This window comes from Enterobacter sp. 50588862 (assembly GCF_001462935.1).
Taxonomy (GTDB): Bacteria; Pseudomonadota; Gammaproteobacteria; order Enterobacterales; family Enterobacteriaceae; genus Enterobacter; species Enterobacter bugandensis.
The window spans coordinates 1-55,438 of the sequence record NZ_LNHM01000040.1 but is presented as its reverse complement, the minus strand read 5'-3'; the positions used below and the strand labels follow the sequence as shown (position 1 = coordinate 55,438).

58 protein-coding genes (1 of these 58 cut by a window edge) are annotated in these 55,438 nt (G+C 56.6%); 39 read left to right on the top strand and 19 right to left on the bottom strand.

The features are described from left to right. The 5 genes from pckA to APT89_RS20585 all read right to left on the bottom strand — a co-directional run. Nucleotides 1-1,397: the 5' portion of a phosphoenolpyruvate carboxykinase (ATP) gene (gene pckA / locus APT89_RS20605; RefSeq protein WP_041911911.1), read on the bottom strand. The gene continues 223 nt to the left of window position 1, outside the view; 1,397 of the gene's 1,620 nt are visible here — the first part of the coding sequence; the start codon lies at nt 1,395-1,397; its stop codon lies beyond the left edge, outside the window. A gap of 356 nt (nt 1,398-1,753) precedes the next feature. Further along, the gene (gene hslO / locus APT89_RS20600) at nt 1,754-2,638 is read right to left on the bottom strand and encodes an Hsp33 family molecular chaperone HslO (protein ID WP_161495995.1); all 885 of its coding nucleotides are present in this window, start codon (nt 2,636-2,638) and stop codon (nt 1,754-1,756) included. Between the two features lie 18 nt (nt 2,639-2,656). Then, nucleotides 2,657-3,058 carry a ribosome-associated heat shock protein Hsp15 gene (gene hslR / locus APT89_RS20595; protein ID WP_060573442.1) on the bottom strand — a complete coding sequence of 134 codons (402 nt, stop codon included), beginning with the start codon at nt 3,056-3,058 and terminating at the stop codon, nt 2,657-2,659. Then, nucleotides 3,055-3,738, bottom strand: a complete 684-nt coding sequence (gene yrfG / locus APT89_RS20590; protein ID WP_060573440.1) for a GMP/IMP nucleotidase — start codon at nt 3,736-3,738, stop codon at nt 3,055-3,057. The genes hslR and yrfG overlap by 4 nt, the downstream gene beginning before the upstream one ends. 67 nt (nt 3,739-3,805) lie before the next feature. Continuing rightward, nucleotides 3,806-5,941 (bottom strand): intracellular growth attenuator family protein, encoded by a 2,136-nt coding sequence (locus APT89_RS20585; RefSeq protein WP_028014667.1) that lies wholly within the window; start codon nt 5,939-5,941, stop codon nt 3,806-3,808. Nucleotides 5,942-6,263: 322 nt separating this feature from the next. Between APT89_RS20585 and nudE the strand changes: the two genes are divergently transcribed. Then, entirely contained in the window at nt 6,264-6,824 is a 561-nt protein-coding gene (nudE, locus tag APT89_RS20580) for an ADP compounds hydrolase NudE (RefSeq protein WP_028014666.1), read from the top strand. A 79-nt stretch (nt 6,825-6,903) separates the two neighbouring features. On the opposite strand, the gene mrcA is transcribed toward nudE, so the two are convergent. Next, entirely contained in the window at nt 6,904-9,456 is a 2,553-nt protein-coding gene (mrcA, locus tag APT89_RS20575) for a peptidoglycan glycosyltransferase/peptidoglycan DD-transpeptidase MrcA (RefSeq protein WP_060573438.1), read from the bottom strand. Between the two features lie 120 nt (nt 9,457-9,576). Here mrcA and APT89_RS20570 point away from each other — a divergent pair, with 120 nt between their 5' ends. From APT89_RS20570 to trpS, 12 genes are all read left to right on the top strand, one after another. Continuing rightward, nucleotides 9,577-10,353: a hypothetical protein gene (locus APT89_RS20570; RefSeq protein WP_045630309.1), complete on the top strand. Its 777-nt coding sequence runs from the start codon at nt 9,577-9,579 to the stop codon at nt 10,351-10,353. Beyond that, nucleotides 10,350-10,844, top strand: a complete 495-nt coding sequence (locus tag APT89_RS20565) for a PilN domain-containing protein (protein ID WP_041911917.1) — start codon at nt 10,350-10,352, stop codon at nt 10,842-10,844. Before APT89_RS20570 ends, APT89_RS20565 begins: the two co-directional genes overlap by 4 nt. Nucleotides 10,845-10,847: 3 nt before the next feature. Further along, nucleotides 10,848-11,303, top strand: coding sequence for a HofO family protein (locus APT89_RS20560; RefSeq protein WP_041911918.1), 456 nt, complete (start codon nt 10,848-10,850; stop codon nt 11,301-11,303). Further along, on the top strand, nt 11,293-11,697 hold the full coding sequence (locus tag APT89_RS20555; protein WP_041911919.1) for a HofP DNA utilization family protein: 405 nt from the start codon (nt 11,293-11,295) through the stop codon (nt 11,695-11,697). Before APT89_RS20560 ends, APT89_RS20555 begins: the two co-directional genes overlap by 11 nt. Next, entirely contained in the window at nt 11,609-12,847 is a 1,239-nt protein-coding gene (gene hofQ, locus APT89_RS20550; RefSeq protein ID WP_041911920.1) for a DNA uptake porin HofQ, read from the top strand. The genes APT89_RS20555 and hofQ overlap by 89 nt, the downstream gene beginning before the upstream one ends. A gap of 286 nt (nt 12,848-13,133) precedes the next feature. Beyond that, complete coding sequence (gene aroK / locus APT89_RS20545) at nt 13,134-13,655, top strand: shikimate kinase AroK (protein ID WP_003861630.1); 522 nt, start codon at nt 13,134-13,136, stop codon at nt 13,653-13,655. A 57-nt stretch (nt 13,656-13,712) separates the two neighbouring features. Further along, entirely contained in the window at nt 13,713-14,801 is a 1,089-nt protein-coding gene (gene aroB, locus APT89_RS20540) for a 3-dehydroquinate synthase (protein WP_045630311.1), read from the top strand. A gap of 92 nt (nt 14,802-14,893) precedes the next feature. Further along, nucleotides 14,894-16,195 carry a cell division protein DamX gene (gene damX / locus APT89_RS20535; RefSeq protein WP_047367190.1) on the top strand — a complete coding sequence of 434 codons (1,302 nt, stop codon included), beginning with the start codon at nt 14,894-14,896 and terminating at the stop codon, nt 16,193-16,195. Nucleotides 16,196-16,262: 67 nt separating this feature from the next. Continuing rightward, the gene (dam, locus tag APT89_RS20530) at nt 16,263-17,075 is read left to right on the top strand and encodes an adenine-specific DNA-methyltransferase (protein ID WP_028014659.1); all 813 of its coding nucleotides are present in this window, start codon (nt 16,263-16,265) and stop codon (nt 17,073-17,075) included. A gap of 41 nt (nt 17,076-17,116) precedes the next feature. Continuing rightward, nucleotides 17,117-17,794 carry a ribulose-phosphate 3-epimerase gene (gene rpe, locus APT89_RS20525; RefSeq protein WP_023333698.1) on the top strand — a complete coding sequence of 226 codons (678 nt, stop codon included), beginning with the start codon at nt 17,117-17,119 and terminating at the stop codon, nt 17,792-17,794. Further along, nucleotides 17,787-18,548, top strand: coding sequence for a phosphoglycolate phosphatase (gene gph / locus APT89_RS20520; protein WP_060573436.1), 762 nt, complete (start codon nt 17,787-17,789; stop codon nt 18,546-18,548). The genes rpe and gph overlap by 8 nt, the downstream gene beginning before the upstream one ends. Continuing rightward, nucleotides 18,541-19,545 (top strand): tryptophan--tRNA ligase, encoded by a 1,005-nt coding sequence (trpS, locus tag APT89_RS20515; protein ID WP_041911924.1) that lies wholly within the window; start codon nt 18,541-18,543, stop codon nt 19,543-19,545. The genes gph and trpS overlap by 8 nt, the downstream gene beginning before the upstream one ends. A 72-nt stretch (nt 19,546-19,617) precedes the next feature. On the opposite strand, the gene APT89_RS20510 is transcribed toward trpS, so the two are convergent. From APT89_RS20510 to tsgA, 5 genes are all read right to left on the bottom strand, one after another. Continuing rightward, entirely contained in the window at nt 19,618-19,788 is a 171-nt protein-coding gene (locus tag APT89_RS20510) for a YhfL family protein (RefSeq protein ID WP_008503029.1), read from the bottom strand. Between the two features lie 144 nt (nt 19,789-19,932). After that, the gene (gene cysG, locus APT89_RS20505) at nt 19,933-21,306 is read right to left on the bottom strand and encodes a siroheme synthase CysG (protein WP_060573434.1); all 1,374 of its coding nucleotides are present in this window, start codon (nt 21,304-21,306) and stop codon (nt 19,933-19,935) included. A 135-nt stretch (nt 21,307-21,441) separates the two neighbouring features. Then, nucleotides 21,442-21,768 (bottom strand): nitrite reductase small subunit NirD, encoded by a 327-nt coding sequence (gene nirD / locus APT89_RS20500; protein ID WP_045259347.1) that lies wholly within the window; start codon nt 21,766-21,768, stop codon nt 21,442-21,444. Further along, nucleotides 21,765-24,308 (bottom strand): nitrite reductase large subunit NirB, encoded by a 2,544-nt coding sequence (gene nirB / locus APT89_RS20495; protein ID WP_041911927.1) that lies wholly within the window; start codon nt 24,306-24,308, stop codon nt 21,765-21,767. The genes nirD and nirB overlap by 4 nt, the downstream gene beginning before the upstream one ends. Before the next feature lie 260 nt (nt 24,309-24,568). Next, nucleotides 24,569-25,753, bottom strand: coding sequence for an MFS transporter TsgA (tsgA, locus tag APT89_RS20490; RefSeq protein WP_060573432.1), 1,185 nt, complete (start codon nt 25,751-25,753; stop codon nt 24,569-24,571). Nucleotides 25,754-26,031: 278 nt separating this feature from the next. On the opposite strand from tsgA, the gene ppiA reads away from it, so the two are divergent. The 4 genes from ppiA (at nt 26,032) to argD (ending at nt 29,197) form a co-directional block, all read left to right on the top strand. Further along, nucleotides 26,032-26,604, top strand: coding sequence for a peptidylprolyl isomerase A (gene ppiA, locus APT89_RS20485; protein WP_032644556.1), 573 nt, complete (start codon nt 26,032-26,034; stop codon nt 26,602-26,604). A 107-nt stretch (nt 26,605-26,711) separates the two neighbouring features. Beyond that, nucleotides 26,712-27,296, top strand: a complete 585-nt coding sequence (locus APT89_RS20480) for a putative adenosine monophosphate-protein transferase Fic (protein ID WP_028014650.1) — start codon at nt 26,712-26,714, stop codon at nt 27,294-27,296. A 30-nt stretch (nt 27,297-27,326) separates the two neighbouring features. Continuing rightward, nucleotides 27,327-27,890, top strand: coding sequence for an aminodeoxychorismate synthase component 2 (gene pabA / locus APT89_RS20475; protein ID WP_060573430.1), 564 nt, complete (start codon nt 27,327-27,329; stop codon nt 27,888-27,890). A gap of 86 nt (nt 27,891-27,976) precedes the next feature. Then, a complete protein-coding gene (gene argD / locus APT89_RS20470; protein WP_192841527.1) occupies nt 27,977-29,197 on the top strand; it encodes a bifunctional acetylornithine/succinyldiaminopimelate transaminase in 1,221 nt (406 codons plus the stop codon). Here the strand turns inward: argD and APT89_RS20465 are convergent. Both APT89_RS20465 and crp read right to left on the bottom strand, forming a co-directional pair. Then, nucleotides 29,194-31,281, bottom strand: coding sequence for a YccS/YhfK family putative transporter (locus APT89_RS20465; RefSeq protein WP_060573427.1), 2,088 nt, complete (start codon nt 31,279-31,281; stop codon nt 29,194-29,196). The two genes, argD and APT89_RS20465, sit on opposite strands and share 4 nt — an antisense overlap. 57 nt (nt 31,282-31,338) lie before the next feature. Further along, entirely contained in the window at nt 31,339-31,971 is a 633-nt protein-coding gene (gene crp, locus APT89_RS20460; protein ID WP_000242758.1) for a cAMP-activated global transcriptional regulator CRP, read from the bottom strand. Between the two features lie 311 nt (nt 31,972-32,282). On the opposite strand from crp, the gene APT89_RS20455 reads away from it, so the two are divergent. Next, nucleotides 32,283-32,687, top strand: coding sequence for an OsmC family protein (locus tag APT89_RS20455; protein ID WP_008503018.1), 405 nt, complete (start codon nt 32,283-32,285; stop codon nt 32,685-32,687). 66 nt (nt 32,688-32,753) lie between these two features. On the opposite strand, the gene APT89_RS20450 is transcribed toward APT89_RS20455, so the two are convergent. Genes APT89_RS20450 through APT89_RS20440 form a run of 3 tightly spaced genes read right to left on the bottom strand, consistent with a single transcriptional unit; the run spans nt 32,754 to nt 34,891 of the window. Next, nucleotides 32,754-33,623, bottom strand: coding sequence for a phosphoribulokinase (locus tag APT89_RS20450; RefSeq protein ID WP_060573425.1), 870 nt, complete (start codon nt 33,621-33,623; stop codon nt 32,754-32,756). A gap of 30 nt (nt 33,624-33,653) precedes the next feature. Continuing rightward, on the bottom strand, nt 33,654-33,872 hold the full coding sequence (locus APT89_RS20445; RefSeq protein ID WP_013099053.1) for a YheU family protein: 219 nt from the start codon (nt 33,870-33,872) through the stop codon (nt 33,654-33,656). Continuing rightward, complete coding sequence (locus APT89_RS20440) at nt 33,872-34,891, bottom strand: hydrolase (RefSeq protein ID WP_017693875.1); 1,020 nt, start codon at nt 34,889-34,891, stop codon at nt 33,872-33,874. Before APT89_RS20440 ends, APT89_RS20445 begins: the two co-directional genes overlap by 1 nt. Before the next feature lie 228 nt (nt 34,892-35,119). Here APT89_RS20440 and mdcA point away from each other — a divergent pair, with 228 nt between their 5' ends. The 8 genes from mdcA (at nt 35,120) to mdcH (ending at nt 42,166) form a co-directional block, all read left to right on the top strand. Continuing rightward, nucleotides 35,120-36,775, top strand: coding sequence for a malonate decarboxylase subunit alpha (gene mdcA, locus APT89_RS20430; RefSeq protein WP_041911933.1), 1,656 nt, complete (start codon nt 35,120-35,122; stop codon nt 36,773-36,775). Further along, complete coding sequence (locus APT89_RS20425) at nt 36,775-37,632, top strand: triphosphoribosyl-dephospho-CoA synthase (protein WP_041911934.1); 858 nt, start codon at nt 36,775-36,777, stop codon at nt 37,630-37,632. The genes mdcA and APT89_RS20425 overlap by 1 nt, the downstream gene beginning before the upstream one ends. A gap of 9 nt (nt 37,633-37,641) precedes the next feature. Beyond that, nucleotides 37,642-37,941 carry a malonate decarboxylase acyl carrier protein gene (gene mdcC, locus APT89_RS20420; RefSeq protein WP_060573423.1) on the top strand — a complete coding sequence of 100 codons (300 nt, stop codon included), beginning with the start codon at nt 37,642-37,644 and terminating at the stop codon, nt 37,939-37,941. Continuing rightward, complete coding sequence (locus tag APT89_RS20415) at nt 37,934-38,767, top strand: biotin-independent malonate decarboxylase subunit beta (protein ID WP_041911935.1); 834 nt, start codon at nt 37,934-37,936, stop codon at nt 38,765-38,767. Before mdcC ends, APT89_RS20415 begins: the two co-directional genes overlap by 8 nt. Next, entirely contained in the window at nt 38,767-39,567 is an 801-nt protein-coding gene (mdcE, locus tag APT89_RS20410; RefSeq protein ID WP_047362599.1) for a biotin-independent malonate decarboxylase subunit gamma, read from the top strand. Before APT89_RS20415 ends, mdcE begins: the two co-directional genes overlap by 1 nt. A gap of 123 nt (nt 39,568-39,690) precedes the next feature. Then, nucleotides 39,691-40,650, top strand: a complete 960-nt coding sequence (locus APT89_RS20405) for an AEC family transporter (RefSeq protein ID WP_047362526.1) — start codon at nt 39,691-39,693, stop codon at nt 40,648-40,650. A gap of 2 nt (nt 40,651-40,652) precedes the next feature. Further along, nucleotides 40,653-41,270: a malonate decarboxylase holo-ACP synthase gene (locus APT89_RS20400; protein WP_047362524.1), complete on the top strand. Its 618-nt coding sequence runs from the start codon at nt 40,653-40,655 to the stop codon at nt 41,268-41,270. Continuing rightward, nucleotides 41,270-42,166 (top strand): malonate decarboxylase subunit epsilon, encoded by an 897-nt coding sequence (gene mdcH / locus APT89_RS20395; RefSeq protein ID WP_060573421.1) that lies wholly within the window; start codon nt 41,270-41,272, stop codon nt 42,164-42,166. The genes APT89_RS20400 and mdcH overlap by 1 nt, the downstream gene beginning before the upstream one ends. A 93-nt stretch (nt 42,167-42,259) precedes the next feature. On the opposite strand, the gene APT89_RS20390 is transcribed toward mdcH, so the two are convergent. Beyond that, entirely contained in the window at nt 42,260-43,192 is a 933-nt protein-coding gene (locus APT89_RS20390; protein ID WP_041911939.1) for a LysR family transcriptional regulator, read from the bottom strand. Between the two features lie 15 nt (nt 43,193-43,207). Beyond that, the gene (locus tag APT89_RS20385) at nt 43,208-45,112 is read right to left on the bottom strand and encodes an ABC transporter ATP-binding protein (protein WP_060573419.1); all 1,905 of its coding nucleotides are present in this window, start codon (nt 45,110-45,112) and stop codon (nt 43,208-43,210) included. 132 nt (nt 45,113-45,244) lie between these two features. Here APT89_RS20385 and kefG point away from each other — a divergent pair, with 132 nt between their 5' ends. The 4 genes from kefG (at nt 45,245) to slyD (ending at nt 48,500) form a co-directional block, all read left to right on the top strand. After that, nucleotides 45,245-45,796, top strand: coding sequence for a glutathione-regulated potassium-efflux system ancillary protein KefG (gene kefG / locus APT89_RS20380; RefSeq protein WP_072201806.1), 552 nt, complete (start codon nt 45,245-45,247; stop codon nt 45,794-45,796). Continuing rightward, the gene (gene kefB, locus APT89_RS20375; protein ID WP_060573415.1) at nt 45,796-47,601 is read left to right on the top strand and encodes a glutathione-regulated potassium-efflux system protein KefB; all 1,806 of its coding nucleotides are present in this window, start codon (nt 45,796-45,798) and stop codon (nt 47,599-47,601) included. The genes kefG and kefB overlap by 1 nt, the downstream gene beginning before the upstream one ends. Nucleotides 47,602-47,614: 13 nt before the next feature. Then, on the top strand, nt 47,615-47,815 hold the full coding sequence (locus APT89_RS20370) for a YheV family putative zinc ribbon protein (RefSeq protein ID WP_003861689.1): 201 nt from the start codon (nt 47,615-47,617) through the stop codon (nt 47,813-47,815). Nucleotides 47,816-47,909: 94 nt separating this feature from the next. Further along, a complete protein-coding gene (gene slyD / locus APT89_RS20365) occupies nt 47,910-48,500 on the top strand; it encodes a peptidylprolyl isomerase (protein ID WP_003861691.1) in 591 nt (196 codons plus the stop codon). Between the two features lie 51 nt (nt 48,501-48,551). On the opposite strand, the gene APT89_RS20360 is transcribed toward slyD, so the two are convergent. Continuing rightward, entirely contained in the window at nt 48,552-48,770 is a 219-nt protein-coding gene (locus APT89_RS20360; protein WP_028014642.1) for a protein SlyX, read from the bottom strand. Between the two features lie 238 nt (nt 48,771-49,008). Here APT89_RS20360 and fkpA point away from each other — a divergent pair, with 238 nt between their 5' ends. The 9 genes from fkpA to APT89_RS20315 form a co-directional block, all read left to right on the top strand. Then, on the top strand, nt 49,009-49,830 hold the full coding sequence (gene fkpA / locus APT89_RS20355; RefSeq protein ID WP_060573413.1) for an FKBP-type peptidyl-prolyl cis-trans isomerase: 822 nt from the start codon (nt 49,009-49,011) through the stop codon (nt 49,828-49,830). A 165-nt stretch (nt 49,831-49,995) separates the two neighbouring features. Next, nucleotides 49,996-50,718, top strand: coding sequence for a helix-turn-helix transcriptional regulator (locus tag APT89_RS20350; RefSeq protein ID WP_014885489.1), 723 nt, complete (start codon nt 49,996-49,998; stop codon nt 50,716-50,718). Then, nucleotides 50,718-51,104, top strand: a complete 387-nt coding sequence (gene tusD / locus APT89_RS20345) for a sulfurtransferase complex subunit TusD (protein ID WP_028014640.1) — start codon at nt 50,718-50,720, stop codon at nt 51,102-51,104. Before APT89_RS20350 ends, tusD begins: the two co-directional genes overlap by 1 nt. Then, nucleotides 51,104-51,463 carry a sulfurtransferase complex subunit TusC gene (gene tusC, locus APT89_RS20340; RefSeq protein ID WP_028014639.1) on the top strand — a complete coding sequence of 120 codons (360 nt, stop codon included), beginning with the start codon at nt 51,104-51,106 and terminating at the stop codon, nt 51,461-51,463. Before tusD ends, tusC begins: the two co-directional genes overlap by 1 nt. A 7-nt stretch (nt 51,464-51,470) precedes the next feature. Beyond that, the gene (gene tusB / locus APT89_RS20335) at nt 51,471-51,758 is read left to right on the top strand and encodes a sulfurtransferase complex subunit TusB (protein WP_041911943.1); all 288 of its coding nucleotides are present in this window, start codon (nt 51,471-51,473) and stop codon (nt 51,756-51,758) included. A gap of 124 nt (nt 51,759-51,882) precedes the next feature. Next, nucleotides 51,883-52,257 carry a 30S ribosomal protein S12 gene (rpsL, locus tag APT89_RS20330; protein ID WP_000246815.1) on the top strand — a complete coding sequence of 125 codons (375 nt, stop codon included), beginning with the start codon at nt 51,883-51,885 and terminating at the stop codon, nt 52,255-52,257. 96 nt (nt 52,258-52,353) lie between these two features. Continuing rightward, nucleotides 52,354-52,824, top strand: coding sequence for a 30S ribosomal protein S7 (gene rpsG / locus APT89_RS20325; protein WP_003861706.1), 471 nt, complete (start codon nt 52,354-52,356; stop codon nt 52,822-52,824). A gap of 96 nt (nt 52,825-52,920) precedes the next feature. After that, the gene (gene fusA / locus APT89_RS20320) at nt 52,921-55,035 is read left to right on the top strand and encodes an elongation factor G (protein ID WP_028014637.1); all 2,115 of its coding nucleotides are present in this window, start codon (nt 52,921-52,923) and stop codon (nt 55,033-55,035) included. Between the two features lie 69 nt (nt 55,036-55,104). Then, a partial coding sequence (locus APT89_RS20315; RefSeq protein WP_227647127.1) for a GTP-binding protein occupies nt 55,105-55,438 on the top strand: 334 nt, incomplete at its 3' end.

Genomic DNA, 55,438 nt, shown 5'->3' with positions numbered 1-55,438 from the left:
AGAGAACCATCCAGAATGGCGTCGATAATGGCGCGGGTATCTTTGATAGAGATACGTTTGCCGGTGCCGTTCCAGCCGGTATTCACCAGGTAGGCCTGCGCGCCGGATGCCTGCATGCGTTTCACCAGCACCTCAGCGTACTGCGTCGGGTGAAGCGACAGGAAGGCTGCACCGAAGCAGGCGGAGAAGGTTGGGGTTGGCTCCGTGACGCCACGCTCGGTACCCGCCAGCTTGGCGGTAAAGCCAGAGAGGAAGTGGTACTGCGTCTGGCTGGCGGTCAGGCGAGACACCGGTGGCAGCACGCCGAACGCATCCGCCGTCAGGAAAATCACCTTCGTGGCATGGCCCGCTTTTGACACCGGCTTCACGATGTTGTCGATGTGGTAGATCGGGTAAGAGACGCGGGTGTTTTCGGTTTTTGACGCATCGTCGAAGTCGATAGAGCCGTCGGCACGTACGGTGACGTTTTCCAGCAGCGCGTCGCGGCGGATCGCGTGGAAGATATCCGGCTCGGCCTCTTCAGACAGGCGAATGGTCTTCGCGTAGCAGCCGCCTTCGAAGTTAAACACCCCGTCATCGTCCCAGCCATGTTCGTCATCGCCAATCAGACGGCGTTTTGGATCGGTGGAGAGCGTGGTTTTCCCGGTGCCGGAAAGACCGAAGAACACCGCTACGTCGCCTTTCTCGCCGACGTTCGCCGAGCAGTGCATAGAGGCAATACCGCGCAGCGGCAGCAGGTAGTTCATGACCGAGAACATCCCTTTCTTCATTTCGCCGCCATACCAGGTACCACCGATCAGCTGAATACGTTCGGTCAGGTTGAAGGCAATGAAGTTTTCGGAGTTCAGACCCTGCTCTTTCCACTGTGGGTTAGTGCATTTCGCACCGTTCATCACGATGAAGTCAGGTGTGAAGTCCTGCAGCTCTTCGTCGGTCGGACGAATAAACATATTCTTAACGAAATGCGCCTGCCAGGCCACTTCGGTAATGAAACGCACGGAAAGGCGGGTATCGGCGTTAGCGCCGCAGAAAGCGTCGACAATGAACAGACGCTTACCGGAAAGTTGATGGGTGACGAGCCCTTTCAGATGCTGCCAGGTTTCCGGGGAGAGCGGTTTGTTGTCGTTCTTCCCTTTGCCCTTGTCAGCCCACCACAGCGTATCGCGGGTAGTTTCGTCTCGGACGATATACTTATCTTTCGGCGAACGACCGGTAAAGATACCGGTATCGACGGCGATAGCACCAAGGTTCGTCAACACACCGCGCTCGTATCCTTCCAGTGCTGGATTGAGCTCTTCCTGATACAGCGTATCGTAATCGGGGTTGTAGACGATTTCCTGGACGTCGTGAATACCATAAGCCTTGAGATCTTGCGGGGTTAAACCAGTAACACGCATATCACTGCTCCTTAGCCAATATGTACTGCCTGAAATTGTAGGGTTTTTCTGGGGATGTTAACCGCGACGGGGCTCATAGATTTGTGCATCTGGATAAAACCCTTACTAACGGAAAACGCTGCGACTCCAGTCACAGTGCAGGCGGATTATCGCAGGAATCGCTTTTTGGTTGGGGAAAATGTTCCGAAAAGGTTAAGAGGTGGTGATTTTATCGGAGAGAATGTGAATGTAATCGCATACATGTAAGAAAATTACGTAAGAGTTACATAGGGAAAACGATTCAGCTTTTGGGGGATTTTTGCCCCTCACCCTAACCCTCTCCGCAAAGGGGAAAGGGCAGGGTGAGGGGTAGCGTATTAATGAACCTGCGGATCCGCCGGAGAGGCGTTATTGCGGATTTCAGCGATATCCATTGAATTGAACACGTAGTGCGTACCGCAGTAGTCACAGTGCATATCAATTTCGCCGTCTTCAGCCATGATGCTGTCGATCTCTTCATCCGGCAGAGTTTTCAGTGCGCCAGCGCAGCGCTCGCGCGAGCAGGTGCACTTAAACTCCACGGACTGCGGATCGTACACGGTCACTTCTTCTTCGTGGTACAGACGCCACAGCACGTCGGTCGCCGACAGGTTGAACAGCTCTTCCGCCTTGATGGTTTCGGTCAGCGTCGCCAGATGCTCAAAGTCATTGGTCTGCGCGTCCTGCGCTGGCAGAACCTGCAGCAGCATGCCGCCCGCAGCAGGCTGGCCGTCCACTTCACCGGTACGGATGAACAGACGCGTCGGCAGCTGTTCGGAGCGCATGAAGTAATCTTCCAGGCAGGCTGCCAGGGTATCGCCTTCCAGACCGACCACGCCCTGATAGCGTTCACCTTCCTCCGGGGAGATGGTGATCACCAGGTAGCCATTGCCCACCAGCGTTTTGAGATCAGCATTTTCAGGAACGTCGCCCTGAACGCGCGCTACGCCGCGCATCTGCTGCTGGTTATTGCCGTTGATCACCGCCAGCGTCATCGGGCCGTCACCCTGCAGCTGCACGGTGATATCACCGGCAAACTTCAGCGTTGCGGTCAGCAGGCTGGTGGCAACCAGCAGTTCGCCCAACAGGGTCTTCACCGGCAGCGGGTAGTTGTGGTTTTCCAGAATCTGTTTCCAGGTTTCGGATACGGTGACCAGCTCGCCGCGCACGGCGAATTGTTCAAACAGATAGCGGTGTAATTGGTCGTGTTGGGCCATTTTCATCTCTCGTGCGGGTGAGGGTTACTCGCTCTCACCGTGTTTAAATTTCATCAGATCGCGGCGCTCTTTTTTATCCGGTCGCCGGTCCGGGTGGGGCATGGTTAGCGCATTCATTTTGCGCGCCAGCGCGGTCTTCTCGCGCTTTTCAACGCTTTCAGCCGTCTCTTCGTAAAGCTGTACGGCTTCCGATGCGGGCCGCCGCTGTTCGGTAATGGCTTTAATCACTACCGTACGTTCGTCGTTGCCCTGGCGCAGCGTTAAGGTGGCGTTCAGCTCAACCAGCTTGCTCGGCTTGCTGCGCTGGCCGTTGTAATGCACTTTACCGCCGTCAACCATTTCACGGGCAAGGGCGCGCGTTTTATAAAAACGGGCTGCCCACAGCCATTTATCCAGTCTTACCCCATCTGAGGGCTTTTCTTTCATGGCGTCTCCTTCACGGCCAGTGAGGGGATCATCTGGCGGTAGTCGTTCAGTCCCGGATGGCGCAGATAGCTTTTTTCAGCCAGGCCAGAGTCAGGATTAGTGACGCCCAGACAGTAGCGAATGCCAAACGTTGCCGCAGAATCCAGAATAGGCTCGCTGTCGTCAATGAACAGCGTGCGCTCCGGCTGCAGGCCGGTCTCTTCCTTCACCGCATGCCACAACCGCTGATCCTCTTTCGGATAACCAAATGTGTGGGTGGAAAGTAATAAATCAAGGTGCGACGCCAGTCCCGTATGCTCCAGCTTCACGGCCAGGTTATGTGGATGCGCGTTAGTCAGCAAAATACGGCGCTTGCCGCTTGCTTTCAGCGCGTCCAGGAAGGGAACCGTATCTTCGCGCAGCACGGCGCGTGGTCCCTGGGCAGTGGTCATGGCACAAATATCCAAACCGAGGCGCTCGCTCCAGTAGTCCAGACAGTACCAGTTTAGCGTATGTTGCACCGCGCTATATTGCGAACGAATGAACGCCTGCGCTTCTGCCGGGGAGATACCCTGCTGCTCACCATAGGTTTCCGGCACCAGCTTTTGCCAGAAATAGTTATCAAAGGCGAGATCGAGCAGCGTGCCGTCCATATCCAGCAGAACGGTGTCGACCTGCTGCCAGTCGATATCAAGATGCATAGGGGGGAACTCCAGCCAGAAGAAACGTGCGCGACAGGGTAGCACATCTTGTCGCGCAACGACGTTATCAGATCAGGCTCTCAGAGGAGGGGATCAGCTTAGGATTGAGGCAATTCTCATAATATTGCTGGATCTCCGCCAGACGCGTGCGGGAGCGCTGGTAGCGGCGCAGGGCCATAAAACCGTTCCAGAAAATGGCGATCAGCATGGCGATCATCAGCAGAGAGGTGCCAATGTAACGCCACAATCCAGCGCTGTCCGGCATCCGGTGCAGGCCGATATGGCGCGTGCCGTTGGCGTCGGTGTAGATGCTTGTGACAATCCCTTCGGCACTGAACGGCGTTTGCATCAGCATCTGCGCCAGACGCTGGAACTGGCTCCACTGCTCCTGGGCCGGGTAGTCATAAAGCGCTACCTGCGGGTAAGGCTGATCGACCAGGTCGCTGCCTTCATCGCTGGCAATCACAAAGCCGCCCGGTGCCGGACTGTTGAGCGCCTGAGCCGCCCGGGTGGTTTCGCGCATCATAAACGGCGATGTCGAGGTGGCGACCAGGTTATCAAGCGATTCCGCGCTGACCGGACGCAGCAGCACGTTGACGCCATCCAGTCGTCCCGCCTCGGCGCGTTTCACCAGCGAGTCCCAGTCTTTACTGTTCCCGAGGTTAACCAGCGCGTTCTTGAGGCGTATGCACTCATCCTGCGAGGAGCATAAGTCCTGGGTTTTCAGGACAATGTCGCCAAAATCATCCAGCAGAATCATACCTGATTTCTGGATGGCGGAACGCAGCGCGGGGCTGACGCGTGAATCATCGTCCGGTTTCGGGTGCAGCTGGCGGTTGACCGTCTGGGTCAGCGCCGTGGCTTTATTCACCACTTCGGATTCCGGCAGCGGCAGCGGCGGGGCGTCGTTCCAGATAATTTGCGAACAGTCGAACGGCGTGAACGGTGAATTCTGGCGCGTGTTCCACGCCCCCGGGGTATGGATATTACACATTCCGGTGCCTTTCAGGCGCAGCGTATCGCCCACCCGTACACCCGCTTCATCGAGCTGGTTGACGCTGGTCGCCTCGATGGTCTGCGCGCCTTTGATCCACGACAGGGTAAATTTGATGGGCATATCCAGCGGCACGAAAAGCAGCAGCATGATAAACACCAGCCCGGCACCGGCGGCGATGACCGTGCTGCGGAGCCAGTGCTGAAGCGGGAAATTTTTCACTTCATCATGCAGAGACAGGAAGCGCCCCTGTCGCACAACGTGGCGGTCAAGATAGATATCAATATCGGTTTTCTGCCCTAAATCCTGCGCAATCCATGGTTGCCAGTGGCGCGGGTAGATCAGGTCGATAATCCCGAGTGAGATATTGTTGAGATGCTCCTGATCGTTCTCACCGAACAGGCCCCAGCGCTTTGGCGTGCCACGCAGGCAGTGGATCTCCCGCAGCGAGGTTTTGGCTGGCGGGGCAAAGAGCCCCCACAGCCCGGCCGCAAGAAGCAACACCGCGCCACCCGCCAGCCATGGGACAAAGACGTCCGGCGTCAGCAGGCAGACAAAAAAGAGCAGGAAAGCGGCAACGATCAGGATGGCTTCACGAATACCGTCCGGACGGCTCAGGGCGTACTCTTCATGCGTCTCCTGACGAATATTCAGCAGCTCAATCTGCTCGGTCTCTTCACCACGAATAGAGGCCTGCGTTGAACTCGCGCGTTCCAGCGCAAAGCGCGGGGCTTCGTGAAGATAGTCATTCAGGGTATGGCCGTTGAGCGAGATTACCAGCGGCAGCGAATCGGTGTGAATCAGCTCAACGCTGTTTTCGTCGTTAATGTACTGCTCCCAGGACGGAGGCAGATGCACCTCAACCGAATCCAGGTAGTAGCGCCACTTGTTGGGGTCGTCAGTCGTAATGCCGTAGCGCGTGATGGAGCGCGTCACGCAGAGCACGGTGTCACTTTGCGCGTTAAGCTTAAGCGCCACAGGTGCAGTCGTGGCTCCCGTCGGCCCAGGCGTTAACTGAGAACGGTTCAGCGTTTCGAGATAGTTTTCAACTGCATCGCGCTCGTCTTGCGTCAGTTTACGCGTTGTCGCACCCGCGAAGGCATTTAAAAAGGGCAGCCGGTAACGGCGCTGTATGCGTCGCCTGTACAGCCACCCTGCAATCAATGCGCTGACCAGCATAGCAGCGAGAACAATCAAAATGGTGCTCATGCTTTCCCCATCTTACTTATCTTACAGGTGTAGTCAGTAGCACCTTTACATTGAATGAGAGTCTGTGGCTGGCTATCGGCAAGTATGGAGTCGAACTTGAGCATTCTAAAGCGCATCCCAGTGACCGGTGATGATAGCAAAGCCTGTCATGGCGCGATATCAGCAAATTCCTGGAAACATTTCAAGCTCTTGACATTTGTTTTGAATTGAGGATTGATCCCTGCTGCGTTGCATAAATGTAAATAAAGAACAATTGACATTGCCGAAACCGTGCGGCATATCGCACAATAAAGCCAGTTCACACTGCTAAGACCCCATCAAGATGAGCAAACCACTACAAAAACCCACCATTCTGCACGTTGAAACTGTCGCCAAATCGCGCCTGTTTAACGTCGAGAGTGTGGATCTGGAGTTCAGCAACGGTGTGCGTCGTGTTTATGAGCGTATGCGCCCCTCTTCGCGCGAAGCGGTGATGATTGTCCCTATCGTCGACGATCATCTGATTTTGATCCGCGAATACGCCGTGGGGACGGAATCTTACGAGCTTGGGTTCTCGAAAGGGCTCATCGATCCGGGTGAAACGGTCTTTGAAGCAGCAAACCGCGAGCTGAAAGAAGAGGTGGGTTTTGGCGCGAACGAACTGTCGTTCCTGAAAAAACTGAGCATGGCGCCGTCCTATTTTTCCAGCAAAATGAACATTGTGGTGGCTGAAGATCTCTATCCTGAATCGCTGGAGGGAGATGAACCAGAGCCGCTGCCGCAGGTTCGCTGGCCGCTGGCGCATCTGATGGATCTGCTTGAAGACCCTGACTTTAACGAGGCTCGCAACGTGAGCGCGCTGTTCCTGGTTCGCGAGTGGCTGAAGGGGCAAGGGCGGCTGTAGGCCATAAAAAAGCCGGGTGGCGGCTTCGCCTTACCCGGCCTGCAATTCTTTGCCCGGTTTTTACCGGGCATTTTTATGCTTAAAACAGCTCGTGCGTCTCGCCGTTATCAATAATCTCTGTACCCACCTCATGCACCGCCTGTGTGGTTGGCTGCGTACCTTCGATAAAATACTCGGCACGGCTATTACCGCCGTTAGCGAGCTGGCCGGTGCTGCGGTCAATATTGACCGTCACCACGCCCGGTGGCGGCGTCAGCGGCTGCTCCGGCACGCCTTCAAGAACGGATTTCATGTAGGCATCCCAGGCCGGCTGCGCGCTTTTGGCACCGCCTTCGTAGCCGGAAATCTGATCTTTAATCGCGCCGGATGCCGTGGTACGGCCTAAATCACGGCGATGATCGTCGAAACCGATCCAGACTGACGTCACCACACCCGGCCCATAGCCGGAGAACCACGCATCCTTCGAGCTGTTAGTTGTACCGGTTTTACCGCCGATATCATGGCGCTGCAGATCGCGCCCTGCTCGCCAGCCGGTACCCTGCCAGCCGGGTTCACCGAAGATGTTGGTGTTCAGCGCGCTCTTGATCAGGAACGCCAGCGGCGTGTTGATCACGTGCGGGGCGTACTCCTGCGCGCCGGTCTGCGCCACCAGCGACTGGTTAGCCTGCTCCAACTGCGGCTGCGGCAAGACGATATTTGGCTGCTCCTGAGAAACGGCAGGGTCTTCCATGTCCTTGTTTTCGAGCACCTCGGATTTCGGCGTGTTGCCGTAAATAACCGGAATATCACACTCAGGGCAGGCAATTTTCGGCTTCGCTTCAAACAGCACGCCGCCCTGGTCGTTCTCGATTTTGCTGATGAAGTACGGGTCAACCAGGAAGCCGCCGTTGGCCATCACCGAGTATCCGCGGGCGACCTGAAGCGGCGTAAAGGAGGCTGAGCCCAGCGCCAGCGACTCGGTGCGAACGATGTTCTGCGCCGGGAAGCCGAAGCGCTGCAGGTACTCTGCCGCATAGTCGACGCCCATCGCGCGCATGGCACGCACCATCACCACGTTTTTCGACTGCCCCAGACCCTGGCGAAGACGAATAGGACCGGCATACTCCGCAGGAGAGTTCTTCGGCTGCCAGTCGGAACCGGCACCGGCATCCCAGCGGGAGATCGGCACGTCGTTTAGGATGCTGGCAAGGGTCAGTCCCTTATCCATCGCAGCCGTGTAGAGGAACGGCTTGATGTTGGAACCCACCTGACGCAGCGCCTGCGTGGCGCGGTTAAATTTGCTCTGGTTGAAATCGAACCCGCCGACCAGCGCCATTACCGCCCCGTTCTGTGGGTTGATGGAGACCAGAGCCGAGTTCACATCCGGTACCTGCGCCAGCCACCAGGCATCGCCTGACTTGCGCACCCAAATCTGCTGCCCGGCCTGTACCACGTCGGTCACCTTGCGCGGCGTTGGCCCCTGCAGGGTGTCCGAACGGTATGGACGCGCCCAGCGAATACCGTCCATGCGCAGGGAGACGGACGTGCCGTCCGCCAGCGTCGCAACGGCTTCCTGAGGATCGGCCTGCGTCACTACGGCTGGAAGGAGCGGACCATAGGTTGGCAGCGCTTTCAGCGTGCTGGTGATTTTTTTGCTGTCCCATGCGCTTTCGCCCACTTTCCAGAGCACGTTCGACGGTCCGCGATAGCCGTGACGCATATCGTAGTCCATCACGTTATTGCGCACCGCGTCCTGAGCCGCCTGCTGCACTTTACGGGTAATGGTGGTGTATACGCGATAGCCATCTTCATAGGCCTTGTCGCCATAACGACTCACCATCTCCTGGCGCACCATTTCGGTCAGATAAGGGGCAGAGAAGGCGATCTCAGGGGCGTGATAATTGGCGTCAATGACGTCGTTACGCGCCTGGTCGTACTCGCTCTGGCTGATATAGCCTTCGCTCAGCATACGTGACAGGACGACATTACGACGTGAGGTAGCGCGATCGAGCGAGTAAAGCGGGTTAAACGTGGACGGCGCTTTTGGCAGACCGGCAATGGTTGCCATTTCGCTTAGGGTGAGCTGTTCAACAGGCTTACCGAAGTACACCTGCGCGGCTGCCCCCACGCCATAGGCACGGTAGCCCAGATAGATTTTATTGAGGTACAGCTCAAGGATCTCGTCCTTGTTCAGCAGTTGCTCAATACGGATCGCCAGGAACACCTCTTTGATCTTACGCGTCAGCGTCTTTTCAGGGCTGAGGAAGAAGTTACGCGCCAGCTGTTGCGTAATGGTGCTCGCCCCCTGGGAGGCGTGACCGGAGAACAACGCAATGCTTGCGGCACGGAAAATCCCGACCGGATCGACACCGTGGTGCTCGTAGAAACGGCTGTCCTCCGTGGCGATAAAAGCTTTCACCATCACGGGGGGAATTTGGTTTAAGGTCAGCGGGATACGACGCTTCTCGCCATACTGGGCCATCAGCTCGCCATCGGCGCTATAGACCTGCATTGGGATCTGGAGACGCACATCGCGGAGCGTGGCGACATCAGGTAGCTGTGGCTCAATATATTTGTACAAACCGTAAATCGAGCCTGCTCCCAGCAGAATGCAACAGACTGCAAGGATGAATAAATACTTTACGAACTTCACCGGAGATTTCCCATTTGGTTTCACTTGGGCAGTTTCTAAACAATCGCGCGGTAGTATAAAGGCAAGCCTGATTCATTGATATAGCCGTCAAGGCGACGGGTGATAAGGAGATCGTGAAGCATGGCTTTCAAAACATGGCAAACGGGCGTTCATATTCAACAGGATAAGGTCCTGATTACGGCACTGGTCCGGGAGAGAGGCGGCTGGTGCTTACGCCGCTGGTGGGCCATTTCTCTGGCCGAAGGCATCATTCGTGACGGCAAAATTTGTCAGCCAGAAGCGCTGGCCGATGCCTTACGCGACTGGCGAAAAGCGCTCCCGCACTACCACCGGGTATTTCTCTCCTTTCCTGCTGCACGGACTCTGCAAAAAACGTTGCCCCGACCGGCTCTTGCATTGCGCGACAGCGAGCAGCTCTCGTGGATGGGGGCGGCGCTTTCGCGCGAACTGGAGATGTCGACAGAGTCCCTCTGTTTCGACTACACCCAGGACACCTTCAGCAATACGTTTCACGTGACTGCCGCACAAAACAAAGAGGTTGAAACGCTTCTTGATCTGGCGAAAACGCTACGTTTGCGGCTGGCGACCATCACCCCGGATGCCAGCGCGCTGGCGAACCTGCTGCCTGCGGTAGCGCCGACGCAGTGCGTCGCCTGGCGGGATGCGCATCACTGGCTGTGGGCTATGCGCCATCAGTGGGGGCGTCGTTATACCACTGAAGCAGAAAACGTCACTGAGCTGGCGGCGCTGCTGGCCCTTAACCAGAATGACATCGCGTTCTTTGATGCCGAACGAACCCCATGGGAAATGCTGCAGCGCTGGCATGCGCCTCTTCCCGAATGCGGGGCTGACTATACCGTCGCGCTGGCGCTGGCCATGAGCGAGGTGCCTGAATGAACGTGACCAACCTCCTGCCCTGGCGTCAGCAGCGGCGCGCGCGATGCCTGCGTTTCTGGGGCGGCGTATTTGTCGGCGCATTGCTGCTCATGCTGATGGCCGTTTTTAGCATAAGGATGAACCATCTGGTAACGCTGCGCGCGCTACAGGCTCAACTGGCGGGTACGCAGTCCGTGCAGCGTGGTCTTGTGTCTCGACAGCGACCCACCGCAGAGGTGCAGAACCCTGCGGGCACGCCGCCGCGCCGCGCATGGCAACCGGTGCTGGAGTCACTTTCTGAGGCCATGCCTGCGCAGGTATGGCTGACAGAGCTGCGTTATCAGCCTCCTGCTCTGATGTTGATCGGCTATGCCACTACCCTGCAGGCGCTTTCTGCCTTGCGTAATGGGCTGGAGCACATAGACGGCTTTACGCCCGGTTCTGAGGGGGAACTCCGGCAGGATAGCCAGGGGCGCTGGATGTTCACTCTGCACCTGAAAAGCGAGGGGTAATGCGTGGAGACCTTGCTAGAACGCTGGTGTGAAAGTCGTCCCTGGTGTCGGCTGGTCTGCGGGGGGCTGGGTATTCTCCTGATGGGCCTGACAGCATGGGGTGTATTGCTCCGGCCAGCAGAGAGGCAGTGTGCGGATCAGCGGCAGCAGGTGAGCCAGGCGGCGCGGACTAACGCGTCGCTGTGGCCCACCGCCAGTCAGGTGCCGTTTAGCCCGCAAACCCGGACGGCACTGGAGGTAAAGCCCTTTTCACCGCTCGATTTTCAGGGGGAGGGTACAAGGCTCCTTCACTGGAAGCCGTTGCAAAACGGTGGTGAACTGGCGCTGGAGGCGCAGTGGCAGGCGATCCCGCCTCTTTTTTCCCGGCTGGCGCAGCGGGATGTGCGGGTCGCTGCTTTCACGCTTGCGCCACAAAGTACGGCGTTACGCCTGAGGCTGGAGCTGGAACATGCGAAATAGCGCGAGATACCTGCTGGTTTGCTCGGCGCTGCTGTTGACCGGCATGCGCGATCCGTTTCGCCCGCCGGACGACCCCTGCGCCACAGCCGAACTGGCACAGTGGCACTACCGCGGAATGGTGGGAGGGCAGCAGCGCGTTGGTATTTTGCTGGATGGGCAACGGCGCTGGCATCGTCTGAAAGAGCACGAACGTTTCCCGGCGGGCTGGCGGATAACGGCCATCAATGAAACGGAACTGGTTATTGATGTGGGTGACACATGCGATCCCGAAGAATGGGCGTGGCAACGAGAAGGAAAGGATAAAAATGAAGTTAAGGATAGTGCTGTTGCTGCTGGCGTTCAGCCGCCCGCTGTGGGCCGCCGCGCCAAAGCCGGTCACGCTGGTGGTGGATGACGTGCCGGTGGTTCAGGTGCTACAGGCGCTGGTTGCGCAGGAGAACCGTAATCTGGTGGTATCGCCGGATGTCGGCGGCACGCTCTCGCTTAACCTGACGCGCGTTCCCTGGCGGCAGGCGTTACAGACGGTAGTCACCAGCGCCGGACTCGTTTTACGAGAGGAGGGCGGTATTTATTATGTCCATACCGCGGCCTGGCAGCGTGAACAGCGGGAACGTTTAGAGCAGGAGCGAGCGCGTCGACAGCTTGATGCTCCGCTGGTCTCGCACAGCATCCCATTTTCTTATGCGGATGCCGGAGAACTGCAAAAAGCGGCTGAAAAGCTCCTGAGCCCAAAGGGGAGTTTATCTGTCGACAAACGCACCAACCGTCTGCTCATCAGGGATAACCAGGCGGTGCTGGAGGCGCTGCAGCAGTGGGCGGCTCAGATGGATATTCCCGTCGAGCAGGTCGAACTGGCGGCGCACATTGTCACCATTAATGAAAAAAGCCTGCGAGAGTTGGGGGTGAAGTGGAATCTTGCCGAGGCCACTGAGGCGGGCAAGGTTGGACAGCTCACGACGCTTGGCAGCGATCTTTCCGTGGCCAGTGCTACCACGCATGTGGGGTTTAACATCGGGCGGATTAACGGCAGGCTGCTGGATCTGGAGCTCTCTGCGCTGGAGCAAAAACAGCAGGTCGATATCATTGCCAGCCCGCGGCTGCTGGCCTCGCACATGCAACCGGCCAGCATTAAGCAGGGGAGTGAGATCCCGTATCAGGTTTCAAGCGGTGAAAGCGGGGCGACCTCGGTGGAGTTCAAAGAGGCGGTACTCGGAATGGAGGTCACGCCGGTAGTATTGCCCGGTGGACGCGTGCGCCTGAAGCTACACATCAGTGAAAACATGCCGGGACAGGTGCTGCAGCAGGCCGATGGCGAAACGCTTGCCATCGATAAGCAGGAGATAGAAACCCAGGTGGAGGTAAAAAGTGGAGAAACGCTGGCGCTGGGGGGGATTTTCTCGCAAAAGAACAAAACCGGCAGTGACAGCGTGCCCGGGCTTGGGAGCATCCCCTGGCTGGGACAGCTTTTTCGCCATGATGGAAAAGATAATGAGCGGCGTGAGTTAGTGGTGTTTATTACGCCACGTCTGGTCGGTATTCACTAACGGGTAACGATCCCCGCAATGATTTTGCATTCAGATTGTTGCAGATGTTTGACGTGGGGCATGAATTAGCATACAAGGAGTACCGATTTGAGTTGGACTTACGTCTTATTACCTTATGCGTCCGGCGCGGTGATTTAATCAGTTGCCAAACAAGCCGGAGTATTGAGATAATTTTTAGTCTGACTCTCGCTCTATTGCATATGAGGTTTCAGTTCATGTCCTGCTACGCCGGGTGTCTGCGAAGCGGGGATTACCATTAACGAATAGTCTTAGTAGTACCGATAAAATGGCAGAGAAACGCAATATCTTTCTGGTTGGGCCTATGGGTGCCGGCAAAAGCACTATTGGGCGTCAGTTAGCTCAACAACTCAATATGGAATTTTACGATTCTGATCAAGAGATTGAGAAACGAACCGGAGCTGATGTGGGCTGGGTTTTCGATGTAGAAGGCGAAGAAGGTTTCCGTGACCGAGAAGAAAAAGTGATCAACGAACTCACGGAAAAACAGGGCATCGTACTGGCAACAGGCGGCGGCTCTGTGAAATCTCGCGAAACCCGCAACCGTCTCTCCGCCCGTGGCGTAGTGGTCTATCTTGAGACGACCATTGAGAAACAGCTGGCACGTACGCAGCGCGATAAAAAGCGCCCGCTGCTGCAGGTTGAAACGCCACCACGCGAAGTTCTGGAAGCGTTGGCCGACGAACGCAATCCGCTGTATGAAGAGATTGCCGATGTGACCATTCGTACCGACGATCAGAGCGCTAAAGTGGTTGCAAACCAGATTATTCATATGCTGGAAAGCAACTGATTCTGGCTTTATATACACTCGCCTGCGGGTAAAAGCATTAAAGGTGGATGTCGCGTCATGGAGAGGATTACAGTTACTCTCGGGGAACGTAGTTACCCTATCACCATCGCGGCTGGTTTGTTTAACGACCCAGCTTCCTTTTTACCACTAAAAGCGGGTGATCAGGCGATGCTGGTCACCAATGAGACGCTGGCTCCGCTTTATCTCGACCGCGTGCGCCACCTGCTTGAGCAGGCAGGCGTAAAAGTCGACAGTGTGATTCTGCCCGATGGCGAGCAGTATAAAAGCTTGACGGTACTCGATACCGTCTTTACCGCATTGCTGCAAAAACCGCACGGTCGCGATACAACACTGCTTGCCCTGGGCGGCGGTGTTGTGGGCGATCTGACCGGCTTTGCGGCCGCAAGCTATCAGCGTGGCGTCCGTTTTATTCAAATCCCGACCACGTTGCTGTCTCAGGTCGACTCCTCTGTCGGTGGCAAAACGGCAGTCAACCATCCCCTCGGCAAAAACATGATTGGCGCGTTCTACCAGCCTGCGTCGGTGGTGGTGGATCTCGACTGCCTGAAAACCCTGCCGAAACGCGAGCTGGCCTCTGGGCTGGCTGAAGTGATCAAATACGGCATTATTCTGGATGGCGAGTTCTTTAACTGGCTTGAAGAGAATATGGATGCGCTGCTGCGCCTGGATGAGGCGAAACTGGCATACTGCATTCGTCGTTGTTGTGAGCTGAAAGCAGAAGTTGTCGCGGCAGACGAGCGTGAAACCGGCTTACGTGCTTTACTGAATCTTGGGCATACGTTTGGCCACGCCATTGAAGCCGAAATGGGTTACGGCAACTGGCTGCACGGTGAAGCCGTCGCGGCTGGCATGGTCATGGCAGCCCGCACCTCTGAACGTCTTGGGCAGTTTAAACCGGAAGAGACGGCACGTATCATTGCGCTACTTGAACGTGCAGGTTTGCCGGTCACCGGGCCGCAGGAGATGTCGGCGGAGGCGTATTTACCCCACATGATGCGCGATAAAAAAGTATTGGCAGGTGAGATGCGTCTTGTACTCCCGCTTGCAATAGGGAAGAGTGAAGTGCGCGGCGGAGTGTCGCACGATGTCGTTCTTGGCGCCATTGCTGATTGCCAGCAGGCGTAACAACTAGAAAGGTCAGGCCACTGTTATCGGTGGTCGTTTAGCTTCAGGCGAAATGCAAAGATGTAGGCATAAGCCTTTGAGTGGGGTGTTAAATGGATGAATTCAAACCAGAAGACGAGCTGAAACCCGATCCCAGCGATCGTCGTACTGGTCGTTCTCGTCAATCTTCAGAACGTGATAACGAGCCGCAGATCAACTTTGACGATGTTGATCTGGATGCAGACGATCGTCGCCCTTCGCGCAGCCGCAACGCGCGTGATGAGCGAGAAGAAGAGGATTATGAGTCCGAAGAAGATTCAATGGACGAACAGCCTGTAGAGCGTCGCCCGCGTAAACGTAAAAAAGCCGCAGCGCAGAAACCGGCCTCCCGTCAGTACATCATGATGGGACTTGGCGTTCTGGTGCTTGTGCTGCTGATTGTTGGCATTGGCTCTGCGCTGAAAGCACCGTCCACCAACTCAACCGAACAAACCGCCTCCGCAGAGAAGAGCATCAACCTCTCCGGTAATGATGCGACGGATCAGGCGAATGGTGCACAGCCAGCGCCGGGCACCACTTCCGCTGAGCAGACTGCCAGCAACACAACGACGCCGCAGGATGTTTCTCTGCCGCCCGTTTCATCAACGCCTGCTCAGGGCCAGGCACCTGTCACGCCCGAAGGCCAGCAGCGTGTTGAAGTTCAGGGAGACCTGAACAATGCGCTGATGCAGCCGCAAAACCAGCAGCAGGTTGATAACGTTGTGGTTAACTCTACGCTGCCAACTGAACCTGCAACCGTCGCGCCGATCCACGGTGCTACCGCGCAGCCGCAGACGGCAGCAACGGAAACTAAACCGCGCCAGACGCAAACTGCGACGCGTCCTGAACGTAAGCAGGCGGTCATTGAGCCGAAGCGTGAAACCAAGCCTCAGGCCGTGGTAAAAGCGCCTGAAGTGAAAGCCGCACCGGCACAGCCGAAACGCTCTGAAACGGCTGCCGTGAGCGAGCCGGCTAAAGCGCCAGTCACGCAGACTGCGCCGAAAGCGACGGCAACCACAACGGCACCTGCTGCCACCGCTGCGCCTGCCGCAACGGCGACGGCTTCCAGTGCTGCAGCAGGTAAATCAGCTGGCAACGTCGGTTCGCTGAAATCTGCACCGTCCAGCAACTACACGCTGCAGTTGAGCAGTTCGTCTAACTATGACAACCTCAACGGCTGGGCGAAGAAATCGAATCTGAAAAACTACGTGGTTTATCAGACAACCCGTAACGGACAGCCGTGGTACGTGCTGGTGAGCGGTGTGTATGCTTCTAAAGATGAAGCGAAGCGCGCCGTGGCGACACTGCCAGCAGACGTTCAGGCGAAAAACCCGTGGGCGAAGCCGATTCATCAGGTGCAGGCCGATCTGAAGTAATGTTTAAAGCGCAGGATGCTGTCGGAGCTTTCTCCACAGCCGGAGAAGGTGTAATCAGTTAGTCAGCATGAAAAAAAATCGCGCTTTTCTGAAATGGGCAGGGGGGAAATACCCCCTGCTCGATGATATTAAAAAGCACCTGCCAAAAGGCGAGTGTCTTATCGAGCCCTTCGTGGGTGCGGGATCGGTGTTCCTGAACACCGATTTTTCTCGTTATATCCTGGCGGATATCAACAGCGACCTTATCAGCCTCTATAACATCGTTAAGCTGCGTACCGATGAGTATGTGGAAGAGGCGCGCAAGCTGTTTACGCCAGAGAACAACAGCCCTGACGTTTACTATCAGTTCCGCACGGAATTTAATCAGAGCCAGGATCCGTTCCGCCGCGCGCTGCTGTTCCTTTACCTCAACCGTCATGGTTACAACGGCCTGTGCCGGTATAATCTGCGCGGCGAATTTAACGTGCCCTTTGGTCGTTATAAGCGCCCGTACTTCCCGCAGGACGAGCTGTATCATTTTGCGAAGAAAGCGCAGAATGCAGAGTTCCACTGCCTCTCCTATGAAGAGTGCATGGAACTGGCAGGCGTAAACTCGGTGGTCTACTGCGATCCGCCTTATGCGCCGCTGTCTGCGACGGCGAACTTCACCGCCTACCACACCAATAGCTTCAGCCCGGCCGAACAGGCCCGCCTGGCGGAGATGGCGGAAAAACTGGTCAGCAAAAGAATTCCGGTGTTAATTTCAAATCACGATACCCCTGATACGCGCGAATGGTACAAAGCCGCGAAGCATTTTCAGGTTAAGGTGCGGCGTAGCATTAGCAGCAACGGCGGCACACGTAAAAAGGTGGACGAACTCTTGGCTCTTTATCGCCCCTGAGCCGTTTTGCCCGCCGGTAAACACATTTCAAGGAGATGCGGATGAAACAGTTTTTGATTGCCCCCTCAATTCTGTCGGCCGATTTTGCCCGCCTGGGTGAAGACACGGCGGAAGCTCTCGCAGCTGGCGCAGATGTCGTCCATTTCGACGTTATGGATAACCACTACGTTCCCAATCTGACCATCGGTCCGATGGTGCTCAAGGCCCTGCGTAACTACGGCATTACCGCACCGATCGACGTTCACCTGATGGTGAAGCCTGTCGACCGCATCGTGCCTGACTTCGCCGCAGCGGGCGCCAGCATTATCACTTTCCATCCGGAAGCCTCCGAGCACGTTGACCGCACGCTGCAGCTGATCAAAGAGAACGGCTGTAAGGCGGGGCTGGTGTTTAACCCGGCAACACCGTTGAGCTATCTCGATTACGTGATGGACAAGCTGGACGTGATTTTGCTGATGTCCGTTAACCCGGGCTTTGGCGGCCAGTCGTTCATCCCTCACACGCTGGATAAGCTGCGCGAAGTGCGCCGTCGCATTGACGAGTCTGGCTATGATATTCGTCTGGAAGTGGACGGCGGTGTGAAAGTGAATAATATTGGCGAAATTGCGGCAGCGGGCGCGGATATGTTCGTTGCAGGTTCGGCAATTTTCGACCAACCGGATTACAAAAAAGTCATTGATGAAATGCGCCGCGAGCTGGCGAAGGTAAGTCATGGATAAATTGCAGGCAATTCGGGGTGTGGCATTCGACCTCGACGGCACGCTGGTGGACAGCGCGCCGGGCTTAACGAGCGCCGTCGATCAGGCGCTGTATGCACTGGAACTGCCCGTTGCGGGCGAAGATCGTGTGATTACATGGATTGGCAACGGTGCCGATGTCCTGATGGAGCGCGCGCTGACGTGGGCTCGTCAGGAACGCGCGTCGCAGCGTTCCGCGCAGGGGAAACCAAGCGTCGATCACGCCGATATCCCGCAGGATGAGCAGCTGCGTATTCTGCGCAAGCTGTTCGATCGTTTCTACGAAGAGGCCGTCGAGGAGGGGAGCTTCCTGTTCCCGGATGTCCAGGAAACCCTGAGCGTGCTGCACGCGAAAGGCATCCCGCTGGGGCTGGTGACCAACAAGCCGACGCCGTTTGTTGCGCCGCTGCTGGAGGCGCTGGATATCGCGAAATATTTCTCCGTGATTGTAGGCGGGGATGACGTGCAGAACAAAAAGCCGCATCCGGAGCCGCTGTTGCTGGTGGCAGGAAAATTATCCTTAACGCCTGCGGAGCTGCTCTTTGTCGGGGATTCGCGTAATGATATTCTGGCTGCCCGAGCGGCGGGGTGTCCTTCCGTCGGTTTAACCTATGGCTACAACTACGGTGAGGCCATTACGGTGAGTGAGCCGGATGTTGTGTTCGACCACTTCAAAGATTTGTTGCCCGCACTCGGGCTTTCGCACAGTGAACATCAGGAATTGAATAATGACTAAGCCCATCGTTTTTAGTGGCGCACAGCCTTCAGGTGAATTGACCATTGGTAACTACATGGGTGCGTTGCGTCAGTGGGTGAGCATGCAGGATGACTACCATTGCATTTACTGCATCGTAGATTTGCACGCTATCACCGCGCGTCAGGATCCTGAGAAGCTGCGCAAAGCCACCCTGGACACCCTGGCCCTCTATCTGGCCTGCGGTATCGATCCTGAAAAGAGCACCATTTTCGTTCAGTCTCACGTGCCGGAGCATGCGCAGCTGGGCTGGGCGCTGAACTGCTATACCTATTTCGGCGAGCTGAGCCGCATGACCCAGTTCAAGGATAAGTCTGCCCGTTACTCTGAAAACATCAACGCTGGCCTGTTCGACTATCCGGTGCTGATGGCGGCCGACATCCTGCTGTACCAGACCAACCAGGTGCCGGTGGGTGAAGACCAGAAGCAGCACCTGGAGCTGAGCCGTGATATCGCCCAGCGCTTTAACGCGCTTTACGGCGACGTATTCAAAGTGCCAGAGCCGTTTATTCCGAAATCCGGCGCGCGCGTGATGTCGCTGCTGGAGCCAACCAAGAAGATGTCCAAGTCTGACGATAACCGCAACAACGTTATCGGCCTGCTGGAAGATCCGAAATCGGTGGTGAAAAAGCTCAAGCGCGCTGTCACGGACTCCGACGAACCGCCTGTGGTGCGCTACGACGTGCAGAACAAAGCGGGCGTCTCAAACCTGCTGGATATCCTCTCGGGCGTCACTGGCCAGAGCATCCCTGAACTGGAAAAACACTTCGAAGGCAAGATGTACGGCCACCTGAAGGGTGAAGTGGCAGAGGCCGTTTCCGGCATGCTGACCGAGCTGCAGGAGCGCTACAATCGCTACCGTAACGACGAAGCCTTCCTGCAGAAGGTGATGAAAGAGGGCGCAGAAAAAGCCAGCGCGCGCGCGTCCGAAACCCTGAAAGCGGTGTACGAGGCGATTGGATTTGTGGCGAAACCTTAAGCCGCCACCCGACAAATACGGACTCAATAAAAAAACCGGGAAATCCCCGGTTTTTTTACGCCTGAAAAACGCTTACTGCTGTGCCGCCGGGCCGCAACCGCCGATGATCTTCGAAATGGAGATCGCCGGGTGCAGCAGGTAATCGTAGCTGCAGTTATTTTTAGTATTTTGAACGTGACCGGTGCAGGCGGTCAGAGTCGATAACAGGCCAACCAGAACGGCGGCTTTTGCCAGCTTGAACATACGCATTCCTTGTCAAAAAATCTTAAATTGGATGTAACACGAGGGAATAAATGGAAAAGTTCCACTATGCGAGCGGTATGTTATCGACTGAGGTATGAAGGGAGTAGTCCGCTTAAGGACTACTCGAAGGAGGGAGAATATGCGTTAGTGATTCGAGAACCAGTTCAGCTTATCGCGCAGTTCAACCACGCGACCCACCACAATCAGCGCCGGGCTTTCGACCTGCTGCGCCAGCTCACCGAGCTGCGTCAGCGCGCCATTCACCACGCGCTGCGTAATGGCGGTACCGTTTTCCACCAGCGCAACGGGCATATCAGCCTCCATGCCGTGTTCCAGCAGTTTCGCCTGGATGGTGGCGGCCTGGTTCAGGCCCATGTAGAACACCAGCGTCTGCTTTTCAGCGGCCAGGTTATGCCAGTCCAGTTCGCTGCCGGTTTTCAGGTGGCCCGTAACCAGACGCACGCTCTGAGCGTAGTCGCGATGGGTCAACGGAATGCCTGAGTAGGCTGAACAGCCGGACGCCGCCGTTATGCCCGGCACCACGGAGAACGGAATGCCTGCATTGCACAGGGTTTCCAGCTCCTCGCCGCCGCGGCCAAAGATAAACGGATCGCCGCCCTTGAGGCGCACCACGCGTTTTCCCTTTTGCGCTTCACGCAGCAGGATCTGATTAATCTCCTCCTGCGGCACGCAGTGGTAGCCTGCCCGTTTACCGACGAAGACGCGGTCGGCGTCGCGGCGCACCAGGTTCATGATGTCATCGGAGACCAGGCGGTCATACACCACGATATCCGCCTGCTGGATCTGCTGGAGCCCTTTCAGGGTCAGTAAACCCGCATCTCCCGGACCAGCCCCGACCAGCACCACTTCACCACGGTGATCCAGCGGCTCGCTCAGCAGCTGCTCGGTCGTCTCTTCAACCGCTTTCGCGTCCTGATTCGCCAGCGACTGCGCCAGCCTGTCGTTAACGAAAAATTTCTCCCAGAAGCGACGACGCTCACCCACGGTTGAGAAGGTTTGCTTCACGCGGGAGCGAAGCTGCCCGGCGTAGTGGGCTATCTGGCCGAGATGCTGCGGCAAAATAGCTTCCAGTTTTTCCCGCAGCAGGCGGGCAAGTACGGGCGAGCGGCCGCCGGAAGACACCGCGATCATCAGCGGTGAACGGTCGATAATCGACGGCATGATAAAGCTGGCCTCTTTCGGCGCATCCACCACGTTGCAGAAGATCCGGCGCGCTTCGCAGGCGTCGCTGACGCGCTGGTTCACTTCATCGTCATCCGTCGCGGCAATGGTCAGCCAGCAGGAATCCAGCAGGGACTCATCAAACTCCCCCTGCACCAGCGTGAGCATCCCTTCCTGCGCCCAGACGTCAAACTGCGGAGCGAAGGTGAGGGCATTGACGGTCAGTCGGGCTCCAGCATCCAGCAACAGGCGCGCTTTGCGTTCAGCCACATCGCCGCCGCCCACAAGCAGGCAGTCGCGATGGCGTAATTGACAGAAAATCGGCAGGTGGTCCACGACGTTACCTCACAGCATTCAAGGAGGGGGTAAGAATTGACGTCAGGATAACAGCAGGAATCGTACAGAACATACGGTTTTTCCTGCCGTTACCCATAAGGGGTCATAAGCCTTTCCTATTGGAAAGGCGGAGGTTTACGCTTTGAGCTGCACCTTGCCGTCCTTCACGCGGGCGTCGTAGTGCTTCACGGAGAAGCTTTCATCTTCCATGCAGTGCCCGTCGGTTAAGCGGAAACGCTGCTTTTTCAGCGGGCTGGCGACCCACAGCTCACCCTGGTGTTCAGCAATCAGACCGCGGGAGAGCACGCTGGCCTCAAAGAACGGATCGATATTGCTGATGGCAAAGACCTGTTCATCGTGGCGAGGGCGGAAAATAGCTACCTGCTCGTTACCCAGCAAAGCACAGACGCCGGTTGCTGGCAGAATGTCGTTAATGTTGCAGATGTTTACCCACTGGCTCATGCGTTTTCCTCCACCAGCATCACCGGAATGCGTTCATACGGGGTTGCAGGACGATGCTGTTCGCGCTCCGGCACCACCTGCACGTTCGGGTCGCGCTGGGTGCTGTTGATAAAGTGTTTGAAGCGCGTCTGCGCCGCCGGGGTGTTGACGGTTTCGGTCCACTCGCAGATCACCGCCTCGCGCAGGCGAGCCATCTCGGATTCCAGCTGTTCGTTCAGACCCAGCTTGTCATCAATGATGACCGACTTCAGGTAGTCGATACCGCCTTCGAGATTATCCAGCCAGGACGCGGTACGGGTCAGTTTATCGGCGGTACGAATGTAGAACATCATGAAGCGGTCGAGATACTTGATCAGCGTATCGCGATCGAGATCCGCCGCCAGCAGATCCGCGTGGCGTGGTTTCATCCCGCCATTGCCGCACACGTACAGGTTCCAGCCTTTCTCGGTGGCGATGATCCCTACGTCTTTACCCTGCGCTTCCGCACATTCACGGGTACAGCCGGAGACGCCGAACTTCATTTTGTGCGGGGTACGGATGCCTTTGTAGCGGTTTTCCAGCTCGACGCCGAATCCCACGCTGTCGCCCACGCCGTAGCGGCACCAGGTGCTGCCCACGCAGGTTTTCGCCATACGCAGCGCTTTGGCATACGCGTGACCGGTTTCGAAGCCCGCTTCAATCAACTGACGCCAGATTTCCGGCAGATCATCCTTCTGCGCGCCAAACAGGCCGATACGCTGGGAACCGGTGATTTTGGTGTACAGATTAAATTCACGGGCGATACGGCCCACGGCGACCAGCCCTTCCGGGGTGATTTCGCCACCAGCGGAACGCGGAATGACGGAGTAAGTACCGTCTTTCTGGATGTTCGCCAGGAAGTTATCGTTGGTGTCCTGCAGCGGCGTGTGTTCTGGTTTGAGCACGTACTCATTCCAGCAGGACGCCAGCAGGGAGCCGACGGTCGGCTTACACACTTCACAACCGTAGCCCTGGCCGTGTTTCTCCAGCAGTTCGTCGAAGGACTTGATGCCTTCCACACGGATCAGGTGATACAGCTCCTGGCGAGAGTAAGCGAAGTGCTCGCAAAGGTTGTTGTTCACTTCGATGCCCTGTTTCGCCAGTTCAGCGTTCAGCACCTGAGTCACCAGTGGAATACAGCCGCCGCAGCCGGTACCGGCTTTGGTTTCGGCCTTCAGCGCCGCAACGGTGTGGCAGCCTTTGTTGATGGCGGAGATCAGCATGCCTTTGGTGACGTCGAAGCAGGAGCAAATCTGCGCGCTGTCAGGCAGTTTATCTACGCCGATAGATGGTTTACCGCTGGAGGCGTGCGCCGGCAGGATCAGCGCGTCCGGGTTTTCCGGCAGCTCAATGGCGTTCAGCACCAGCTGGAGCAGGTTACCGAAGTCGCTGGTATCGCCCACCAGCACCGCACCGAGCAGGGTTTTGTTGTCCTGGCTGACGATAAGGCGTTTGTAGACCTCTTTGCTTTCGTCCAGATAGACGTAGCTGCGGGAGTTCGGGGTGCGGCCATGCGCATCGCCGATACCGCCTACGTCCACGCCCAGCAGCTTCAGCTTGGCGCTCATGTCTGCGCCGGTGAAGGCGTTTTCGCTACCGAGGATATGGTCCACGGCGACCTGCGCCATTTTGTATCCTGGCGCCACCAGACCGTACACGCGGTTATTCCAGCTGGCGCACTCGCCAATGGCGTAGATATCCGGATCGGAGGTCTGGCAGGTATCGTTAATCATGATCCCGCCGCGCTGCGCTACCGCCAGGCCGCACTGAGTGGCGAGCTTATCGCGCGGACGAATACCGGTGGAGAAGACGATGAAGTCCACTTCCAGCTCGCTGCCGTCGGCAAAGCGCATGGTTTTACGCGCCTCTGTGCCTTCCTGCACGATCTCTTTGGTGTTCTTGCTGGTGTGAACCTTCACACCCATGCTTTCGATTTTACGACGCAGCTGGTCGCCGCCCATGTGGTCCAGCTGTTCCGCCATCAGCATCGGGGCAAATTCGATAACGTGGGTTTCAACGCCGAGGTTTTTCAGCGCGCCTGCCGCTTCCAGGCCCAGCAGGCCACCGCCAACAACCGCACCGCGTTTGCTTCGACGTGCGCAGGATTCAATGGCGTTGAGGTCTTCAATGGTACGGTAAACGAAGCAATCCTGGGTTTCCGACCCTTTAATCGGCGGGATCCACGGATACGAGCCAGTCGCCATGATCAGCTTATCGTAAAAAACCGTACGCCCGGCGCTGGAGTGGATCACTTTCTCCTGACGGTTGATGGTGATAGCGCGTTCGCCCACCAGCACTTTTACGCCATGCTTCTCGTAAAAACCTTCGCGCACCAGAGAGAGCTCTTCGGCGGTATGGTGAGAGAAGTAGGAAGACAAGTGCACACGGTCGTACGCCTTGCGGGGTTCTTCACAGAACACGGTAATATCGAACTGGTCAGCATCGGCTTTATCGAGAAGATCCTCAATAAAGCGGTGGCCGACCATGCCGTTACCGATGATAGCGAGTCTGACTTTGCTCATTTTTGCCTCGATTTCTTTTCTATTACTGCCTACCTTAACGATTCAGCAGAGGCACTTATTGATGCAAATCAAATACGCCTTCACCTACCCCTTAGTGGGTATATCTATGATTTGTCAGGTTTTTTATAAGTAACGGATATTGTTTGATTTTTGTGCTTGCTTGTTTTTCGCACAAATTTGACGGGGTTTTTTACGAATCGGCAGTCAGAGCGGGTAAGCAGGTTAAAACCCCTTTGCAGAACGCAAAGGGGTTTTGACGATTAGTAGGTAGTCGTTGCCGTATTGTGCTGGCGGTGACGGGTCACGAAGCCCAGAATGAAACACATGATAAACACCACGGCATACAGACCGTTAGCGGTGTGCAGCGCGGCCAGCGGGCCGCTGTGCGCCACAATCGGGCCCGTGACCACGAAGGTCAGCATGGTGCCGATGGTGCCGCAGGTCAGCACGAAGTTCACCAGCTTTGGCGAAGCCACTTTGGTCTGCAGGGAGCCCAGGGTGATGATTGAGGTGTAAATCGCGCTGGAGAAGAAGCCCAGGGTCAGGATGAACCATGGCATATGCTCCGGGGCACCGTTGATGAACAGATACATCAGCACGGTCGCCAGACCCGCCAGGACGGTCAGAATACGTTGCAGGTCGAAGAAGCGCAGGATGAAGCTAAAGGCCCACATGCCGAACATGTAAGACATCCAGAAATCGCTCACCAGTTTGCCCGCGTCGTTCAGGCTCATCCCCAGACCTTTAGCGTATTCAGGTACCCACGAGATAAAGCCCAACTGACCGAGGATGTAGCACAGGGCGGCAATGGAGAGGAACAGCACGCCGATACCCCATTTTTCCTTCGCCACCGGCTCTGAGGTGGTCTGCGCTTTTTTGCCCAGCACCGGGAAGTCACAGCCGAAGGTCAGAATGAAGATCGCGACATAGACCAGACCGATACAGGCGTATACCCAGTACCATTCAATGCTGCGCGCGAGCAGATACGCGGCGACCATCGGGAAAATCATCCCGGCCATGCTGAAGAAGGAGTCGGTAAACAGCAGGCGCGCGCCGCGCTGGCGGCCTTCATACATGTGCGTAATAAGGAACGTACCGATCGACATCGTGATCCCGCTGACAAGGCCCAGCACGAACATGGCGGCGGAGAACAGGGCGATGCTGTGGCCCAACATCAGGCCCGCCACGGCGGCAACCATCAGCACGAAGCCGAAGCGCAGCTGGGTTTTCAGCGGGACGATTTCCATCAGCCAGGCATTCAGGAAGATTGAGATCAGGATCCCCGCGTTGAGGAAGGTGAAGGTGTTACTCATGCTGGAAACGGGCAGCTGGAAGTAGTCTGCGATATTTCCCATCACCATCCCGGTGACGATCACCAACGCGCCGGTCAGGGCGTAGGAGAAGAAGCTTATCCATGTGAGCTTGATGCGATTGCTGTTAGTCATGTCTGGCCTGTTCAGAAAAAGAAAAGCGCCGGTAGGGCGCTGAGAGCGGGCAGATTTTAGTCGCTAAAGTGATCTATTCCTATCTTTTAAGGGAAATGAATATGCCATTGCAGGTTTTAGTGTGATCTAAATCACACTAAATGGCGGTATAACCAATCGTTTGCGCAGTAATAATTGTTTCAATTTCGTAAAATTAGGTAAAAGGCTGGTCTCGGTTCATACTGCTCTTTAGAATCAAGCCATTCGCTTTTTATACTGCGCTTTGTTAAGGAATTCTCATGCTCAAATCAACACTGGCGGCTGTCGCAGCTGTGTTTGCTCTTTCTGCCGTTTCCCCTGCTGCGCTGGCAGCCAAAGGGGACCCTCACGTTCTGCTGACCACCTCTGCCGGGAACATTGAGCTGGAACTAAATAGCCAGAAAGCTCCGGTTTCTGTGAAAAACTTCCTCGACTATGTGAACAGTGGTTTCTATAACAACACCACCTTCCACCGCGTGATCCCTGGCTTTATGATTCAGGGCGGCGGCTTCAACGAGCAGATGCAGCAGAAACAGCCTAACCCACCCATCAAAAACGAAGCGGACAACGGCCTGCTGAACAAGCGCGGCACCATCTCCATGGCGCGCACGGCGGATAAAGACAGCGCCACCAGCCAGTTCTTCCTCAACGTGGCGGATAACGCTTTCCTCGACCACGGCCAGCGCGACTTCGGCTATGCGGTCTTCGGTAAAATTGTGAAAGGGATGGACGTGGCGGACAAAATCTCTCAGGTTCAGACCCACGATGTCGGTCCATACCAGAATGTGCCGTCTAAGCCAGTGGTGATTCTCTCCGCGAAAGTGCTGCCGTAATCGTTCTCCCACACGGGCATATCCTGCCCGTGTCTTTCAGCCCTCCCTGCGAAAGCGCGTTTTGCTGCTTATACTTGTGGCAAACGGACTATTCAGGGAGGCGTTAAGTGAAAAAACTCACCGATAAGCAAAAATCCCGTCTCTGGGAGCAACAGCGTAACGTCAATTTTCAGGCCAGTTGTCTCCTTGAAAAAGGTAATGGTCCTTCAGAGCCCGGCATTGAGACGCTGGAGCTTGGGCCCTCAGCGCCCGGGCTACCGCATCTGTGCCTCATTCATCGCCATCTGTATCACAGAGAGATGAAGCAGGCAGGCGAATTCCGTACCGACGATATTTTTAAGGGTGACATTCCCTTCTGCCATTTTGAGTACATCGAGACGATGGGTAACGAACTGATGGCGGCGCTGGAAAGTGATAAGTATCTTGTGGGTCTTGAAAAAGCGGCGTTTGTTGAAAAAGTGAGCCATTACTACTGTGAAATCAATATGCTGCATCCCTTTATGCGCGGTAATGGCATTGCTCAGCGCGTCTTCTTTGAGCAGCTGGCCATCCACGCAAATTACGCGCTGGACTGGCGGGATATTGATCCCGAGCAGTGGGTGGCGGCGAACCGAAGCGGTGCCACGGGAGATTTGACCGCGCTGAGCGCTATCTTTGCCAAAGTAGTGAGCGAAGCGCGGGAATCTGAGTAGAATAGGGCGGCATTTTTTTCGGGAGCCGCCATGATTCTGCTGATTGATAACTACGATTCCTTCACCTGGAACCTTTACCAGTATTTTTGTGAACTGGGTGCAGAGGTGGTTGTCCGCCGCAACGACGAGCTCAGCCTGTCTGATATTGAGACGCTGGCTCCGAAGAAAATTGTTATTTCGCCGGGACCGTGTACGCCGTCGGAATCGGGCATTTCTCTGGACGTTATTCACCACTATGCCGGCAGGCTGCCGATCCTGGGCGTCTGCCTCGGTCATCAGGCGATTGCCCAGGCATTTGGGGCTACCATCGTGCGTGCCGCGAAAGTGATGCACGGCAAAACCTCGCTGGTCACCCACACCGGCACGGGGGTATTCACAGGGCTGAATAACCCGCTAACCGTGACGCGCTACCATTCGCTGGTGATTGACCCACCGACGCTGCCCGACTGCTTTGACGTGACCGCCTGGAGCGATACGCAGGAGATCATGGGGATTCGCCACCGCGAGTGGGATCTCGAAGGCGTCCAGTTCCATCCTGAAAGTATCCTCAGCGAGCAGGGGCACGCACTGCTGGCAAATTTCCTCAATCGCTGAATATCTGTTGCCTTGTTGTGAGTTTTTATGCATATTTTGTGATTATATTTTCACAATGAATGTGACATAAAATGGATGGGCATGACATGGCAACTGAACAACCAGCAATTACCCGCGCGACATTCGATGAAGTGATTCTGCCGATTTATGCACCGGCTGAGTTTATCCCGGTGAAGGGGAAAGGCAGCCGCGTCTGGGATCAGCAGGGCAAGGAGTATGTGGATTTCGCGGGCGGTATTGCGGTCACGGCGCTGGGCCACTGCCATCCTGCGCTGGTGGACGCGCTGAAAACCCAGGGCGAAACCCTGTGGCACACCAGCAACGTGTTCACCAACGAACCTGCGCTGCGCCTGGGCCGCAAGATCATTGATGCCACGTTTGCCGAGCGCGTGCTGTTTATGAACTCCGGCACCGAAGCCAACGAAACCGCCTTTAAGCTGGCGCGCTACTACGCCACCACGCGCCATAGCCCGTACAAAACTAAAATCATCGCCTTCCATAACGCCTTCCACGGACGCTCTTTCTTTACCGTCTCCGTTGGCGGCCAGCCGAAGTATTCCGACGGCTTCGGTCCGAAACCAGCCGACATTATCCACGTGCCGTTTAACGATCTGCACGCGGTGAAAGCGGTGATGGACGACCACACCTGCGCAGTGGTGGTGGAGCCGATTCAGGGCGAAGGCGGCGTGACCGCGGCAACCCCGGAATTCCTGAAAGGGCTGCGCGAACTGTGCGACGAACATCAGGCGCTACTGGTGTTTGATGAAGTGCAGTGCGGGATGGGGCGTACCGGAGAGCTGTTTGCCTACATGCACTACGGCGTGACGCCGGATATTCTGACCAGCGCCAAAGCGCTCGGCGGCGGTTTTCCGGTGAGTGCGGTACTGACGACGCAGGAGATTGCCTCTGCGTTCCACGTCGGGTCTCACGGCTCGACCTACGGCGGTAACCCGCTGGCGAGCGCCGTGGCGGGCGCCGCGTTCGACATCATCAACACGCCAGAGGTGCTAAACGGCGTTAGCGCGAAACGCGAGCTGTTTGTGCAGCATCTCCAGCAGATTAACAATAAGTACGACGTATTCAGCGAGATCCGCGGCATGGGGCTGCTGATTGGTGCGGAGCTTAAGCCGCAGTACAAAGGCCGCGCGCGCGATTTCCTGCACGCAGCCGCGCACGAAGGGGTGATGGTGCTAAATGCCGGGCCTGACGTGATGCGCTTTGCGCCGTCGCTGGTGGTGGAAGAGAAAGATATTGACGACGGGTTAACCCGCTTTGCCGCGGCGATCGAGAAGATCGTAAAAGGCTAATACTCGGTTCGCTTTAACCGCCGCGTTAACCAAATGCCGTGATGCGGGCGCTGACGCCATGCCACCGACGAAATGGTGTGCATGGTGTTCAGATGTCCCAGCACGCGCTGCAAATGCTGCTCCAGGGTGCTCATCGGCCCGTGGGTCAGCGTCTCCGGTGCCTCCAGAATGTTCGAATCCCCCGACTCGCCCGGCGCGTCATACTCCAGACGCTGCTGACACCGCTGCAGGGCAATTTCACAGGACTGCAAATAGCGCTGCGCCAGATCCGGCGTCAGCATGGTGTGCTCGCGCGCCAGCGTGGTCATGGCGTTAATGTGCTCGACGATAAACTGGCTGTGCGTGACCCACAGCTTCATATCGGCAAGATAGTGTGAGTTAAAGCCCGGCTCCTGCATCGCCTGATTCAGCGAGTTAAACAGGGCGTTATGCGCCTGGTTGACCTTCATCCGCTGATACGCCAGCGGGGAAGGCTGCGGATCGTCGCTCAGGATCAGTCGAATGGCCTGCTGATCGGCCTCCAGCGCGTCGTGGGCGTTCTGCCTCAGCAGCCCGCTCTGCCACTGCGGCCACAGCCAGACCATGCCCCCAAAGGCGATCAGGCAGCCAATCAGCGTGTCGATCAGGCGGGCAATGATGAACTGTTCGCCGTTAAGCGTCAGCAGCTGCAGGGTATATACCGCCGTCACGGTAAAGCCCACCATCGCCCAGCCGTAGTTTTTGCGAATGATTAGATAGCTTACCAGGGTGATCGCCAGCATGCCCGCCAGGGTATAGCCCTCGGGCACGTGAAAATGCAGCGTCACGCCCGCAATAATCAGCCCCGCCATCGTGCCGCCTGCCCGGTGCAGAATGCGCACCCGCGTGGCGCCATAGCCGTTCTGGGTAACAAACAGCACGGTCATTAAGATCCAGTACGGTTTCGGCAGGTGGAGCGCCATGCCCATCAGGCTGGCGATACTGAGCATGACGCTAATTCTTGCAGCGTTGCGCAGAGCGGAAGATTTCAGAGACAGGTAGCTTCTCAGCGCCGGCAGCAGCGGCAGACGTTTCTGTTTATCCGCCATCAGGTCACGGGAATAAAGCGGGCGCTGGGTGCGCAGCACGCGGGCGATGCGGCTGAAGTGCCAGGCGGCGAACTGGCCGACCGGGTTATCCGGGTGCTGACGGGCAATTTTCTCCAGCGCGCCGAGCTGTTTGTCCATGTTGAAGCGCGTGGGGTAGCGGTGGTAGAGAATATCATCGGCCAGCACCCGCAGGCGCGCGGAGACGGTTTGTGCGTTCCAGCGGATCACCGCTTCGGCATGGCTGCGCTCAACCAGCTTTTGCACCTCCTGCGGGTGGTGAAGGCTAACGGAGATATGCTCCTGAAGATCCAGCCCCACCTGAAAGGTGCGCAACAGCCGTTTATATTCGTGGTTCTTGTTGGCGGCGAGCATATGCAGCTGCTGATAGCACTGGCTTATCAGGTCTACCACCTTTTGCTGGCGCGTCAGCAGCGGCGGTAAGGATTTTTCCGGATCCGTATGCTGGGTGAGCAGGGTGTATTTGGCTTCACAGTAATCCGCAAGCTGCACGTAGAGCAGGCTCAGAGATTCGCGCAGCGGCTGCTCCCGCCACAGCCAGAACCAGAACCAGTTAAACAGCCCGTACCACAGCGTGCCGAGGGCGTAGATCAGCAGCGGCTCCCACACAGGCATATTACCGGCGAGGCTCAGGGTGAAGATGGCCGCAATGAGTGACGCGGGAAGCAGACGGGCATGGAGCGAGCTGATTTCGGCGGTGACGCCGAGGGTCATCGCCAGCACGGTCAGGATCAGCGGCAGGGGAATATCACGAGCCAGCAGAAGCTGCACCGCGAGGCTACAGCCAGCAAACAGCGAGCCGCCAATTATCAGACGTTTGAAAAAGCGTTTATGGGGCGTGTCCAGACCGGCAATGTTGCAGCAGGCGGGGACGAGAGAAAACAGCAGGCCCTGCTGAAGATGTCCCAGGATCAGGCCCACGGCCACGGGAAGACACAGCACCAGCGTTTGTCGTAGTGCGTAGTTAACTTCCGGGTGATAGATCAGCCTGCGCCACATGGGGAAAAGAGACAAAAACGGCGTGACACCTCGCGATGGCACGCCGTTTAGGCAGGATTAACGGGTTCCGTAAACCACGATGGTTTTACCGTGGGCGGAGATCAGGTTTTGATCTTCCAGCATTTTCAGAATACGGCCCACCGTTTCGCGGGAGCAACCGACGATCTGACCGATTTCCTGACGGGTAATTTTAATTTGCATGCCGTCCGGGTGGGTCATCGCGTCTGGCTGTTTCGCCAGGTTCAGCAGAGTCTGCGCAATACGGCCAGTCACGTCCAGGAAGGCGAGGTTACCCACTTTCTCTGACGTCACCTGCAGACGGCGCGCCATCTGGGAAGAAAGACGCATCAGGATGTCAGGGTTAACCTGAATCAGCTGACGGAATTTCTTATAAGAAATTTCAGCCACTTCACATGCTGTCTTTGCACGAACCCAGGCGCTACGTTCCTGGCCTTCTTCAAACAGGCCCAGTTCACCGATAAAATCGCCCTGGTTCAGATAGGAAAGGATCATCTCTTTGCCTTCCTCATCTTTGATCAGCACTGCCACCGAGCCTTTGACGATGTAATACAACGTTTCCGCTTTTTCACCCTGGTGAATCAGCGTGCTCTTCGATGGGTACTTATGAATGTGGCAATGAGACAAGAACCATTCGAGAGTCGGGTCTGTTTGCGGTTTGCCAAGCACCATGCGCTGTTATCCTCTGTTATAAGCTGTCACCAGAGTCATCAGATGCATCCGGACTCTGGGGTTGCAATCGAATTCTTACCCATACCCTGGGAAGTCGGCTGTCGTAACGTTTCGCAGCCAGTAAAGTTTGATGTCCTCTGCATACATGTGTAACGTCAATGTATTACTGTAGCATCCTGAGTGTTTTAGCATAGCTTTTGCCGCGTGTCTCCTGGTGTCTCGCTTCAGCATGATGCAGGTCGCCTTCCATTGCGAGAAATGTAACGCACGCGTAATCTGTCACCAAAAATGCAACGTTGGAGTTAATGAATATGCAAGCGCGCGTGAAGTGGGTTGAAGGTTTAACGTTCCTGGGCGAGTCCGCATCAGGACACCAGATTTTGATGGATGGTAACTCCGGCGATAAAGCTCCAAGCCCAATGGAAATGGTGCTGATGGCGGCAGGCGGATGCAGCGCGATCGACGTGGTGTCGATTCTGCAAAAAGGTCGTCATGACGTGACGGATTGTGAGGTCAAACTCACGTCAGAACGCCGCGAAGAGGCGCCACGCCTGTTCACCCACATTAATCTGCACTTTGTTGTCACCGGGAAAGAACTGAAAGACGCGGCGGTCTCACGCGCGGTGGATCTCTCTGCGGAGAAATACTGCTCTGTGGCGTTAATGCTGGAGAAAGCGGTAAAAATCACCCATTCGTATGAAGTGATCGAGGCTTAATTATTGGGGCATCGTGCGTGTTGATGCCCTCACCCTAACCCTCTCCCACGGGGAGAGGGAACATGTTCACGCGATCTGCTTCCCTTCCATCAGTCGCTCCACCAGCGGCGTCATGATCAGCTCCATTGCCAGCCCCATTTTTCCCCCGGGCACCACTAACGTATTCATGTGCGAAATAAACGAACCCTGTAGCATCGCCAGCAGCCAGGGGTAATCAATGCCTTCCAGGTTGCGGAAGTGGATCACCACAAAGCTCTCGTCCAGAGAAGGGATGCTTTTTGCAGCGAACGGGTTGGAGGTGTCCACGGTGGGGACGCGCTGGAAGTTGATGTGGGTGCGGGAGAACTGCGGCGTCAGGAAGTTGATGTAATCCTCCATGGAACGCACGACGGAATCCATCACCGCTTCGCGAGAATGCCCGCGCTCGCTCATGTCACGCGTCAGCTTCTGGATCCACTCAAGGTTAACAATTGGCACCACCCCCACCAGCAAATCCACGTGGCGCGCCACGTCGTGCTGAGGCGTCACTACGCCGCCGTGTAGCCCTTCGTAAAACAGCACGTCGGTCGGTTCCGGCAGCGGCTGCCAGGGCGTGAACGTGCCGGGGACCTGGTTCCAGGGTACGGCTTCGTCGTAGGTGTGCAGATACTTACGGGACTGCCCGGTACCGCTCTGACCGTATTCGCGGAAGGTTTGCTCCAGCAGGCCGAAATCATTGGCTTCCGGGCCAAAGTAGCTGATGTGTTTACCCAAATCGCGTGCCTTGCGGATCGCCATGTCCATCTCAGGCCGCGTATAGCGGTGAAAGCTGTCGCCTTCGACCTCCGCCGAACGGAGATTCAGCTGGGCGAAAATCTTGCGAAAAGCGAGGCTGGTGGTGGTGGTTCCCGCACCACTCGACCCCGTAACGGCAATAATGGGATGTCTGGCAGACATAGCAACTCCCTGACGGAAAAGGTTGGAAGATCAGCCGTGAAACGCGTTGCGGGGCATGATATTGACCGTCTCATGCAGTTCTGACCACACCAGCACCACGTCGCCGCTTTTCAGCTGGCGTTTTACATCGTTGACCTTTTGCTCAAGCGAACGCTCATGTTCACCATAATCGGTGCCTTCGCGCAAGACAAAGCTTTCAATCAGATTATCGAGCGTTTCGGGAGCCAGATCCTGCCAGGGAATAATCATTATTTACCGTCCAGATATGCCGTTAACCAGTCGGGAATTCGCGTCTCAAGCCACATTTTTGGCCGACGCAGCGTGCCGCCAACAAAGCCGACATGTCCGCCGAATTGGGTGAGCTGATACTCCACGTTGGCCGGTAGATGATCGGGCGCCGGGATCGAGTGATGATCCATAAACGGATCATCTTTGGCGTGGATAATCAGCGTGGGTTTCGTGATTTGATTCAGTAAAGGCATGGCGCTGCACTGACGGTAATAGTCAATCGCATCGGCAAAGCCGTGAATTTTCGAGGTGATCAAATCATCAAACTCGCGCAGGCGCTTCACGCGTTTGAGCTGTTGCAGCGTCACAGGCAGCGTATCCGGATAGGCCTTCAGCTTGCGCGCGGCGTTGGCTTTCAGCAGGTTGAGCAGGTAGCGCTGGTAGACCCGCGAAAACCCCTTTTCCATATGATAGCTGCACTGCTCCAGCATAAATGGCGCAGAGACAATGACCGCCGCATCCAGCGGTACGGCGTCGCTCTCCTTCGCCAGCAGGCAGGCCAGCATATTGCCGCCCAGCGAATACCCCACCGCTGCCGTTGGCGCCTCGCCGAAATTGTCTCTTAGCCAGCGCAGGAACCAGGTGCCGTCCTCGGTTTCACCCGAGTGATAAATACGTTTCTGACGATTAGGCTCGCCGCTGCATCCGCGAAAATGCATCACCACCCCAAGCCAGCCGCGGGCTTTCGCCGCCTCAATGAGACCGTGTGCGTAAGGGCTGTGCAGGCTGCCTTCCAGACCGTGAAACACCACCAGGCGAGGTTTATGTCTGGCCCGATCCGGATCTTCGCTCCAGGCGAGATCTAAAAAGTCGCCGTCCGGCAAATCCAGGCGCTGCCAGTGCGGGGTGAACTGCACCTTGCGGCGGATCAGGCGCGGCAGCATGGTTTGCAGGTGGGGGTTAGCCACGCCGCGCATGGGCACGAACTCTGCGCTCTCTTCGGCTGCAATGTCGAAGTCTGATGGAATGATTTGGGTCATAAGGGCGATGCTGATTCTTGTCAGAAATTTACTATACCTTCCGAATTGTACCCCGTTTAGCCCGTTTTTCCGAAGCATGAACTGATCCCGATCACAAATCTTTACCTTGATTATTACTCTCAGGCTAATGATTCCTCTCTACGCTTAATTGATGCCTTTCTCGCCAGAGCGCAGACTTTACTCAACGTTAAGCAAATCAGAATGATGTGCTGAATCAGGAGGTTAATAATGTTATCTGGGCAAACACCCACCCGGCAATGGAACACCCGACGCAGTGAGAAAGCGCGTCGTCTGGCATCCGTACCGGTGCAGGGCAAGGTACTGCCAACCGGCGATCTTGTCGCCATGCTGGAAAAACTGATCGCCCCGGGCGACAAAGTCGTGCTGGAAGGCAACAACCAGAAGCAGGCGGATTTCCTTTCCCGTTCACTGGCGGAAGTAAACCCGCAAATCGTGCACGATCTGCATATGATCATGCCGAGCGTGGGCCGCAGCGAACATCTGGACATCTTTGAGAAAGGCATTGCCCGCAAGCTGGACTTCTCCTTCTCCGGGACGCAAAGCCTGCGTATCTCTCAGCTGCTGGAAGACGGTCAGCTCGAAATCGGTGCGATCCACACCTACATCGAACTCTACTCACGTTTATACGTCGACCTGTCGCCAAACGTGGCGCTGATTGCCGGTTTTAAAGCGGACCGCAAAGGCAACCTCTATACCGGTGCGAGTACCGAAGATACCCCGGCGCTGGTGGAAGCCGCCGCGTTCCACGACGGTATCGTCATCGCACAGGTAAACGAGCTGGTGGACGACGAGTGCGACCTGCCGCGCGTGGATATACCGGGCTCGTGGATTGACTACGTGGTGGTTGCCGACAAGCCGTTCTTTATCGAACCGCTCTTCACCCGCGATCCGCGCCTGATTAAACAGGAACATATCCTGATGGCGATGATGGCGATTAAAGGCATCTACGCTGAACACCAGGTGCAGTCCCTGAACCACGGGATTGGCTTTAACACCGCAGCGATCGAGCTGCTGCTGCCAACCTACGGCGAACAGCTCGGACTCAAAGGCAAAATCTGTAAACACTGGACGCTGAACCCGCATCCAACGCTGATCCCGGCCATCGAAAGCGGCTGGGTGGAGAGCGTCCACTGCTTCGGCGGCGAACTGGGGATGGAAGAGTACATCCGCGCCCGTCCGGACGTGTTCTTTACAGGTGCTGATGGCTCCATGCGTTCTAACCGCGCCTTCTGCCAGCTGGCAGGTCAGTACGCGGTCGATATGTTTATCGGCTCGACGCTACAGGTTGACGGCTACGCCAACTCCTCCACCGTGACCCGCGGTCGACTTTCCGGCTTCGGCGGTGCGCCAAACATGGGCCACGATCCGCACGGTCGTCGCCATGCCACACCGGCCTGGCTGAACATGATCACCGAGCCTGACCCGATGCAGCGCGGTAAAAAGCTGGTTGTGCAGATGGTGGAAACCTTCCAGGCGGGCGTGAAGCCAACCTTCGTGGAGAAACTGGATGCCGTCGAGGTGGCCAAAGCCTCCGGTATGCCGCTGGCGCCGGTCATGATTTACGGCGATGACGTCACCCACGTGCTGACGGAAGAGGGGATTGCTTACCTCTACCGGGCGAAAGATCTGGAAGAGCGTCGCGCCATGGTCGCCGCCGTGGCGGGTATCACCGATATCGGTCTGGGCGTTGACGCCAAACGCGTGGCGGAACTGCGCCAGAGCGGAAAGGTTGTGTATCCGGAAGATATGGGTATTCACCGCACCGACGCCACCCGCTCTCTGCTGGCTGCGGGCAGCGTGGCTGACCTCGTTGAGTGGTCCGGTGGCCTGTATAACCCACCTGCGAAATTCCGGAGCTGGTAATGAAACTTCTGCCCCAGCTCCAGGTTGAAGGCGGTGCCGAATGGCTGGCGCGAACCGCCACGCAGTGTCTGATTGACGAAGCACGTTTAAGCCCGAAGCCCGGTCTGGTGGACAGCCGGGGGAACGGCGCGCACCACGATTTATCGCTTGCGCTGATGGAGCGCTCCGCTCACAGCCTGACCCCCACGTTTCAGGCGCTGGCGCAGCAGAGCTGGCAGCGTCCGGCGGATATTGCCCTCAGGCAAACCGTTGGCCGCCTGGGTCGCGAAGGTGAACGGCAGATGATGGCCGCTACCGACGGCGTGAACACGCACCGTGGCGCGATCTGGGCGCTGGGGTTGCTGGTGAGCGCGGTGGCGATGCTCGGCGGCGATGCCCGGGCGCAGGTCGTCGCGAACACCGCCGCTCAGCTGGCGAAGCTGCCGGATGATGCGGCGCCGAAGGTGTTCAGCAAGGGGTTACGCGCCACGCATCGCTACCGCGTGCCGGGCGCACGTGAAGAGGCGCAGCAGGCGTTTCCGCACGTTATGCAGCGCGCGCTGCCGCAGCTTCGCCTCAGCCGTCTCAACGGCAGCAGCGAAACGCAGGCCAGACTCGACGCGCTGATGGCGATCATGACCTCGCTCACCGATACCTGCGTGCTGTCGCGCGCTGGCATGCAGGGGCTGGACGCCATGCAGAACGGCGCCCGTGCGGTGCTGAACGCCGGAGGATGCGCAGCGCTCGCGGGGCAGCAAGCGCTGGCGCGGTTAGACCGTCAGATGCTGTCGCTCAACGCCTCGCCGGGTGGAGCCGCAGACCTGCTTGCCGCCACGCTGTTTCTTGACCGCGTCGAAACGCCCTATTCAAAGCATTAAGAGGATGTTATGGAAAAAATCACATTGACCGTGCCCGCCAGCCGCGAAGTAAGCGGCAGGGCGCTGGTAGGGGTAGTCGGTTCCGGGGATATGGAGGTGCTTTTCACCGCCGAACCGGGCCAGACCTTAACCATTGATATCACCACTTCAGTAGACAACAGCCGTGGACGCTGGGAGGCATTGTTCAACCGCCTGCAAACCGTCAGCAGCCTGCCCGCAGGCAAGCTGACTATCCACGACTTCGGCGCGACGCCGGGCGTGGCGCGCATTCGTATCGAACAGGTCTTTGAAGGGGTGAACCATGCGTGATGACAGCAGCTTTATCGAATTAAAAGCGCGCCAGCGTGCGCAGGCGCTGCTGGATGACGGCAGCTACCGCGAACTGCTGGATCCCTTTGAAGGCATTATCTCTCCGTGGCTTGGGCCGCAGGGGATTGTTCCGCAGGCCGATGACGGCATGGTCGTCGCGAAAGGCACCATCAATGGCCGGCCTGCGGTGGTGGTGGCGATTGAAGGCACCTTCCAGGGCGGCAGCATGGGCGAAGTATCCGGTGCCAAAATGGCGGCGGCGCTGGAGCTGGCGGCGGAAGATAACCGCAACGGCATTCCGACTCAGGCGGTGCTGTGCCTCGAAACCGGCGGCGTACGTTTGCAGGAAGCCAACCTCGGCCTGGCGGCGATTGCCGATATCCACGCCGCGATCGTTGACCTGCGCCGCTATACCCCGGTCGTCGGGATTGTCGCCGGGACCGTGGGCTGCTTCGGCGGGATGTCTATCGCCGCGGCGCTGTGCAGCTACCTGATTGTGACCCGCGAAGCGCGACTCGGCCTCAACGGTCCGCAGGTTATCGAGCAGGAGGCGGGCATTGAAGAGTATGACTCCCGCGACCGTCCGTTTATCTGGAGCATGACCGGCGGCGAAGTGCGCTATGAAAGCGGACTGGTGGACGCGCTGGTGGGCGACGGCGTGAACGCGGTGAAAGCCGCGATGAACGAAGCCATTGCCAAAGGCGTACCGGCGAAACATCGCACCGATAACTACGACGATTACCTGAACCGTCTGACGAATTTCGACACCCGCAAACAGGCCGATGCCGAACAGATTAAAGCGCTTTTTGCCCGGGAGGTGAAATGATGAGTAATTCAAAAAGCCGTGGCGAGATCTGGCTGGAAAATCTCGCCCCGAACGCCAAACATATCGAGGGGCTATGCCCATCCGTCCGGGCGGCAGACGGCGAGCTGAACGGCGAAACGGTGCGCTTTGTCGCCGTGGTGCCGGATGCCAACAACCACTTCCCGCGCGCGGCGAAAGGGGAAGTCGGTCTGCTGGAAGGCTGGTGGCTTGCGAAAGTGGTCAGTGAAACCGTCGCGGCGGATGCTGACAAACCCGTGAAGCGCCCGATTGTGGCGGTGATCGACGTCCCAAGCCAGGCCTATGGCCGACGCGAAGAGGCGTTTGGTATTCACCAGGCGCTGGCCGGTGCGGCAGCAGCCTATGCAAATGCCCGCCTGGCCGGTCACCCGGTGATTGGCCTGATCGTCGGCAAGGCGATGTCCGGCGCGTTCCTGGCGCACGGCTACCAGGCTAACCGCCTGATCGCCTTTAACGACAAAGGCGTGCTGATCCACGCGATGGGCAAAGAGTCTGCGGCGCGCATCACGCTGCGTACCGTCGACGCGCTGGAAAAACTGGCGGCGACCATTCCGCCAATGGCCTACGACATCAGCAACTACGCCACGCTGGGGCTGCTCTCTAACCTGCTGGATATCAGCAACCCGGATGCCCCCTCCGATAACGATCTGACGCTGGTGAAATCCACCCTGCAACAGGCCATCAGTGACGCTCGTCAGGACACTACGTTGAAAAACCGTCTGGGTGCTGACAATCGCCGCAGCTCGGCGCTCGTACGTGAACGTATGCGAGCCAGCTGGTAAGTAAAAAGAGACCTGCCAGATGCATCACCCCGTGGGCGCGCCCGCTGCGTCCACGCGGGAACCTGCATCCTGAAAATAATAAACATCGCGCCAGTGCTTAAACTTTTTTACTACAGGTGATTTATGACTTACGTAATTGTTCATGCTCTTGCACCGATTTTCGTCATCATGCTGCTGGGATTCTGGGCCGGCAAGGCAAAGATGGTCGATAACAAAAATGTTTCCCTGCTTAATATCTTCGTAATGGATTTTGCACTGCCTGCCGCGCTGTTTAGCGCCACCGTGCAAACGCCGTGGACCGGCATCGTGGCCCAGTCGCCGCTGATCCTGGTGCTCACCCTGGCGATGTGGATCACCTATGCGGTCATCTACTTCCTCGCCACTCAAGTCTTTAAAAAATCCCCGCAGGATGCGGCTGTGCTGACGCTTACCGTCGCCCTGCCAAACTACGCGGCGCTTGGCCTGCCGATTCTGGGCAGCGTGCTGGGTGAAAGTTCTTCTACTTCACTCTCCGTAGCGGTCTCCATCGCCTGTGGTTCTGTGCTGATGACCCCGTTCTGCTTGCTGATTCTGGAGCGTGAGAAAGCGCGCGCTGAAGGCAATAACTCGGGTTCAACGCTTTCCATGCTGCCGGTGCTGATGTGGCGCTCTATTAAAAAACCGATCGTGATGGGCCCGCTGCTGGGTGTGATCCTGTCCGCTATCGGCATCAAAATGCCGGAGCTGGTGCTGGCGGCGATTAAACCGCTGGGACTGTCTGCGACCGCTGCGGCGCTGTTCCTGACCGGGGTGATCCTCTCCGCGCGTAAACTTCAGATCAACACCATGGTGATCACTTCCACTATCGCCAAGCTGCTGATCCAGCCAGCGATCGCCTGGGGTATCGTTTTAATCTTCGGTCTGCACGGCTCCGTGGCGATCACCGCCATCCTGATGATTGCGCTGTCCGCGGGCTTCTTCGGCGTGGTGTTCGGCAACCGTTTTGGCGTGCAGTCGCCGGATGCTGAAGCCGTGCTGCTGTTAAGCTCCGTACTGTGTATCCTGTCGCTGCCGCTGTTTATCTCGCTGACTTCAGGAATGTAATTATGACCACAACATTACGCCCGCATGACCTCATCTGGCTTACCGCGCATGACGCGCTGGAAGGCATCACCGAATCCTGGGTGGAGGCGGCCTGGCATACCGGCCTGCCGGTCGTGGTGCGGCGTGATGTTGATAGCGAAGGCCGTATTCCCGTTGGCGTACGCGGATTGCGTCGCGACCAGCGGGCGGCCGGATGGGTGAAGCCGGAAAACGTGTTGCGCGTGGTTTCGCCCGAGGATCTGAGCGTTGCCGCCGACCTGCTGCGTTCGCCCTTTATAACCCAGCCGCCGGTTCAGGTGGCGCTGCAGCTGGCTCAGCAGGCGTGGCCGTGGACGTGGGGCATTACCGGCAGCACCGGCTACGCGCTGGCAACCGGTATTCCGGTTATTCATGCCGACAGCGATCTTGATCTGCTGATCCGCGCTCCGCAGCCGATTTCCCCCGATGCTTTTAGCGCATGGCAGTCGCAGCTGAGCCGCGCACTTTGTCGGGCGGATACGCAGGTCGATACCTCCGAAGGAGGTTTCGCGCTGGCGGAGTGGCTGCGCGACGGCAAAACGCTGCTGAAAACCCGCCGCGGACCTCGCCTGGTGGCGGACCCGTGGCACAGGGAGGCGTGATGAAAATACTGTTTACTTTTCCGGGGCAGGGCACGCAGCATGAAGGCATGCTGCAAAACCTGCCGGGAGTGGCGCTGGAACAGGCGCGAGAGGTGCTTGGCGCCGAAGTGGATACGCTGGACAGTGCAGACTCGTTAACCCATACCCGTGCGGTTCAGCTTTCGCTGCTGATTGCCGGCGTGGCCTGGGCGCGCGAGCTTGAGCGTCGCGGCGTGTCGCCGGATATCGTCAGCGGGCTGTCCATCGGTGCTTATCCTGCGGTGGTTATTGCGGGTGCGCTGGACTTCGCGGACGCGTTGAGGCTGGTAGCGCTGCGCGGTGACCTGATGGAGCAGGCGTATCCCCACGGCTATGGCCTGACGGCGATTATGGGGTTGACCCTGCCGCAGGTGGAACAACTTATCGAAGGCACCGGGACCTATATTGCGAACCTGAATGCCGAAACGCAGATCGTGATCGCCGGAACCGATGACGGGATGGCGCAGGTAGCCGAGCGCGCGCTGGCGAAAGGGGCAAGCAAGGCCAAACGGCTAGCGGTGAGCGTGCCGTCGCACTGCGCGCTGCTGGCGGAACCTGCGCAGAAGCTGATAGCGGCGTTTGAGGCCGTCACGCTGGCTCGTCCACGCTGCGCCTACCTGAGCGGCAGCACAGGCCGCGTGCTCTGGCAGCCGGAAAGGATCGCTGATGATTTAGCGATGAATATGGCGCGAACCGTGCGCTGGCAGGAGGCGGTGATTTCCGCTAACGAGCGCGAAGCGAGACTGGCAATTGAGATGCCGCCCGGCGGCGTACTGACCTGCCTGACTCGGCAGGCAGCGTGGGAAGGAGAGACCATTTCGCTGGAGCGCAGCGGGGTGGACGTGGCAGTGCATCTGGCGGGTCGGCTTCAGCAATGAATTTTTTGCCCGGTGGCGGCTGCGCCTTACCGGGCCTACGACTGCACGAACGTAGGCCGGGTAAGACGCAACGCGTCGCCACCCGGCAAGGCATCACGCACTATCCTGCAAGCTGCGCGCATACATCCGCCCTTCGGCGGCTAATGCCCGCAGGCTCGGATCCTGCTCGCGGTTGCGGGCAAAGACAATCGCAATCAACTGCTGCATCTGGTACGGCTCCGCCAGCTTCAGGAGTTGCACCGAATTCTCGTAGACCTTTTTCATCCTGCCCGGCATCAGCGTAAATCCAACCCCCGCCTGCACCAGACTCAGCATCGAGAAGATGTCATTCACGCGGGTGACGATTTCCGGCTCGAACCCGGCGATATGAAACGCTTCCTGAAACCCGGCATACGTGGCGAACCCTTCTGCCAGGGCGACAAATTTCTGGTCTTTGTAATCACGCAGATCCGCGGGCCCGCGGGTATTCAGCGTGGCGGAAGCCGGTGCGGCAAGGAAAATATCATCATGGAACAGAGGAAGCACTTCGAGGCTGTTACGGTCGATATCGCTTTCGGAAATAGAGATTAAAATCGCATCCAGCGACCCCTCATCCAGCATATGGAGCAGGGTGTCGTTGGAGCCCATCGTCAGGTCCATCTCCAGATCCGGACGGCGCAGCTTCATGCCCATAATCAGGCGCGGCACGGTTTCCAGCGTCAGAGAGTAGAGCGTGCCGACGCGCAACCGCCCCTGGCCGATACCGGCAATTTTACGGGACTCTTCCACGCCGCGCGCCATCACCTGCATCACCTCCTGACAATACTCCAGCAGCGTCCACGCGGAGGGGAGGGCAATCAGGTTACGCCCTTTGTGAGCAAAGAGCGGGCAGCGGACGTTCTCTTCCAGCGTATGCAGCGCGCGGTGCACGCTGACGCCGCTCAGGCCCAGCGTTTCGGCGGTACGTGCGATATTGCCCTTCTCCATGAACGTCATGAAGATGCTGAGCTTACGGAATGTAATCTCGCTCGTGGTATCGAAACTCATAGCCCTCCCGGTGGATCAGTCAGCCTGCAGCATCGCTTCCAGTTGTTCCTGCGCGTCCAGCCATGCCATTTCGCACTCTTCGAGGCTGGATTTGGTTTTGGCCTGAGTTTGCAGACAGTCCGTCAGCTCTGCTTTGCGGCTCTGATCGTACAGCTCGCTGTCGCCCAGCTTCTCTTCGACGGCGGCAAGCGTGGCGTTGAGCTTTTCCATCTCTTTTTCAAGACGGGCAATCTCTTTACGCAGCGGCTGGGTCTGGGTGCGCAGTTCCGCTTCGCGGCGCTTCTGGTCTTTACGCGACTGTGCGCTGTTGACGTTGTCTTTCGCTGACTCTTCCGGCTGGTTTTCCTGCTTTTGTACGTCCGTCAGCCACTGCTGGTAATCTTCAAGATCGCCGTCGAACGGTTCGACTTTGCCGCCGTGTACCAGATAGAGATCGTCGGTGGTGGAGCGGATCAGGTGGCGATCGTGCGACACGACAACCAGTGCGCCTTCGAACTCAATCAGCGCTTCGGTCAGCGCCTGACGCATGTCGAGATCCAGGTGGTTGGTCGGTTCATCAAGCAGCAGCAGGTTGGGTCTCTGCCAGACGATCAGCGCCAGCACCAGACGGGCTTTTTCGCCGCCCGAGAAACGCTCGGTGTTTTCGGTCACCTTATCGCCCTGGAAGCCGAAGCCGCCGAGGTAGTCGCGCAGCTTCTGCTCCATCTCCTGTGGCGCAAGACGCGCCAGATGCTGAATCGGGGATTCATCCGCGCGTAAAAATTCCAGCTGATGCTGGGCGAAATAGCCAAGCTTAATGCCCTTCGCCAGGCCGATTTCACCGCTGGTTGGGTTAAGCTCGCCCGCGAGCAGCTTAATTAACGTTGATTTACCGGCGCCATTGCGCCCCAGCAGGCCAATGCGCGAACCCGGCACCAGGTTAAGCTTGATAGAGTCGAGGATGATGCGATCCCCATAACCCGCGCTGACCTTTTCCATCTTCAGCAGCGGGTTCGGCAGGCTTTCCGGCGCGCGGAAGCTGAAGTGGAACGGGTTATCCACGTGTGCCGGGGCAATCATCTCCATGCGTTCCAGCATTTTAATGCGGCTCTGGGCCTGCTTGGCTTTTGACGCTTTAGCTTTGAAGCGATCCACGAAGCTCTGCAGGTGCGCCACGCGCTGCTGTTGGCTTTCATACATCGACTGCTGCTGAGCAAGGCGCGTCGCGCGCTGGCGCTCGAAAGAGCTGTAGTTGCCGGTGTACTCGAACATGGTTTGCTGTTCGATATGAATGATTTTATCCACCACCGGATCGAGGAAGTCGCGGTCGTGGGAGATGAGAATCAGAGTGCCCTGATAGCTCTTGAGCCACTTCTCGAGCCAAATAACCGCATCGAGATCGAGGTGGTTGGTCGGTTCATCGAGCAGGAGCAGGTCTGAGCGGCAGATCAGCGCCTGCGCCAGGTTGAGGCGCATGCGCCAGCCGCCGGAGAAGTCGCTGACCGGGCGTTCAAGCTGTTCATTGCTGAAGCCCAGGCCGTGCAGCAGGCTGGAGGCGCGGGAGCGAATGGTCCACGCGTCGATGGCGTCCAGCTTGCCGTGAACGGTAGCGATGGCGTGACCGTCGTTGCGCTCGTTGGCCGCGTTGAGTTCCGCTTCGAGCTTACGGTATTCGCGATCGCCGTCGATAACATAGTCGAGTGCCGGTTCGCTCAGGGCTGGCGTCTCCTGGTTTACCCACGCGAGCTGCCAGTTCCCCGGGAAGGTAAAGTTACCGCCATCCGCGCTAATCTCGTTTTTCAGCAGCGCCAGCAGGGTGGATTTACCGCAGCCGTTTTTGCCGACCAGACCCACTTTCTGGCCCGGGTTGATGGTAGCAGTGGCGTTATCCAGCAGGACGCGCACGCCGCGACGAATTTGTAACGAGGAGAAAACAATCATAGAAGCGCCGTATGTTCCGACTATGTTAATTTGTCATTATGATAATGTAAGGTGTGGGCCATTTTCCCCACCGGGCCGCCATGGTAGCCCAAAACGACAACAATACACAAAAACAGAACCGGGAGGGGAGTGATGTCTCAGACAGCGAAAGTGCTGCTGCTGTATGCCCATCCGGAATCTCAGGACTCGGTGGCGAACCGGGTGCTGCTTAAGCCGGCCACACAGCTCAGTAACGTCACGGTGCACGATCTCTACGCGCACTATCCTGATTTCTTTATCGATATTCCTTACGAGCAGGAACTGCTGCGTCAGCATGACGTGATTGTATTTCAGCATCCGCTCTATACCTACAGCTGTCCGGCACTGCTGAAAGAGTGGCTGGACCGCGTGCTGAGCCGGGGCTTCTCCAGCGGGGTGGGGGGCAACCAGCTGGCGGGAAAGTACTGGCGCAGTGTGATCACCACCGGTGAACCCGAAAGCGCTTACCGTCACGACGGGCTGAACCGCTATCCCATGAGCGACATCCTGAGGCCGTTCGAGCTGACGGCGGCCATGTGCCGCATGCACTGGATGAGCCCGATTATTGTTTACTGGGCGCGGCGTCAGGACCCGAAAGCGCTCGCAAGCCACGCCAGAGTCTACGGCGAATGGCTGGCATCACCGATTCCGGCAGGAGGTCGTTAATGGAAGGATCGAATTTACTCCTCGCCGGGGTGCTGTTTTTATTTGCCGCCGTCGTCGCGGTGCCGCTTGCCGCCCGTATCGGCATCGGGGCGGTGCTGGGGTATTTGCTCGCGGGGATCGCCATTGGCCCATGGGGACTGGGCTTCATCAGCGACGTGGATGAAATTCTCCACTTCTCGGAGCTCGGCGTGGTGTTCCTGATGTTCATCATCGGCCTCGAACTGAACCCCTCGAAGCTGTGGCAGCTTCGACGCTCTATCTTTGGCGTGGGCGCCGCGCAGGTGCTGTTTAGCGCCGCGATTCTGGCTGGCCTGTTAATGCTGACCAACTTTTCCTGGCAGGCGGCGGTGATTGGCGGGATTGGTCTCGCAATGTCGTCGACGGCGATGGCGCTGCAGCTGATGCGCGACAAGGGGATGAACCGCAATGAGGCCGGACAGCTGGGCTTTTCGGTGCTGCTGTTCCAGGATTTGGCGGTGATCCCGGCGCTGGCGCTGGTGCCGCTGCTGGCGGGCTCCGGTGACGATCATTTTGACTGGGTAAAAATCTCCATGAAGGTGCTGGCCTTCGCGGGGATGCTGATTGGCGGGCGTTTCTTACTGCGTCCGGTGTTCCGCTTTATTGCCGCCTCGGGCGTTCGTGAAGTGTTTACCGCCGCGACGCTGCTGCTGGTGCTTGGCTCTGCGCTGTTTATGGATGCGCTGGGGCTGTCGATGGCGCTGGGGACATTCATCGCCGGGGTGCTGCTGGCGGAGAGCGAATATCGTCACGAACTGGAAATTGCTATCGATCCGTTTAAGGGGCTGCTGTTAGGGCTGTTCTTTATTTCGGTCGGCATGGCGCTGAACCTTGGCGTGCTTTATACCCATCTGCTGTGGGTGGCCGTGAGTGTGGCGGTGCTGGTGGCGGTGAAAACGCTGGTGCTGTACGTCATGGCTCGTATTTACGGGCTGCGCAGCTCGGAACGCATGCAGTTTGCCAGCGTGCTAAGCCAGGGAGGAGAGTTCGCGTTTGTGCTGTTCTCTACCGCATCTTCCCAGAAGCTCTTTAAAGATGACCAGATGGCGCTGCTGTTGGTGACGGTCACGCTGTCGATGATGACCACGCCGCTGCTGATGAAGCTGGTGGATAAACTGCTGTCGCGCCGATTTAACCCGGCTGACGATGAAGACGAGGCGCCCTGGGTGGAAGATGATAAGCCTCAGGTGATCGTCGTGGGTTTTGGCCGTTTCGGACAGGTGATTGGGCGCCTGTTGATGGCGAACAAAATGCGCATCACGGTACTGGAGCGTGATATCAGCGCGGTCAACCTGATGCGTAAATATGGCTATAAGGTCTATTACGGCGATGCCACCCAGCTCGAGCTGCTGCGCTCGGCGGGGGCGGAAGCGGCAGAGTCCATCGTGATTACCTGTAACGATCCGGAAGACACGATGAAGCTGGTGGAGCTGTGTCAGCAGCATTTCCCGCATCTGCATATTCTGGCGCGTGCGCGGGGACGTGTTGAAGCTCACGAATTGTTGCAGGCGGGTGTGAAACACTTCTCCCGCGAAACGTTCTCCAGCGCGCTGGAGCTGGGTCGTAAGGCGCTGATCTCGCTCGGCATGCATCCGCATCAGGCGCAGCGCGCCCAGATGCACTTCCGCCGGCTGGATATGCGCATGCTGCGCGAATTAATGCCTGTGCATACCGATACCGCTCAGATCTCCCGCGTGCGGGAAGCGCGGCGCGAGCTGGAGGAGATCTTTCAGCGAGAGATGCAGCAGGAACGACGCCAGCTCGACGGCTGGGATGAATTTGAATAAAAGGTAACGAAAGATGGCTGTACGTAAACGCTTTATCGCGGGTGCAAAGTGCCCGTCTTGCCAGGCTCAAGATACGCTGGCCATGTGGCGCGAAAATAATATTGATATAGTTGAGTGCGTTAAGTGCGGTCACCAGATGCGTGAGGCTGACAAAGAAGCACGCGATCACGTTCGCAAAGAAGAGCAAGTGATCGGCATTTTTCATCCAGACTAGCGATATGCTCTGAGTTTTTTTAAGCTTAAGGGTACACGGGTGCAGATTTCCGCTACAATCTGCGCCAGCAATTTTCCCACGCTCAGGAGATATCATGAAAGTAGCAAAAGACCTGGTGGTCAGCCTGGCCTATCAGGTACGTACAGAAGACGGTGTGTTGGTTGATGAGTCTCCGGTGAGTGCGCCGCTGGACTACCTGCATGGTCACGGTTCCCTGATTTCCGGCCTGGAAACTGCGCTGGAAGGTCATGAAGTTGGCGATAAATTCGACGTTGCTGTAGGCGCGAACGACGCTTACGGTCAGTATGACGACAACCTGGTTCAGCGCGTTCCTAAAGACGTGTTCATGGGCGTTGACGAGCTGCAGGTTGGCATGCGCTTCCTGGCTGAAACTGACCAGGGTCCAGTTCCTGTTGAAATCACTGAAGTTGAAGACGACCACGTTGTGGTTGACGGCAACCACATGCTGGCTGGCCAGAACCTGAAGTTCAACGTAGAAGTTGTTGCGATCCGTGAAGCGACCGAAGAAGAGCTGGCTCATGGCCACGTTCACGGTGCGCATGGTCACGACCATGATCACGATCACGGCCACGACGGCTGCTGCGGTGGTCACGGCCACGACCATGGTCATGACCACGGCCACGGTAAAGGTGGTTGCGGCAACGGCGGCTGCGGTTGCCACTAATTCCATCATGCGGAAAATAAAAAAGCGGGATAATCCCGCTTTTTTTACGCCTCAATAATGAGGTGGTGGCGTCTCTTCCGACTGAGAGGCAATATTTGACGGCTGCGTCGCCTTCAGCTTTTCCGTAAGCAGGCGCATATGATCCCGCAGTTTCGCCATTTCGAGTTCGTGCGCGGTCACGGTCTGGTTAAGCTCTTCGATGGTGATGTCCTGAAAAGCCAGGCGGCTTTCCAGCTCAGCCATTCTCGCTTCTATCATTGTGTCCTTCATCATTCACCTCGTTTATATCTGATACGCCATATTGGCCCAGCGGCGGCGCAGTTTAACTGAGTTTATCCTTAAGTGCAGTCTCTATCCCGTTGGCAAGAAACTTATTTAAACAAAAATAGTCTGAAAAGTGGCGAGAATTGGAAGTGTCTGTCTGTAGATTTCTTCCGCAACGTTTTATAGTACGTCACTCATTTACGTTTAACGCTGGGGTGAGAGTCCCCAGGCCCTGGAGATATGGATGAAATCACTGTTTAAAGTAACGCTGCTGGCGACGACGATGGCTGTTGCACTGAACGCGCCGCTGTCATTCGCTGCTGATACTGCTGCGAAGCCTGCTGCCACTGCAGACAGCAAAGCGGCGTTCAAAAATGACGACCAGAAATCCGCCTACGCACTGGGCGCATCTCTGGGCCGCTACATGGAAAACTCTCTGAAAGAACAAGAGAAACTGGGCATCAAACTGGACAAAGCCCAGCTGATCGCGGGTGTTCAGGACGCCTTTGCTGATAAGAGCAAACTGTCTGACCAGGAAATCGAACAGACTCTGCAGGCGTTCGAAGCGCGCGTGAAGGGTGCCGCTCAGACCAAGATGGAAGCGGACGCTAAAGACAACGAAGCGAAAGGCAAAGCCTACCGCGACACTTTTGCTAAAGAGAAGGGTGTGAAAACCTCTTCTACTGGTCTGGTGTACAAAGTTGAGAAAGAAGGTACCGGTGATGCGCCTAAAGACAGCGACACCGTTGTGGTGAACTACAAAGGTACGCTGATCGACGGTAAAGAGTTCGACAACTCTTACACCCGTGGTGAACCTCTTTCCTTCCGTCTTGACGGTGTGATCCCAGGCTGGACTGAAGGCCTGAAAAACATCAAAAAAGGCGGCAAAATCAAGCTGGTTATCCCACCGGATCTGGCCTATGGCAAAACTGGCGTCCCGGGTATTCCGGCTAACTCCACGCTGGTCTTCGACGTAGAGCTGCTGGACATCAAACCAGCGCCGAAAGCGGATGCGAAACAGGAAGCGCAGGCAGATCAGAAAGCTGCGACAGACGCTAAGAAGTAATGTGATGCAAACCGCCGCCTTTTAAGGCGGCGGTTTTTTATTGTGGGGCAGATATAATTAACACTGGAAAGCGTTAGGCACGCTGTATTAATTTAGTTGTCCGTGTAGATAATGAGCCTGCCCTGAAAACCTAACGACAGGCTCCTGAAAAGGAGTGTTTTTTTCATGTCCAGGTCGCTTTTAACCAACGAAACCAGTGAACTTGATTTGCTGGATCAACGTCCTTTTGACCAGACTGACTTCGATATTCTGAAATCCTATGAAGCGGTAGTGGACGGGTTAGCGATGCTCATTGGTTCCCACTGCGAAATCGTATTGCACTCCCTGCAAGATCTTAAGTGTTCCGCCATCCGCATTGCTAATGGTGAGCATACCGGCCGTAAAATTGGTTCGCCAATTACCGACCTTGCATTGCGTATGTTGCATGACATGACCGGCGCGGACAGCAGCGTCTCAAAATGTTATTTCACCCGCGCCAAAAGCGGCGTGCTGATGAAATCAGAAACCATCGCGATTCGAAACCGCGAGCATCGTGTGATTGGGCTGCTGTGCATCAACATGAACCTTGATGTGCCATTCTCACAGATCATGAGCACCTTTATTCCGCCAGAAACGCCAGACGTTGGCTCTTCTGTTAACTTTGCCTCCTCCGTTGAAGATCTCGTCACGCAGACGCTTGAGTTCACCATTGAAGAGGTCAATGCTGACCGCAACGTATCGAACAACGCCAAGAATCGCCAGATCGTACTCAATCTCTACGAGAAAGGGATTTTCGACATTAAAGATGCCATCAACCAGGTGGCCGATCGTCTGAACATCTCCAAGCATACGGTTTACCTCTACATCCGTCAGTTCAAAAGCGGCGATTTCGTGGGGCAAGATAAGTAATGCGTTTTGCATTAATGGTGACGGGCCCGGCGTATGGGACTCAACAGGCCAGCAGCGCGCTGCAGTTTGCGCATGCGCTGCTGGCGGCCGGACACGAACTGGCGAGCGTCTTCTTCTATCGGGAAGGGGTGTATAACGCGAACCAGTTTACGTCGCCGGCGAGCGACGAGTTTGATCTGGTCCGCGCCTGGCAGGCGTTAAATGAAAAGCAGGGCGTTGAGCTGCATATCTGCGTGGCGGCGGCGCTGCGTCGCGGCGTGACGGATGCAGCCGAAGCCGAGCGCCTGGGATTATCAGGCGCTAACCTGCAGCCTGGTTTTTCGTTGAGTGGTCTGGGCGCATTGGCTCAGGCGGCGTTAACCTGCGACAGAGTGGTGCAATTCTGATGAAGCGTGTGGCATTTGTTTTTACTTCTGCGCCGCACGGCAGCACCTCTGGCCGCGAAGGCCTGGATGCGCTGCTTGCGACATCGGCGTTAACAGAAGATATCGGTGTCTTCTTTCTGGGGGACGGCGTGCTTCAGCTTCTGGCGGGCCAACAGCCGCAGGCCATTCTGGCGCGCGACTACATCGCCACCTTCAAAGTGCTGCCGCTTTACGATATCGAAACCTGCTATGTCTGTGCCGACTCTTTAACGGCGCGCGGTTTAAGCGATAAGACGCCTTTTGTGCTGGATGTGACGACCTTACCTGCCGCAGCACTGCGTGAACAACTATCCCACTACGACACCATTCTGACTTTCTGAGGCTTCCATGCTCCATATTCTCAGCCATTCACCATGGCAATGTGATATCGACACGCTGTTGAGCATGCTGCGCGAAGGTGACGATCTGCTGCTGATTCAGGATGGCGTGCTCGCTGCACTTGAAGGTGGACGTTTCGTTGAAATTCTCACGAACGCCCCCATAACGGTCTCTGCGCTGAAGGACGATCTGGATGCGCGGGGTCTTTCTGGTCAAATTTCAGCCAAAATTGACGTGGTTGGCTATACTGATTTCGTCAATCTTACTGTGACGCACGCCAGTCAAATGAACTGGTGATTTGAGATCGCTGTATATTTCTTGACACCTTTTCGACGTAGCCCTAAAATTTCGCGTCCTCATATTGTATGAGGTCGTTTTATTACGTGTTTACGAAGCAAAAGCTAAAACCAGGAGCTATTTAATGGCAACAGTTAACCAGCTGGTACGCAAACCACGTGCACGCAAAGTTGCAAAAAGCAACGTGCCTGCGCTGGAAGCCTGCCCGCAGAAACGTGGCGTATGTACTCGTGTATATACCACCACTCCTAAAAAACCAAACTCCGCACTGCGTAAAGTATGCCGTGTGCGTTTGACTAACGGTTTCGAAGTGACTTCCTACATCGGTGGTGAAGGTCACAACCTGCAGGAGCACTCCGTGATCCTGATCCGTGGCGGTCGTGTTAAAGACCTTCCGGGTGTTCGTTACCACACCGTTCGTGGTGCGCTGGACTGCTCAGGTGTTAAAGACCGTAAGCAGGCTCGCTCCAAGTACGGCGTGAAGCGTCCTAAGGCTTAATGGTTCTCCGTTAAGTAAGGCCAAACTGATTTATCTTAATGTCAAACTAAACTCGTAGAGTTTTGGACAATCCTGAATTAACAACGGAGTATTCCCATGCCACGTCGTCGCGTCATTGGTCAGCGTAAAATTCTTCCAGATCCGAAGTTCGGATCAGAACTGCTGGCAAAATTTGTAAATATCCTGATGGTAGATGGTAAAAAATCTACTGCAGAAGCAATCGTATACAGCGCGCTGGAGACCCTGGCTCAGCGTTCTGGTAAAAATGAACTGGAAGCTTTCGAAGTCGCTCTCGACAACGTTCGCCCAACTGTAGAAGTTAAGTCCCGCCGCGTTGGTGGTTCTACTTATCAGGTTCCAGTTGAAGTTCGTCCGGTTCGTCGTAATGCCCTGGCAATGCGTTGGATCGTTGAAGCTGCTCGTAAACGCGGTGATAAATCCATGGCTCTGCGTCTGGCGAACGAACTTTCTGATGCTGCAGAAAACAAAGGTACTGCAGTTAAGAAACGTGAAGACGTTCACCGTATGGCAGAAGCCAACAAGGCGTTCGCACACTACCGTTGGTAATCCCTTCGGAGTATTAGTCACCAGGCGGGCGCTTCAGAGAAGCTGCCCGCTCTGGGTAACTTAACTGAACGCCTAAAGAAACAAACGAGGAATCAAATGGCTCGTACAACACCCATCGCACGCTACCGTAACATCGGTATCAGTGCGCACATCGACGCCGGTAAGACCACTACTACCGAACGTATTCTGTTCTACACCGGTGTAAACCATAAAATCGGTGAAGTTCATGACGGCGCAGCCACCATGGACTGGATGGAACAGGAGCAGGAGCGTGGTATTACCATCACCTCCGCAGCGACTACTGCATTCTGGTCAGGTATGGCTAAGCAGTACGAACCGCATCGCGTAAACATCATCGACACCCCGGGCCACGTTGACTTCACCATCGAAGTAGAACGTTCCATGCGTGTTCTTGACGGCGCGGTAATGGTTTATTGCGCAGTTGGTGGTGTTCAGCCACAGTCTGAAACCGTATGGCGTCAGGCGAACAAATATAAAGTTCCACGCATCGCGTTCGTTAACAAAATGGACCGTATGGGTGCTAACTTCCTGAAAGTTGTTGGCCAGATCAAAACCCGTCTGGGCGCGAACCCTGTTCCGCTGCAGCTGGCAATTGGTGCTGAAGAAGGCTTCACCGGCGTTATCGACCTGGTGAAAATGAAAGCCATCAACTGGAACGATGCAGACCAGGGCGTTACCTTCGAATACGAAGATATCCCGGCTGAGATGCAGGACCTGGCTGACGAATGGCACCAGAACCTGATCGAATCCGCTGCTGAAGCTTCTGAAGAGCTGATGGAGAAATACCTGGGTGGTGAAGAACTGTCTGAAGAAGAGATCAAAAAAGCTCTGCGTCAGCGCGTTCTGAACAACGAAATCATCCTGGTAACCTGTGGTTCTGCGTTCAAGAACAAAGGTGTTCAGGCGATGCTGGATGCGGTAGTTGACTACCTGCCATCCCCGGTTGACGTTCCTGCGATCAACGGCATCCTGGACGACGGTAAAGATACTCCGGCTGAGCGTCACGCAAGTGATGACGAGCCGTTCTCTGCACTGGCGTTCAAAATTGCTACCGACCCATTCGTGGGTAACCTGACCTTCTTCCGCGTTTACTCTGGTGTGGTTAACTCTGGTGACACCATCCTGAACTCCGTGAAAGCGGCGCGTGAACGTTTTGGCCGTATCGTACAGATGCACGCTAACAAACGTGAAGAGATCAAAGAAGTTCGTGCGGGCGACATCGCTGCAGCTATCGGTCTGAAAGACGTGACCACTGGTGACACCCTGTGTGACCCGGATCACCCGATCATTCTGGAGCGTATGGAATTCCCTGAGCCGGTAATCTCCATCGCGGTTGAACCAAAAACCAAAGCTGACCAGGAAAAAATGGGTCTGGCTCTGGGCCGTCTGGCGAAAGAAGACCCATCATTCCGCGTATGGACTGATGAAGAATCTAACCAGACCATCATCGCTGGTATGGGTGAACTGCACCTGGACATCATCGTTGACCGTATGAAGCGTGAATTCAACGTTGAAGCGAACGTGGGTAAACCTCAGGTTGCTTACCGCGAAGCGATTCGCGCGAAAGTTACCGATGTTGAAGGTAAACACGCTAAGCAGTCTGGTGGTCGCGGTCAGTACGGTCACGTTGTGATCGACATGTACCCACTGGAGCCGGGCTCTAACCCGAAAGGTTACGAGTTCATCAACGACATCAAAGGTGGTGTAATTCCTGGCGAATACATCCCAGCCGTTGATAAAGGCATCCAGGAGCAGCTGAAAGCGGGCCCTCTGGCTGGCTATCCGGTTGTTGACATGGGTATCCGTCTGCACTTCGGTTCTTACCACGACGTTGACTCCTCTGAACTGGCGTTTAAACTGGCTGCGTCTATTGCCTTTAAAGAAGGCTTTAAGAAAGCAAAACCAGTTCTGCTTGAGCCAATCATGAAGGTTGAAGTAGAAACTCCTGAAGAGAACACCGGTGACGTTATCGGTGACTTGAGCCGTCGTCGCGGTATGCTGCGTGGTCAGGAATCCGAAGTAACTGGCGTTAAGATCCACGCTGAAGTTCCGCTGTCTGAAATGTTCGGATATGCAACTCAGCTGCGTTCTCTGACCAAAGGTCGTGCATCATACACCATGGAATTCCTGAAGTATGATGATGCGCCTAACAACGTTGCTCAGGCCGTTATTGAAGCCCGTGGTAAGTAATCCACAGGATTAAAACCTAAGTCCCGTGCTCTCTCCAGAGGGGAGAGCACTATAGTAAGGAATATAGCCGTGTCTAAAGAAAAATTTGAACGTACAAAACCGCACGTCAACGTTGGTACTATCGGCCACGTTGACCATGGTAAAACTACCCTGACCGCTGCAATCACTACCGTTCTGGCTAAAACCTACGGTGGTTCTGCTCGTGCATTCGACCAGATCGATAACGCGCCAGAAGAAAAAGCTCGTGGTATCACCATCAACACCTCTCACGTTGAGTACGACACCCCGACTCGCCACTACGCACACGTAGACTGCCCAGGCCACGCCGACTATGTTAAAAACATGATCACCGGTGCTGCGCAGATGGACGGCGCGATCCTGGTTGTTGCTGCGACTGACGGCC

What these genes read in the sequence shown, in the direction of transcription:
- APT89_RS20445 (WP_013099053.1), bottom strand. Translation starts at nt 33,872, where the DNA reads ATGATTATTCCCTGGCAGGATCTGGCTCCCGAAACGCTCGATAATCTG.
- aroK (WP_003861630.1), top strand. Translation starts at nt 13,134, where the DNA reads ATGGCAGAGAAACGCAATATCTTTCTGGTTGGGCCTATGGGTGCCGGC.
- hslO (WP_161495995.1), bottom strand. Translation starts at nt 2,638, where the DNA reads ATGAAAATGGCCCAACACGACCAATTACACCGCTATCTGTTTGAACAA.
- argD (WP_192841527.1), top strand. Translation starts at nt 27,977, where the DNA reads ATGGCAACTGAACAACCAGCAATTACCCGCGCGACATTCGATGAAGTG.
- rpe (WP_023333698.1), top strand. Translation starts at nt 17,117, where the DNA reads ATGAAACAGTTTTTGATTGCCCCCTCAATTCTGTCGGCCGATTTTGCC.
- fkpA (WP_060573413.1), top strand. Translation starts at nt 49,009, where the DNA reads ATGAAATCACTGTTTAAAGTAACGCTGCTGGCGACGACGATGGCTGTT.
- APT89_RS20400 (WP_047362524.1), top strand. Translation starts at nt 40,653, where the DNA reads ATGACCACAACATTACGCCCGCATGACCTCATCTGGCTTACCGCGCAT.
- rpsL (WP_000246815.1), top strand. Translation starts at nt 51,883, where the DNA reads ATGGCAACAGTTAACCAGCTGGTACGCAAACCACGTGCACGCAAAGTT.
- gph (WP_060573436.1), top strand. Translation starts at nt 17,787, where the DNA reads ATGGATAAATTGCAGGCAATTCGGGGTGTGGCATTCGACCTCGACGGC.
- APT89_RS20465 (WP_060573427.1), bottom strand. Translation starts at nt 31,281, where the DNA reads ATGTGGCGCAGGCTGATCTATCACCCGGAAGTTAACTACGCACTACGA.
- mdcA (WP_041911933.1), top strand. Translation starts at nt 35,120, where the DNA reads ATGTTATCTGGGCAAACACCCACCCGGCAATGGAACACCCGACGCAGT.
- APT89_RS20405 (WP_047362526.1), top strand. Translation starts at nt 39,691, where the DNA reads ATGACTTACGTAATTGTTCATGCTCTTGCACCGATTTTCGTCATCATG.
- hslR (WP_060573442.1), bottom strand. Translation starts at nt 3,058, where the DNA reads ATGAAAGAAAAGCCCTCAGATGGGGTAAGACTGGATAAATGGCTGTGG.
- tusB (WP_041911943.1), top strand. Translation starts at nt 51,471, where the DNA reads ATGCTCCATATTCTCAGCCATTCACCATGGCAATGTGATATCGACACG.
- nudE (WP_028014666.1), top strand. Translation starts at nt 6,264, where the DNA reads ATGAGCAAACCACTACAAAAACCCACCATTCTGCACGTTGAAACTGTC.
- APT89_RS20350 (WP_014885489.1), top strand. Translation starts at nt 49,996, where the DNA reads ATGTCCAGGTCGCTTTTAACCAACGAAACCAGTGAACTTGATTTGCTG.
- APT89_RS20440 (WP_017693875.1), bottom strand. Translation starts at nt 34,891, where the DNA reads ATGACCCAAATCATTCCATCAGACTTCGACATTGCAGCCGAAGAGAGC.
- fusA (WP_028014637.1), top strand. Translation starts at nt 52,921, where the DNA reads ATGGCTCGTACAACACCCATCGCACGCTACCGTAACATCGGTATCAGT.
- tsgA (WP_060573432.1), bottom strand. Translation starts at nt 25,753, where the DNA reads ATGACTAACAGCAATCGCATCAAGCTCACATGGATAAGCTTCTTCTCC.
- tusC (WP_028014639.1), top strand. Translation starts at nt 51,104, where the DNA reads ATGAAGCGTGTGGCATTTGTTTTTACTTCTGCGCCGCACGGCAGCACC.
- tusD (WP_028014640.1), top strand. Translation starts at nt 50,718, where the DNA reads ATGCGTTTTGCATTAATGGTGACGGGCCCGGCGTATGGGACTCAACAG.
- APT89_RS20370 (WP_003861689.1), top strand. Translation starts at nt 47,615, where the DNA reads ATGGCTGTACGTAAACGCTTTATCGCGGGTGCAAAGTGCCCGTCTTGC.
- mdcC (WP_060573423.1), top strand. Translation starts at nt 37,642, where the DNA reads ATGGAAAAAATCACATTGACCGTGCCCGCCAGCCGCGAAGTAAGCGGC.
- trpS (WP_041911924.1), top strand. Translation starts at nt 18,541, where the DNA reads ATGACTAAGCCCATCGTTTTTAGTGGCGCACAGCCTTCAGGTGAATTG.
- APT89_RS20585 (WP_028014667.1), bottom strand. Translation starts at nt 5,941, where the DNA reads ATGAGCACCATTTTGATTGTTCTCGCTGCTATGCTGGTCAGCGCATTG.
- aroB (WP_045630311.1), top strand. Translation starts at nt 13,713, where the DNA reads ATGGAGAGGATTACAGTTACTCTCGGGGAACGTAGTTACCCTATCACC.
- crp (WP_000242758.1), bottom strand. Translation starts at nt 31,971, where the DNA reads ATGGTGCTTGGCAAACCGCAAACAGACCCGACTCTCGAATGGTTCTTG.
- slyD (WP_003861691.1), top strand. Translation starts at nt 47,910, where the DNA reads ATGAAAGTAGCAAAAGACCTGGTGGTCAGCCTGGCCTATCAGGTACGT.
- damX (WP_047367190.1), top strand. Translation starts at nt 14,894, where the DNA reads ATGGATGAATTCAAACCAGAAGACGAGCTGAAACCCGATCCCAGCGAT.
- hofQ (WP_041911920.1), top strand. Translation starts at nt 11,609, where the DNA reads ATGAAGTTAAGGATAGTGCTGTTGCTGCTGGCGTTCAGCCGCCCGCTG.
- mdcH (WP_060573421.1), top strand. Translation starts at nt 41,270, where the DNA reads ATGAAAATACTGTTTACTTTTCCGGGGCAGGGCACGCAGCATGAAGGC.
- kefB (WP_060573415.1), top strand. Translation starts at nt 45,796, where the DNA reads ATGGAAGGATCGAATTTACTCCTCGCCGGGGTGCTGTTTTTATTTGCC.
- APT89_RS20450 (WP_060573425.1), bottom strand. Translation starts at nt 33,623, where the DNA reads ATGTCTGCCAGACATCCCATTATTGCCGTTACGGGGTCGAGTGGTGCG.
- pabA (WP_060573430.1), top strand. Translation starts at nt 27,327, where the DNA reads ATGATTCTGCTGATTGATAACTACGATTCCTTCACCTGGAACCTTTAC.
- APT89_RS20555 (WP_041911919.1), top strand. Translation starts at nt 11,293, where the DNA reads ATGCGAAATAGCGCGAGATACCTGCTGGTTTGCTCGGCGCTGCTGTTG.
- nirB (WP_041911927.1), bottom strand. Translation starts at nt 24,308, where the DNA reads ATGAGCAAAGTCAGACTCGCTATCATCGGTAACGGCATGGTCGGCCAC.
- APT89_RS20385 (WP_060573419.1), bottom strand. Translation starts at nt 45,112, where the DNA reads ATGATTGTTTTCTCCTCGTTACAAATTCGTCGCGGCGTGCGCGTCCTG.
- nirD (WP_045259347.1), bottom strand. Translation starts at nt 21,768, where the DNA reads ATGAGCCAGTGGGTAAACATCTGCAACATTAACGACATTCTGCCAGCA.
- APT89_RS20415 (WP_041911935.1), top strand. Translation starts at nt 37,934, where the DNA reads ATGCGTGATGACAGCAGCTTTATCGAATTAAAAGCGCGCCAGCGTGCG.
- ppiA (WP_032644556.1), top strand. Translation starts at nt 26,032, where the DNA reads ATGCTCAAATCAACACTGGCGGCTGTCGCAGCTGTGTTTGCTCTTTCT.
- APT89_RS20565 (WP_041911917.1), top strand. Translation starts at nt 10,350, where the DNA reads ATGAACGTGACCAACCTCCTGCCCTGGCGTCAGCAGCGGCGCGCGCGA.
- APT89_RS20390 (WP_041911939.1), bottom strand. Translation starts at nt 43,192, where the DNA reads ATGAGTTTCGATACCACGAGCGAGATTACATTCCGTAAGCTCAGCATC.
- dam (WP_028014659.1), top strand. Translation starts at nt 16,263, where the DNA reads ATGAAAAAAAATCGCGCTTTTCTGAAATGGGCAGGGGGGAAATACCCC.
- APT89_RS20425 (WP_041911934.1), top strand. Translation starts at nt 36,775, where the DNA reads ATGAAACTTCTGCCCCAGCTCCAGGTTGAAGGCGGTGCCGAATGGCTG.
- APT89_RS20570 (WP_045630309.1), top strand. Translation starts at nt 9,577, where the DNA reads ATGGCTTTCAAAACATGGCAAACGGGCGTTCATATTCAACAGGATAAG.
- yrfG (WP_060573440.1), bottom strand. Translation starts at nt 3,738, where the DNA reads ATGCATCTTGATATCGACTGGCAGCAGGTCGACACCGTTCTGCTGGAT.
- APT89_RS20455 (WP_008503018.1), top strand. Translation starts at nt 32,283, where the DNA reads ATGCAAGCGCGCGTGAAGTGGGTTGAAGGTTTAACGTTCCTGGGCGAG.
- rpsG (WP_003861706.1), top strand. Translation starts at nt 52,354, where the DNA reads ATGCCACGTCGTCGCGTCATTGGTCAGCGTAAAATTCTTCCAGATCCG.
- APT89_RS20360 (WP_028014642.1), bottom strand. Translation starts at nt 48,770, where the DNA reads ATGAAGGACACAATGATAGAAGCGAGAATGGCTGAGCTGGAAAGCCGC.
- mdcE (WP_047362599.1), top strand. Translation starts at nt 38,767, where the DNA reads ATGAGTAATTCAAAAAGCCGTGGCGAGATCTGGCTGGAAAATCTCGCC.
- kefG (WP_072201806.1), top strand. Translation starts at nt 45,245, where the DNA reads ATGTCTCAGACAGCGAAAGTGCTGCTGCTGTATGCCCATCCGGAATCT.
- APT89_RS20510 (WP_008503029.1), bottom strand. Translation starts at nt 19,788, where the DNA reads ATGTTCAAGCTGGCAAAAGCCGCCGTTCTGGTTGGCCTGTTATCGACT.